Annotated in this window: 51 protein-coding genes (1 of these 51 running past the window's edge); 23 read left to right on the top strand and 28 right to left on the bottom strand. The window is 49.9% G+C overall.

The genetic code is table 11. The features are described 5' to 3' along the window. On the bottom strand, positions 1–360 hold the 5' portion of the coding sequence (gene tssA, locus ACFQNF_RS04840; RefSeq protein ID WP_380186532.1) for a type VI secretion system protein TssA. Its footprint begins 738 nt before the window's first position; only the first 360 of its 1,098 coding nucleotides appear in the window; it begins with the start codon at positions 358–360; its stop codon lies off the left edge, out of view. A gap of 225 nt (positions 361–585) precedes the next feature. On the opposite strand from tssA, the gene tssF reads away from it, so the two are divergent. Both tssF and tssG read left to right on the top strand, forming a co-directional pair. Further along, entirely contained in the window at positions 586–2,439 is a 1,854-nt protein-coding gene (tssF, locus tag ACFQNF_RS04835) for a type VI secretion system baseplate subunit TssF (RefSeq protein WP_380186530.1), read from the top strand. A 131-nt stretch (positions 2,440–2,570) separates the two neighbouring features. Then, positions 2,571–3,584 (top strand): type VI secretion system baseplate subunit TssG, encoded by a 1,014-nt coding sequence (gene tssG / locus ACFQNF_RS04830; RefSeq protein WP_380186528.1) that lies wholly within the window; start codon positions 2,571–2,573, stop codon positions 3,582–3,584. A gap of 38 nt (positions 3,585–3,622) precedes the next feature. Here tssG and ACFQNF_RS04825 read toward each other — a convergent pair whose 3' ends face one another. Further along, positions 3,623–4,372, bottom strand: a complete 750-nt coding sequence (locus tag ACFQNF_RS04825; RefSeq protein ID WP_380186526.1) for a 5'-methylthioadenosine/adenosylhomocysteine nucleosidase — start codon at positions 4,370–4,372, stop codon at positions 3,623–3,625. A 197-nt stretch (positions 4,373–4,569) separates the two neighbouring features. Between ACFQNF_RS04825 and ACFQNF_RS04820 the strand changes: the two genes are divergently transcribed. Next, positions 4,570–5,478 carry a glycerophosphodiester phosphodiesterase family protein gene (locus ACFQNF_RS04820; RefSeq protein ID WP_380186524.1) on the top strand — a complete coding sequence of 303 codons (909 nt, stop codon included), beginning with the start codon at positions 4,570–4,572 and terminating at the stop codon, positions 5,476–5,478. Positions 5,479–5,524: 46 nt separating this feature from the next. Here the strand turns inward: ACFQNF_RS04820 and ACFQNF_RS04815 are convergent, their stop codons facing one another. The 4 genes from ACFQNF_RS04815 to yjgA form a co-directional block, all read right to left on the bottom strand. Then, complete coding sequence (locus tag ACFQNF_RS04815) at positions 5,525–6,196, bottom strand: alpha/beta hydrolase (protein ID WP_380186522.1); 672 nt, start codon at positions 6,194–6,196, stop codon at positions 5,525–5,527. Between the two features lie 82 nt (positions 6,197–6,278). Next, on the bottom strand, positions 6,279–6,860 hold the full coding sequence (mog, locus tag ACFQNF_RS04810; RefSeq protein ID WP_380186520.1) for a molybdopterin adenylyltransferase: 582 nt from the start codon (positions 6,858–6,860) through the stop codon (positions 6,279–6,281). Continuing rightward, positions 6,857–7,513, bottom strand: a complete 657-nt coding sequence (locus ACFQNF_RS04805; RefSeq protein WP_380186518.1) for an HAD-IA family hydrolase — start codon at positions 7,511–7,513, stop codon at positions 6,857–6,859. The genes mog and ACFQNF_RS04805 overlap by 4 nt, the downstream gene beginning before the upstream one ends. Further along, entirely contained in the window at positions 7,514–8,077 is a 564-nt protein-coding gene (gene yjgA, locus ACFQNF_RS04800) for a ribosome biogenesis factor YjgA (protein ID WP_380186516.1), read from the bottom strand. It lies immediately after the preceding gene. Between the two features lie 203 nt (positions 8,078–8,280). On the opposite strand from yjgA, the gene pmbA reads away from it, so the two are divergent. Then, positions 8,281–9,618, top strand: a complete 1,338-nt coding sequence (gene pmbA, locus ACFQNF_RS04795) for a metalloprotease PmbA (RefSeq protein ID WP_380186570.1) — start codon at positions 8,281–8,283, stop codon at positions 9,616–9,618. 205 nt (positions 9,619–9,823) lie between these two features. After that, a complete protein-coding gene (locus ACFQNF_RS04790; protein ID WP_380186515.1) occupies positions 9,824–10,456 on the top strand; it encodes a DNA-3-methyladenine glycosylase family protein in 633 nt (210 codons plus the stop codon). A gap of 291 nt (positions 10,457–10,747) precedes the next feature. Here the strand turns inward: ACFQNF_RS04790 and ACFQNF_RS04785 are convergent, their stop codons facing one another. Then, positions 10,748–11,533 carry a ParA family protein gene (locus ACFQNF_RS04785; protein WP_046350056.1) on the bottom strand — a complete coding sequence of 262 codons (786 nt, stop codon included), beginning with the start codon at positions 11,531–11,533 and terminating at the stop codon, positions 10,748–10,750. 436 nt (positions 11,534–11,969) lie between these two features. Between ACFQNF_RS04785 and pta the strand changes: the two genes are divergently transcribed. Both pta and ACFQNF_RS04775 read left to right on the top strand, forming a co-directional pair. Continuing rightward, positions 11,970–14,015, top strand: a complete 2,046-nt coding sequence (pta, locus tag ACFQNF_RS04780; RefSeq protein WP_380186513.1) for a phosphate acetyltransferase — start codon at positions 11,970–11,972, stop codon at positions 14,013–14,015. Positions 14,016–14,487: 472 nt separating this feature from the next. Then, on the top strand, positions 14,488–15,993 hold the full coding sequence (locus ACFQNF_RS04775; protein WP_380186512.1) for an AMP nucleosidase: 1,506 nt from the start codon (positions 14,488–14,490) through the stop codon (positions 15,991–15,993). 562 nt (positions 15,994–16,555) lie between these two features. On the opposite strand, the gene ACFQNF_RS04770 is transcribed toward ACFQNF_RS04775, so the two are convergent. Then, positions 16,556–17,965, bottom strand: a complete 1,410-nt coding sequence (locus ACFQNF_RS04770) for a PhoH family protein (RefSeq protein WP_380186510.1) — start codon at positions 17,963–17,965, stop codon at positions 16,556–16,558. Positions 17,966–18,067: 102 nt separating this feature from the next. After that, positions 18,068–18,523: a peroxiredoxin gene (locus tag ACFQNF_RS04765; RefSeq protein ID WP_380186508.1), complete on the bottom strand. Its 456-nt coding sequence runs from the start codon at positions 18,521–18,523 to the stop codon at positions 18,068–18,070. A 93-nt stretch (positions 18,524–18,616) separates the two neighbouring features. Here ACFQNF_RS04765 and dcd point away from each other — a divergent pair, with 93 nt between their 5' ends. Both dcd and ACFQNF_RS04755 read left to right on the top strand, forming a co-directional pair. Beyond that, positions 18,617–19,192 (top strand): dCTP deaminase, encoded by a 576-nt coding sequence (gene dcd, locus ACFQNF_RS04760; RefSeq protein ID WP_046350061.1) that lies wholly within the window; start codon positions 18,617–18,619, stop codon positions 19,190–19,192. A 72-nt stretch (positions 19,193–19,264) separates the two neighbouring features. Continuing rightward, the gene (locus ACFQNF_RS04755; protein ID WP_380186506.1) at positions 19,265–20,086 is read left to right on the top strand and encodes a sulfurtransferase; all 822 of its coding nucleotides are present in this window, start codon (positions 19,265–19,267) and stop codon (positions 20,084–20,086) included. Between the two features lie 85 nt (positions 20,087–20,171). On the opposite strand, the gene ACFQNF_RS04750 is transcribed toward ACFQNF_RS04755, so the two are convergent. Beyond that, positions 20,172–20,942 carry an RNA methyltransferase gene (locus tag ACFQNF_RS04750; RefSeq protein WP_380186504.1) on the bottom strand — a complete coding sequence of 257 codons (771 nt, stop codon included), beginning with the start codon at positions 20,940–20,942 and terminating at the stop codon, positions 20,172–20,174. A 199-nt stretch (positions 20,943–21,141) separates the two neighbouring features. Between ACFQNF_RS04750 and ACFQNF_RS04745 the strand changes: the two genes are divergently transcribed. The 8 genes from ACFQNF_RS04745 to ACFQNF_RS04710 all read left to right on the top strand — a co-directional run bounded on the left by ACFQNF_RS04745 (position 21,142) and on the right by ACFQNF_RS04710 (position 31,254). Next, a complete protein-coding gene (locus ACFQNF_RS04745; RefSeq protein ID WP_046350063.1) occupies positions 21,142–21,924 on the top strand; it encodes an inositol monophosphatase family protein in 783 nt (260 codons plus the stop codon). Between the two features lie 175 nt (positions 21,925–22,099). Continuing rightward, entirely contained in the window at positions 22,100–24,664 is a 2,565-nt protein-coding gene (mutS, locus tag ACFQNF_RS04740) for a DNA mismatch repair protein MutS (RefSeq protein WP_380186502.1), read from the top strand. A gap of 291 nt (positions 24,665–24,955) precedes the next feature. After that, positions 24,956–25,402, top strand: coding sequence for a hypothetical protein (locus tag ACFQNF_RS04735; RefSeq protein ID WP_380186500.1), 447 nt, complete (start codon positions 24,956–24,958; stop codon positions 25,400–25,402). Between the two features lie 216 nt (positions 25,403–25,618). Beyond that, the gene (gene rluB / locus ACFQNF_RS04730) at positions 25,619–27,049 is read left to right on the top strand and encodes a 23S rRNA pseudouridine(2605) synthase RluB (protein ID WP_380186499.1); all 1,431 of its coding nucleotides are present in this window, start codon (positions 25,619–25,621) and stop codon (positions 27,047–27,049) included. Positions 27,050–27,146: 97 nt separating this feature from the next. Beyond that, a complete protein-coding gene (gene greB, locus ACFQNF_RS04725) occupies positions 27,147–27,632 on the top strand; it encodes a transcription elongation factor GreB (protein WP_380186568.1) in 486 nt (161 codons plus the stop codon). A gap of 56 nt (positions 27,633–27,688) precedes the next feature. Next, positions 27,689–29,743, top strand: coding sequence for a sensor histidine kinase (locus ACFQNF_RS04720; protein ID WP_380186498.1), 2,055 nt, complete (start codon positions 27,689–27,691; stop codon positions 29,741–29,743). Between the two features lie 51 nt (positions 29,744–29,794). Next, a complete protein-coding gene (locus ACFQNF_RS04715) occupies positions 29,795–30,616 on the top strand; it encodes a thymidylate synthase (protein WP_380186497.1) in 822 nt (273 codons plus the stop codon). 137 nt (positions 30,617–30,753) lie between these two features. Beyond that, positions 30,754–31,254, top strand: a complete 501-nt coding sequence (locus ACFQNF_RS04710; protein ID WP_380186496.1) for a dihydrofolate reductase — start codon at positions 30,754–30,756, stop codon at positions 31,252–31,254. A 65-nt stretch (positions 31,255–31,319) separates the two neighbouring features. Here the strand turns inward: ACFQNF_RS04710 and ACFQNF_RS04705 are convergent, their stop codons facing one another. The 3 genes from ACFQNF_RS04705 to rpe are packed head-to-tail and all read right to left on the bottom strand — an operon-like array spanning position 31,320 to position 33,015. Continuing rightward, complete coding sequence (locus tag ACFQNF_RS04705; RefSeq protein WP_380186494.1) at positions 31,320–31,988, bottom strand: phosphoglycolate phosphatase; 669 nt, start codon at positions 31,986–31,988, stop codon at positions 31,320–31,322. After that, positions 31,985–32,335, bottom strand: coding sequence for an arsenate reductase (glutaredoxin) (arsC, locus tag ACFQNF_RS04700; protein ID WP_380186493.1), 351 nt, complete (start codon positions 32,333–32,335; stop codon positions 31,985–31,987). The genes ACFQNF_RS04705 and arsC overlap by 4 nt, the downstream gene beginning before the upstream one ends. Next, positions 32,332–33,015 (bottom strand): ribulose-phosphate 3-epimerase, encoded by a 684-nt coding sequence (rpe, locus tag ACFQNF_RS04695; protein WP_380186491.1) that lies wholly within the window; start codon positions 33,013–33,015, stop codon positions 32,332–32,334. The genes arsC and rpe overlap by 4 nt, the downstream gene beginning before the upstream one ends. Before the next feature lie 108 nt (positions 33,016–33,123). On the opposite strand from rpe, the gene apaG reads away from it, so the two are divergent. Both apaG and ACFQNF_RS04685 read left to right on the top strand, forming a co-directional pair. Then, positions 33,124–33,507, top strand: coding sequence for a Co2+/Mg2+ efflux protein ApaG (gene apaG, locus ACFQNF_RS04690; protein ID WP_380186490.1), 384 nt, complete (start codon positions 33,124–33,126; stop codon positions 33,505–33,507). An 85-nt stretch (positions 33,508–33,592) separates the two neighbouring features. After that, positions 33,593–35,356: an ABCB family ABC transporter ATP-binding protein/permease gene (locus ACFQNF_RS04685; RefSeq protein ID WP_380186489.1), complete on the top strand. Its 1,764-nt coding sequence runs from the start codon at positions 33,593–33,595 to the stop codon at positions 35,354–35,356. Between the two features lie 11 nt (positions 35,357–35,367). Here ACFQNF_RS04685 and ACFQNF_RS04680 read toward each other — a convergent pair whose 3' ends face one another. Further along, positions 35,368–35,652 (bottom strand): hypothetical protein, encoded by a 285-nt coding sequence (locus ACFQNF_RS04680; protein WP_380186488.1) that lies wholly within the window; start codon positions 35,650–35,652, stop codon positions 35,368–35,370. 678 nt (positions 35,653–36,330) lie between these two features. Continuing rightward, complete coding sequence (locus tag ACFQNF_RS04675) at positions 36,331–36,903, bottom strand: phasin family protein (RefSeq protein ID WP_380186487.1); 573 nt, start codon at positions 36,901–36,903, stop codon at positions 36,331–36,333. Positions 36,904–37,115: 212 nt separating this feature from the next. On the opposite strand from ACFQNF_RS04675, the gene phaR reads away from it, so the two are divergent. Together phaR and tcdA are read left to right on the top strand one after the other, a co-directional pair. Next, positions 37,116–37,781, top strand: coding sequence for a polyhydroxyalkanoate synthesis repressor PhaR (phaR, locus tag ACFQNF_RS04670; RefSeq protein ID WP_380186486.1), 666 nt, complete (start codon positions 37,116–37,118; stop codon positions 37,779–37,781). 89 nt (positions 37,782–37,870) lie between these two features. After that, entirely contained in the window at positions 37,871–38,668 is a 798-nt protein-coding gene (gene tcdA, locus ACFQNF_RS04665; protein ID WP_465262203.1) for a tRNA cyclic N6-threonylcarbamoyladenosine(37) synthase TcdA, read from the top strand. 46 nt (positions 38,669–38,714) lie between these two features. Here tcdA and arfB read toward each other — a convergent pair whose 3' ends face one another. From arfB to ACFQNF_RS04645, 4 genes are all read right to left on the bottom strand, one after another. After that, positions 38,715–39,122: an alternative ribosome rescue aminoacyl-tRNA hydrolase ArfB gene (gene arfB / locus ACFQNF_RS04660; RefSeq protein ID WP_380186485.1), complete on the bottom strand. Its 408-nt coding sequence runs from the start codon at positions 39,120–39,122 to the stop codon at positions 38,715–38,717. 190 nt (positions 39,123–39,312) lie between these two features. Then, on the bottom strand, positions 39,313–42,264 hold the full coding sequence (locus ACFQNF_RS04655) for a DNA translocase FtsK (RefSeq protein WP_380186484.1): 2,952 nt from the start codon (positions 42,262–42,264) through the stop codon (positions 39,313–39,315). A 201-nt stretch (positions 42,265–42,465) separates the two neighbouring features. Next, complete coding sequence (locus ACFQNF_RS04650; protein ID WP_380186483.1) at positions 42,466–43,776, bottom strand: MFS transporter; 1,311 nt, start codon at positions 43,774–43,776, stop codon at positions 42,466–42,468. 182 nt (positions 43,777–43,958) lie between these two features. Next, complete coding sequence (locus ACFQNF_RS04645; protein ID WP_380186482.1) at positions 43,959–45,233, bottom strand: MFS transporter; 1,275 nt, start codon at positions 45,231–45,233, stop codon at positions 43,959–43,961. Positions 45,234–45,484: 251 nt separating this feature from the next. Between ACFQNF_RS04645 and ACFQNF_RS04640 the strand changes: the two genes are divergently transcribed. Both ACFQNF_RS04640 and ACFQNF_RS04635 read left to right on the top strand, forming a co-directional pair. Beyond that, complete coding sequence (locus tag ACFQNF_RS04640; protein ID WP_380186481.1) at positions 45,485–48,508, top strand: ATP-binding protein; 3,024 nt, start codon at positions 45,485–45,487, stop codon at positions 48,506–48,508. Beyond that, positions 48,501–48,968 carry a response regulator gene (locus tag ACFQNF_RS04635; RefSeq protein WP_380186480.1) on the top strand — a complete coding sequence of 156 codons (468 nt, stop codon included), beginning with the start codon at positions 48,501–48,503 and terminating at the stop codon, positions 48,966–48,968. The genes ACFQNF_RS04640 and ACFQNF_RS04635 overlap by 8 nt, the downstream gene beginning before the upstream one ends. 44 nt (positions 48,969–49,012) lie before the next feature. Here the strand turns inward: ACFQNF_RS04635 and ACFQNF_RS04630 are convergent, their stop codons facing one another. The 9 genes from ACFQNF_RS04630 to trxB form a co-directional block, all read right to left on the bottom strand. Then, positions 49,013–50,056, bottom strand: coding sequence for a bifunctional UDP-4-keto-pentose/UDP-xylose synthase (locus tag ACFQNF_RS04630; protein ID WP_380186479.1), 1,044 nt, complete (start codon positions 50,054–50,056; stop codon positions 49,013–49,015). Positions 50,057–50,078: 22 nt separating this feature from the next. Further along, positions 50,079–51,011, bottom strand: coding sequence for a formyltransferase (locus ACFQNF_RS04625; RefSeq protein WP_380186478.1), 933 nt, complete (start codon positions 51,009–51,011; stop codon positions 50,079–50,081). Continuing rightward, positions 51,008–51,967 carry a glycosyltransferase gene (locus ACFQNF_RS04620; protein WP_380186476.1) on the bottom strand — a complete coding sequence of 320 codons (960 nt, stop codon included), beginning with the start codon at positions 51,965–51,967 and terminating at the stop codon, positions 51,008–51,010. The genes ACFQNF_RS04625 and ACFQNF_RS04620 overlap by 4 nt, the downstream gene beginning before the upstream one ends. Positions 51,968–52,110: 143 nt before the next feature. After that, on the bottom strand, positions 52,111–53,238 hold the full coding sequence (locus ACFQNF_RS04615) for a DegT/DnrJ/EryC1/StrS family aminotransferase (RefSeq protein ID WP_380186475.1): 1,128 nt from the start codon (positions 53,236–53,238) through the stop codon (positions 52,111–52,113). Next, positions 53,235–53,597, bottom strand: a complete 363-nt coding sequence (locus ACFQNF_RS04610; protein ID WP_380186473.1) for a VanZ family protein — start codon at positions 53,595–53,597, stop codon at positions 53,235–53,237. Before ACFQNF_RS04610 ends, ACFQNF_RS04615 begins: the two co-directional genes overlap by 4 nt. Then, the gene (locus ACFQNF_RS04605; protein ID WP_380186472.1) at positions 53,597–53,968 is read right to left on the bottom strand and encodes an SMR family transporter; all 372 of its coding nucleotides are present in this window, start codon (positions 53,966–53,968) and stop codon (positions 53,597–53,599) included. Before ACFQNF_RS04605 ends, ACFQNF_RS04610 begins: the two co-directional genes overlap by 1 nt. Further along, positions 53,965–55,614, bottom strand: coding sequence for a phospholipid carrier-dependent glycosyltransferase (locus ACFQNF_RS04600; RefSeq protein WP_380186471.1), 1,650 nt, complete (start codon positions 55,612–55,614; stop codon positions 53,965–53,967). The genes ACFQNF_RS04605 and ACFQNF_RS04600 overlap by 4 nt, the downstream gene beginning before the upstream one ends. Before the next feature lie 90 nt (positions 55,615–55,704). Next, entirely contained in the window at positions 55,705–56,316 is a 612-nt protein-coding gene (locus ACFQNF_RS04595; protein WP_380186469.1) for a Smr/MutS family protein, read from the bottom strand. Between the two features lie 63 nt (positions 56,317–56,379). Further along, positions 56,380–57,333 carry a thioredoxin-disulfide reductase gene (gene trxB, locus ACFQNF_RS04590; RefSeq protein WP_380186467.1) on the bottom strand — a complete coding sequence of 318 codons (954 nt, stop codon included), beginning with the start codon at positions 57,331–57,333 and terminating at the stop codon, positions 56,380–56,382. Between the last annotated feature and the right edge of the window lie 338 nt (positions 57,334–57,671).

The following is a 57,671-nucleotide window of genomic DNA, read 5'->3' as shown; positions in this document are numbered from 1 at the left end:
GTTGACGTCGTACTCGGGGTAGCCGGTTTCCCAGTAATGCTCAAGTAGCCCGTCCAGTACCTGTAAAGCCAGCTGAGCGCCCGCAAAGCCGCGCGTTTTGACCAAGGCTTCGCCGTACCATGCGGCCAGTTGTAAATCTTTACTTTGTTGGCTGAGGGCTTGCTTGCAAAGCTGGATAACTTTGCTCCAGTCGGCGCTTTTTAATTGCTGGCCCCAATCGCCTTGAGAAAGGCTGGGATCATCCGCCCGGCGTGCTTCACGGATTTGATCGAAGAGGGTCGAATAGCCTAGATCTTCGCCTGCGGGTTGATCCGGGCTAATGGGGGCCAGTAATGTGGCCAGTTTTTCTTGGGTCGTCATGGCGTTTAAAGGGCTCTTGGTGATAATAAATGAGTCTGTCAATATGGTGTTTTAATTACTTGAACTTGTCGTGAAACGAATGCTTTAAAAAGTAACAAGGTTAACAATTGCTTTCATTATTACTCAGTATTGCCTGATAATGTCAGCTTAATGCAGGCCGCTAAGCTATTTATTGGTGCAGGATCTGCTGGTTCTACTTATTCACTCCAGAAAGACAGTGTCCGCATGCTAGATTCATTATTGCCTTATTACGAGCGCGAGCTCAGTTTACTCCGCGAATTGTCGGGTGAGTTTGCTCGCCGCTACCCCAAAATTGCCGGTCGTCTGCAATTGGAAGGGGATCAGTGCGAGGATCCGCATACCGAGCGTCTGATCGAATCATTTGCTTTTCTGGCGTCACGTATCCATAAAAAGCTCGATGACGAATACCCGGAAATCGCATCTAGTTTTCTGGACGTGCTTTATCCGCATTATTTGCGGCCGATTCCATCGTCCAGCATCGTGCAGTTTGAGTGTGATCCGCTGCGCCCCGAAATTGCCAAACGCTATGTGATTGAGCGCGGCCAGCCGGTGCATGCGCCCGCTATTCAGGGGGTGACGTGCAAATTCAGAACCTGCTACCCGGTTGATCTTTACCCGCTGTCTTTATCGGATGCCAAGCTGGAGCTCAGCAGTAGCTCGCCCAACTTACGACGTATCGCACCGGATGCCGCGGCGGTATTAACGCTGGAATTCAATACCCACGGCAATTTGCCGATCAGCGGGATTAATTTGCAGTCACTGCGTTTATTTCTGGATGGCGAGCCCGCTTTAATGCATCTGGTGTATGAGCTTTTGCTATCGGGCACAACGCGTTTGCGCGTGGGCGATGGAAGCGATGATCCTGCGTGCACCCGATCATTGCCTGCTGCTGCGATTGCGCCGGTGGGCTTTGGCCGGGATGAGGGCGTACTGGAATACGATGAGCGCTCTTTTCTGGGCTATCGCTTGCTCACTGAGTATTTTAGCTGCCCGGATAAATTTCTATTTGTTGATATTCAGCAGTTGGGCGATGTGGCGCTTAAAATTCAGGGTAGTAAGCTGGTGATTCAGTGCCTGATTCAACGCTGGCCAGATACCGAGCGCCATGCGCGCTTGCTGCATCATTTGCAGGCTTCGCACTTTAAGCTGGGCTGCACGCCGATTGTTAATCTGTTTGTGCAGGCGGGCGAGCCGATTCGGGTGACCCATCAAAAAGCCAGTTACCCCGTGGTGGCCGATGCGCGCAAGCAACATGCTTTTGAAGTGATGCAGCTCAGGCGTGTAGTAAGGGTAGAAAAAACCGGCAGCCAGGAAAGTAGCGAAGAAGTCTTGCCGTTTTATGCCATCCGGCATGGCGTAAATAAAGATGGGCCAAAGTTTTACTGGCATGCCAGCCGTGAAGCATCGCCCCGTCAGGATGATAAGGGCACAGATTTAGAGCTGCATCTGGTTGATCTTGATTTTAATGCCGTGCGGCCGGGGGCCGAGGTGTTGAGCTTAGAGTTACTTTGCAGCAATCGTGATTTACCCGAGTTGATTCCTTTTGGGGGGAGCCAGTCCGGCCAGCATATCGATTTCAGCTTGCCGGGGCATTCGGTGGTTAAACGTGTGAAGCTATTGCGTAAACCGAGCAACAGCTTACGCCCGCCGCAAAAACGTGGTCTGCAATGGCGTCTGGTTTCGCACCTGTCGCTTAATTATTTATCTTTGATCGAGTCTGGCCGCTCTGCCTTGCAAGAAATGCTGGTGCTCTATAACCAAACCGATTCGCCGGTGAATACAAGGCAGATTCAGGGGATTAGCGCCATTAGCAGCGCACCCGCCGTTACCCGTGTATTGGGGCGTGATTTTGCGGGCTTTGTACGCGGCACCGAAATCACCCTGACGTTGGATGAGGAATACTATGTGGGCGGCAGTATTTATCTGTTTGCCAGCGTGTTAGAGCGTTTTTTCGCGCTTTATTGCTCGCCCAATAGCTTTACTCGTTTGCGGGTTAAAACCAAGCATGAAGAGCTGGCTGCATGGCCAGCCCGGGCGGGTGAAGCTTTGGTGATTTAGTCCTCTGCCTCGCTGAACTACGGTGCTTCTTTGCATCGTGCTGTGGCGAGGTGGATGTTGTCTGCTCAGCGGTTTGCGGCTCTTCTTGCTTGCGCCGCGCTGGATAAAACAAATAATAAGGAATTAGCTGCATGGCCAGCTCTAAACTGCCTCGTCACTTAGATGAGGAGCTGTTAGCCAACCCTACAGGCTACGGTTTTTTTCAGGCCGTCAGGCTGTTGGGTCTTGCGGCCAGAAAGCGGGGCGATCGACGTGGTCCTTTGCCTGCCGGTTTGCGATTTCGCACATTAGCTAATTTAGCTTTCCCTGCCAGTGAAATGACGCGTTATACCGCCGTGCAAACCGAAGATGGTGAGCTACATGAGCTGGAAGTCGCTTTTATGGGGCTGACGGGGCCAAGTGGTGTTTTGCCCACTAGCTATACCGAGCTACTGATCGAGCGCCGCCAGCAGTTTCGCGATCCCACTCTGCATGCTTTTTTAGATATTTTTAGCCATCGCTCGATTGCCTTGTTTTATGGCGCGTGGAAAAAATATCGCTTCTGGCTGCAAGTGGAAGGGGGCGAGCAAGATGGCTTTAGCCGCAATCTGCTTGATTTGGGCGGAATGGGGCTAAGCGCACTGCGGGCACAAATGGGGCAGGGCGCGCTGCAGAATGAAAACCTGTTTATTTATTATGCAGGGCTATTAAGCCAGAAGCCGATGTCTAGCCAGGCCTTGGTGACGCTGATTGAGGGCTTTTTTGGCTTTAGGGCCGAGCTGGTGCAGTTTACCGGCCAGTGGATGAACTTACCGGAAGAAGAACAGAGCCAGCTGGGTGGTGCTTCTTGCGAGCTAGGCGTTTCCGCTTTTGCGGGTGATCGGGTGTGGGATAGGCAGACTAAGCTTAATTTGCGCTTGGGGCCGCTACGCTGGTCACAGTTTTCTGCTTTGCAGCCCAATGCGGCCGCTGCCCATTCGCTTAGAGAGCTGCTTAAGTTTGCACTGGGGCATAGCTTGGCGTGTGATGTGACTTTGATTCTGGATCAGCGTGATATCCCCGATGCAGAACTTACTGAAGAGCCTGTGGTTCAGCTAGGAGGGAGCTGCTGGCTGGGTAAGCTGGATCATGATCCGAGTGATATGACATTTTGTTTATTGCACTAGAAAACAAAACGGCCCGGATAATGATCCGGGCCGTTTTTTTAATTTAGGGCGGGTGCTGCTTGTTGCCTAGATTTGGGTGCGCTATGCGCCTTATTTCCTAGCTCGCTCAGTAAGGCAATCACCATGAGTGCAGAGTGATAGCCCGCCTTGATGATGTATTGATCAAAATCGACTGGTGAATCGTTGTTTGCATTGTCTGATAGCGATCTGATTACCACAAAAGGCAGATCGTGCTGATGGCAAACTTGGGCAATGGCTGCGGCTTCCATTTCGCAGGCGGCCATCGTTGGGAAGTTTTTGAGCATGGCGGCTGTGCGGGTGCTGTCGCAAATAAAGCTATCGCCAGTGCAAATCAGGCCATCGATGGCACGTACCTGACCCAAGCTGGCTACGGCGCGGTGTGCGGCGGCCACGAGGCTCGCATCGGGCGTAAAAGCAGCAGGTTGCTGGGCCATCTGGCCAATTTCATAGCCAAACGCGGTGACATCTACATCGTGATGGCGTACTTCGGATGAAATCACAATATCGCCAATCGATAGATGATCAACAAAACCGCCTGCGGAACCAGTGTTGATAATGGCTTCGGGCTGATATTTAGCGATTAAAAGCGTGGTGGCGATGCTGGCCGCGACTTTGCCAATGCCAGAGCGGGTAACGATCACTTGGTGATCGGCCAAAGTGCCGCTGTAAAAATCGATACCGGCGACGGTTTCCTTGCTGCTGTTTTCCATAGTGGCAATCAGGTGGGCCACTTCAGGCTCCATCGCTCCGATAATTCCGATTTTCATTTTTGTCCTAGCTTACAAAGTGTACAGGGTAAGGTGGCGGATAATGCCTTAGCTGAGGGGCTATGCCAAATGAAATAATCACTTTTTGGGGGTTAATAAGAAATACTTCTAAATGAAGGTGTTGATGTATAAATTTAGCAGTCACTTTCTTGTCATCTAAGCGTTTTAGTCTGAGTGATTTAAGGATCGTCAACGCTATGGCTCAGCCCTTTTTAAAAATAGTCGTCGTTTTTTGTGCCTCATGGCTGGTGAACACCGCTTTCGCCGCACCCCAACTGGTTGCGCATCGGGGCGGTACGGCAGACGCACCTGAAAATACCCTGCTGGCCTTGCAGAGCGCTCTGGAAAACGGCGCGGATATGCTGTGGATTACGGTGCAAATTTCAAGCGATGGCGTGCCCGTGCTCTATCGCCCTGCTGATGCATCTGCGCTGACCGATGGACGTGGCCCGCTGAATGCTTTGAGTGCGGCTCAGTTGGCGGGTTTAAATGCAGGCTATGCCTTTAGCCAGAGTGACGCCGCAGGTCATAAAATATTTCCCTATCGCCAGCAGCCCTTGCGTATTCCTACGCTTAAAGAGGCATTGCACGCCATTCCAAAATCAGTGCCTATCTTGCTGGATATGAAGCAGCTGCCCGCTGCGCCCCTAGTGGCTAGCGTGGCGAAAGTATTGGATGAAGAAAAAGCATGGCAGCGAGTGCGCATTTACTCGACTGAGAAAGAAGTTTTAACCCTGCTCGCCCATTACCCTGAAGCAAGGGTGTTTGAATCCAGAGATGCAACGCGGCAGCGCTTAAGTGGCGTGGCATTAAGCGGTAGCTGTGATACCCCGCCAGTGGCAGGCGCATGGGTAGGGATGGAATTAGAGCGAACGGTGACGGTAGTAGAGAAATTTACCCTAGGCGAGGGGCGCTCAGAAGTGAAGGCGCGCTGGTGGACGCCCGCAGCGGTGAGCTGCTTTAAAACCAATCCTGATGTGAAAATTGTTGTCTTTGGTGTGGATACACCGGCCGCCTATCAGGCAGCAGAAAAACTAGGTGTCGATCATGTGATGAGCGATTCGCCGATCAAAATGAAGGCGATTCGCTTAGGTGCTAAGCCTTAATGGTGTTGCCAGCTCAGGCTTAAGGCTTGAGCTGGCCTTAGAGAGATTATCCCAGACGCTGGCGAATAAACTGCCCGATGGCCAGGATTTCTGGCATGCAAACTGAATGCTGCATTGGCCATGTTTGCCAGCTAATGGTGAAACCTAGCTCGCTTAACGTGTCTTTTGCGGCTTCGCCAAGGGAAAGGCCAACAACAGGGTCGGCGCTGCCGTGTGCGGCAAAGATGGGGGTGTCTTGGTTGGCGAGGCCAACTTGAATCAGCTCAGGCGCAGGCAGGTAAGTCGATAGCGCCACAATCCCCGCTAGTTTTTCTGGGTGCAGCGTGCCTGCCGTATAGGCAATCGCGCCGCCTTGTGAAAAGCCAGCCAAAATAATGCGATCACTTGGCACACCGCGCTGGTTTTCACGCGCAATCAGGGCGCGGATCATTTCTACCGAAGCCTTTACACCGGCCACATCGGCCTGACGGCTAATTTGATCAAAATGCAAAATATCGTACCAAGCCCGCATCACATAGCCGTTATTGCAACTGATCGGCATATGCGGCGCATGTGGGAATATAAAACGCACCGCTAGCTGTGCCGGTAGCTGCAAATCAGGAACAATGCCCGCAAAATCATTGCCGTCCGCGCCAAGGCCATGCAGCCAGATTACGCTGGCAGTGGGCTGATCGGCCGTTTCAATTTCTACGCATTGTAGTAATTCAGCATTACTCATGATTTGTTCCTTTTTGTTATCTTGCAGGTGCTCGGAGTGCCTGTGTGGCACTCGGCTGCGTTTTTAATATTTGGATGGCTGTTTATTGGGCTTTAATGGCAGATTTAGGTCTGAAACTCGCAACGATGGCGGCGTGGGTTTCGATATAGGGGCCGTCTAATAGCTGAATGCAGTAGGGTACGGCGGCAAAGATGCCGTTGACTAAGACTTTGCCGTTTTCATCTTTTACGCCTTCCAGCGTTTCTTTGATCGATTTAGGCTGGCCAGGCAGATTTAAAATCAAACACTGCTTACGAATCACACCGACCTGACGGCTAAGAATTGCCGTGGGCACATAATGCAGGCTGATCTGGCGCATTTGCTCGCCAAAGCCAGGCATCACGCGATCTGCAATGGCTAGTGTGGCATCCGGTGTAACATCGCGCAGCGCAGGGCCGGTGCCGCCTGTGGTCAGAATAAGGTGACAGCCTTCTGTATCAACTAAGTCTTTTAGCGTGGTCTCGATCAGATCTTGCTCGTCTGCAATCAGGCGGCTAATGGTGTGATGCGGGCTGCTTAGCGCGTGCCCTAGCCATTCTTCTAAGGCTGGAATACCTAAGTCTTGATACACGCCGCTTGAGGCGCGATCAGAAATAGAAACAAGGCCGATTTTTAGCGTATTCATTGCTGGGCAAGTCCTGAAATGACAATACGCTCGCCTGCTTTGAGGGTAAGCGAGTGGTAATTAGTAATGATGTGCTCGGCGCGGCTGAGCGCTTGTGCAGAATGCGATGTAGTAAGCGCAATCACGGCAATGCCTGCCGCTTGAGCCGATTGCACGCCGCTGAGCGCGTCTTCAAATGCCACGCATTGCTGCGGATCTAAGCCAAACAGCGCCGCGCCTTTTAAAAAAGCTTCGGGATGCGGCTTGCCTTGGCTCACATCGTCTGCCGAAATCAGCCTTGTTGGCGCAGGCAGGCCCGCATAAGCTAATTTAGCTAAGGCGATGTCGCGTGGAGCAGAGGTGACAACGCCCCATTGATCGGGGCGCAACTGAGCGAGGAAATCGGCAGCACCTTCAATGGCCACCGTGCCGTCTAATGTACGGGCTTCTTCTTGTAGTAATACGGCCACTTCGACGGTGGCATCAAGGTGCGGGGCAACAAGGGCAATGGTTTCTATGCCGCGCCGCCCATGCACATGTTGCATTACAAAATCCGGATCTAAATGTTGGCGAACAGCCCATCGTCGCCACAGCCCTTCAATGCAGGGAGTTGAATCAACTAAGGTGCCGTCCATATCGAACAGCAGTGCAGTGCATTCGATTTGCCAAGTCATTTATTCTTCGTCTTCTTCTTCAGGGGCAGATACTTCAAGGCCGGGTAAGGCTGGCTCTGGAATATATTGCTTAATGAGCTTAAATAATTCGCGGAACGCTTTGGCTGGCTTTTGCAGCTCGCGCTCTTTTAAAGCATTACGAACCAGCTGGCGCAATTGCTGAATTTCTACCGTTGGATGATCGGTGACAAAATTTTCAACGACTTTAGGGTCGGTCAGCATGCTTTCACGTAAACGCTCTAAGCGATGCAACCAAGCGCTGTGCTTGTCAGAAAGGCCTGCTAATTTAGCCAGTAGCTCGTTAATTGGCTCTGGATCGACATCGCGCATTAGCTTACCGATAAATTGCTTTTGTCTTGCCGTCGCGCCATTTGCGGTGATTTTTTTCGCTGCAATAATGGCGTCATAAAGCCGTTCTGGTAGCTTGAGCGTGGCCAGTTGTTTTTTATCCAGCGGGATCAGTTTTTCGCCGAGTTTTTGCAGGGCGGTCATTTCTGACTTCATTTCTGTTTTGCTGACGTACTCGATGTCGTCGTCAGGAAGGTCGTGTTTTGGTCTTGCCATGATAGGGCTACTTGCTTGCAAAACCGGTATGATACCAAAGACTGCCTCTTTTTCTGTCATAGAGTGCATAGAAAAAAGAACAGAGACTAAAGCTTTGAGTATAAATGTCATGTCAAAGTGGGCGCTTAGCCTACTCAGAATATTTATTTCGACGCCCCTCGCTTCGTCGAATGCCTTATAAATAACGAACCGCTAAACAGGAAATCAACGTGTCCGAATTTAGTTTTGCTCAGCAAGAATTATGTGATTTAGCCACTATGGTGCTTGAACAAGCCGCCAGCCAAGGTGCCAGCGCTTGTGATGTCGATGTGTCCGAAGGCTACGGGCAAAGCGTTTCGGTGCGTTTGGGTGAAGTGGAAACCATCGAATACAACCGCGATAAAGGCGTGGGCGTGACTGTTTATCTGGGTCAGCAAAAAGGCCACGCCAGTAGTAGTGATTTTTCACCTGATGCAATTAAAGAAACGGTAAAGGCCGCGCTGGCCATTGCTCGCTTTACCGCAGCAGATTCTTTTGCGGGCTTGCCAGATGCCGATCGACTAGCGACTTCTTTTCCTGATTTTGATTTGTACCACCCATGGGATTTATCAGTGGAGGGCGCTATTGCCCTAGCGACTGAATGTGAAGATGCCGCTCGTGGCGTGGATGAGCGTATTAGTAACTCGGAAGGAGCATCCGTTTCAACGGGAGCAAGCCGCTTTGTGTATGCGAATTCCTTGGGCTTTATGGGTACGGAATGCAGCTCACGCTATAGCCTGTCGGCTGCGGTGATTGCCGAAGATGAATCCGGCATGCAGCGGGATTACTGGTATAGCTCGGCCAGATCGCACTTAGATTTGGATTCGGCTGCTGCAGTGGGCCAGCGAGCAGGCGAGCGATCCTTACGCCGCCTTGGCGCGCGACGCGTTAAAACAGGTGAGTATCCGGTGCTATTTGAAGCGCCAGTAGCCTCTGGCTTGATCGGCACCTTTGTGCAGGCCGTTAGCGGCAGTAGCCTTTATCGTAAATCAAGCTTTTTGCCAGATAGCCTAGGGCAAACCATTTTTGCGCCTTGTGTCAGCATTAAAGAAGATCCTTTCCTTAAAAAAGGCATGAGCAGCGGTGCATTTGATGCCGAAGGCGTAGCCACCGTGGCGCGTGATGTGGTCAGCCAAGGCGTGTTGAATGGTTATTTTTTATCTAGCTATTCCGCACGCAAATTAAGCATGAGCACCACCGGCAATGCAGGCGGCTCGCACAATCTGATCGTTGCCGCTACGCATACTTTTGCGCAATTGCTGGCGGAGTTGGGCACAGGTTTATTTGTGACCGAATTGCTTGGTCATGGCACTAATATGGTCACAGGCGATTACTCCCGTGGTGCGGCAGGCTTTTGGGTAGAAAACGGCGTGATTCAATACGCGGTAGAAGAAATTACCATTGCCGGTAATTTGCGTGACATCTTTAAAAATATCGTCGGCATTGGCGACGACAGCCAGCCTTGGTCTAGCCGCAAGGTGGGGTCGATTTTAGTGAACAAGATGACGGTTGCTGGCGAGTAAGTTTGGCTCATAGTAATGACCCGAAATAAGCTGCTTGTCATATCGGGAATCCAGTAGATTCACTGGATTCCCGACAGAAACGCTCGGGAATGACAATTCTACTGAGTGTTCTAAGTTGGCGGAAGAGGAATGAGCGAAGCTTAATCTTATCTCCCGCCATTTTTTTGTCTGCTGAGTCTAAAACCCCACGCCCTAAAAGGATCTAATGAGCGCTATTTACGGAAAGCCTGCCTATTGGGACCAAGCCACTGCCGAGCTAGCCGCCGTCGATCCTGTGATGGCTAGTTTAATTGCCAGCTATCCCAATATCAGCCTAGAAGGGCGTGGCGAAGTGTTTCATACGCTAGCCCGCGCCATAGTCGGTCAGCAAATCTCTGTAAAAGCTGCTGATTCGGTATGGGCTCGCTTTGCTGCGCATCTGCAAAAAATCGAAGCCCAGCGCGTATTAGAAAGCAGCGTAGAAGAATTACGCGCCTGCGGCTTATCGGCCCGCAAAGTGGAATACCTCTACGATTTGGCCAAACACCAGCAAGCCGGTCTCTTAGACGTCGCGCTTTGGCATGATCTGGATGACGAAGCGGTGATTGGCAAATTGGTGGATATTCGCGGCATAGGCCGCTGGACCTCCGAGATGTTTTTAATCTTCTACCTGCTCCGCCCTAATGTGCTGCCGCTGGATGATATCGGCTTACTCAAAGCCATTGCACTGCTCTACCACGATGGAGAGTGCCTACCACGAGACAATATTCGTGACTTGGCGCAAAAGTGGCAGCCTTGGTGCACCGTCGCCACATGGTATCTATGGCGAAGTTTGGATCCGGTGCCGGTGGAGTACTAATGATGACGGTGGGGAGTAAGGTCAAAAAGGTCTGTAGACACAGAGATCGGTGAGGACACAGAGCACACAGAGAAAAAAAGCTGAGGAATCATAAGCGGGTAGGGTGGGCAAAAGGGTTAGCTTGCCCGCGCGGCAAATGTGATGGCCATGTGGGTATGTAGGTCGCGTGGGCACAAAAACGTGCCCGCCCTGCTTTGTGACGCTCTGGGAAAAATAGGGTTTTCTCAGTGTTCTGCTTTTAAACTCTGCGTTCTCTGTGTCTACAGATCTTTCTGCCTTTATCAAAAAGCCTCACTCAAACGGCAAATCCAGCGATAGCGAGATGAGGTTTGATTCGATCAGCTCATCCAGTAAGAAAGTAAAATCTGCCGCTGCGCCAGAAGTAGGGGCGAAGTCGAAGATGTTTGCGCCGCTGCCCACCGCCGCCGAGAGCGCCTCTTGCTCCCTGATCCGCGTTTTAAGCACTTCGCCCGGAAAATGCTTGGTGAGCTGGCCTGCTACCGTTTCAGCGGTGATTTGCCCTGGCGTATAGCGGTTAATCAGAAAACGCCTTGGTTTTCTGGCTTGAAACTTCTCCAGCCCTTTCAGGGTTTGCGCCAGTTGTAATGCACCGTTCAGGGCCAGGTATTCAGCGGCCACGGGGGCTAGGATGATGTCGGCGGCAAACATGGCCGAAAATGACAACACGCCCAACGTGGGAGTGCAGTCGATAATAATCGGCAGGCCAAAGCCAGAGAGCATTTCTGCGGTGAGTGCCAGCTTCAGCCGCCATACATGATCTTTGTGGCGTGTAAGCTGCGCGTCTACTTTTCCAAGCTCTAAATGCGAAGGCACAAAATTGATGCCATCATCTCTGCTAATAATAAGATCAGATAAAGAACTTGCGCCCTGAAAGAAGCGATAAATACTTTGGCTGCTTTTGGGTTTTATGCCGTAGAGCGAGGTGAGGTGGGCTTGCGGGTCTAAATCAATAAGCAGCGGCTCTACGCCATTTTTGGCGATGGCGGCGGCTAGGTTGGCGCTGACTGTGGTTTTGCCTACGCCACCTTTTTGATTAAAAACGACAATAACCGTCATAAATCTCACCGGGCTGATTGATTGAAGGACTGATTAGTCGACTAGGCGACTGTTGTGCTAAATGGTGCTATGCGATTCTAACTCGAATCTTTGTTTTAAAGCAGGGTGACAGGGTTACTTAAGTTTTTGCTAAGCTTTCTTCGTGCTGGAGTGCGCTGCTAAGGCGCGGCTGTTTTTACACGAGGGGCTGCTAAACTCATCAGGCGGCCATAGATTTCTCTTCATTTAAGCAAATTTAGGTGCGTTGCAGCATTTTTTTATGACATGGAACAAAGTTCGTGCGCGAGGTGTGAAAGTTGCCGACCTAAAAGCGGCGCTTTGTTCTACATTGACGGCCTTTGCGGGCATTACAGTCTGTTGCCATGCGCCGCCAGTCTTTTTCTTTATTGAATTTGTTTTTTTAGTAGCAAAGTTTGTTACGTGCTGAGGATGATCTATGCAAACCTTTTTTGTGGCTCCAACCCGACAAAATGTCGGACTTACTTCGGTTTCTTTGGGTGTGGTTCGTGCCCTGCAACATCAAGGCTTAAAAGTCGGTTTTGTAAAACCGGTATCCCAAGAGCAGCAGGGTATTGAGCGCTCCACGCATTTTGCCGCACAAATTTGCCAGATTGAATGCCCGCAATCCTTATCGATTGCGCAAGTGATTGCCCGCGTATCTGCCGGGCAGAATGATGAGTTATTGGAAGATATTGTTAGCCTTTGCATGGGCGCTGCCCACGATGTAGATGTATTGGTTGTGGAAGGGATGCACCTTGATCCAAGCAACTCTTTTACAGCAAGGCTAAATAATGAAGTAGCGCGTAGCTTACAAGCAGAAGTCATTTTGGTGGCTAATGCCCGCGCGCCAGGTGCCGTTGCAGAGTCCCGCCTTGCGGCAAGCCAGCTTAAAAATGAAGGCTGCAAAGTGGCCGGGGTGATTTTTAATAAAGCACCAGTTCAGTTTGATGCGGCATCCGTGCAGTATGAGTTGGATGGTATTGCGCTATGGGGCGTGATTAAATTTGAGCCCGCTTTGCTCGCCCCACGCACCTTGGATATTGCTCGCCATCTAAATGCTGAAATCCTGATCGAGGGCGATATCGCTAATCGCCGCGTATTAGAAACCGTGATTGCAGCGCGCTCGGTGCCCGAAGTGATTGAGCGCCTCAAAGCGGGTGCCTTGGTGATTAGCGCGGGCGACCGAGACGATGTGATGCTGGCAACGGCCTTAGCTGCAAGTAAGGGTGTGCAATTGGCTGGCTTGCTGCTGACGCATTCCAGCAAACCTGATGATCGGATTCTGGAGCTGGCCCGTCAGGCATTAACCAGTGGTATTCCGGTGCTGCGTACCGATAGCGATAGTTTTAATACCGCGATTCGGATCACCCAGCTACCCCCTGCTGTGGCCGAGGATGATAGCGAGCGCATGAATCTGGTGCTGGATGCAGTAGCCGAGCAAATTGATATGGCGATGTTGATGAATGCGGTGCACGTGCCGCCATCCACGCGAATGTCGCCACCAGCTTTCCGCTATCAGCTGATTCAAAAAGCGCGCTCTGTACGCAAAACCGTGGTCTTGCCTGAAGGTGAAGAGCCACGCACCATTCGTGCTGCCATTATTTGCGAAGAAAAAGGCATTGCCCACTGCGTATTGCTCGGTAAGCGCGCCACCATCGAAGCCATTGCTGCAGCTCAAGGTGTAGTACTGCCTGCAAGCTTGGAAATTCTTGATCCCGATGTAGTGCGCCATGAATATGTAGAGCCAATGGTTGAGCTGCGTAAGAGCAAAGGCTTGACCGCAGGGCAGGCTTTGCAGCAGCTTGAAGATACCGTGGTGCTGGGCACAATGATGCTGGCCGTAAATAAGGTTGATGGCTTGGTGTCGGGCGCCATTCACACTACCGCCAGCACCGTGCGCCCAGCCTTGCAGCTAATTAAAACAGCGCCGGGCTCGTCGATTGTGTCGTCGGTATTCTTTATGCTGATGCCAGAGCAAGTCTTGGTTTACGGCGATTGCGCGATCAACCCTAATCCAAATGCCGCACAACTGGCAGAAATCGCCAAGCAAAGCGCCGATAGCGCTCGAGCTTTTGGTGTGGATCCTAAGGTAGCGATGATTAGCTACAGTACCGGTATCTCAGGCGCTGGGGCGGATGTTGATAAGGTGCGTGAAGCCACTGCACTGGCGCATAGCCTTTATCCTGATCTGGTATTAGATGGCCCATTGCAGTATGACGCGGCATCGGTATCCGAAGTGGCAGCTCAAAAAGCGCCAAGCAGTGCGGTGGCGGGTAAAGCGACGGTGTTTGTGTTCCCGGATCTAAATACCGGCAATACCACTTACAAAGCCGTGCAACGTAGCGCCCACGTGGTGAGCGTTGGCCCGATGTTGCAGGGCTTGCGTAAACCGGTAAATGATCTGTCGCGCGGCGCTTTGGTCGACGATATTGTCTTTACCATCGCCTTGACCGCCATTCAGGCTCAGGATTTGGCTGCGTAATTGTACTTTTCTAAAAAAACCGAGCTTTTGCTCGGTTTTTTTTGGTCTAAATAGAGGGTGCTTGTTTCAATCTTATTGATTTTGTTGTTGGTGATGGTACGACTGCCCACGATAAAGGTTGAATTATCGTAGGGCGGGTGAAACCCGCCGAGCCTTACTGAAACACGAAAAATGGCGGGTTGCACCCGCCCTACGATGACTCAATGTTTGTTAGTTGTGCGGCAACGGCATGAGATATGGCTAAGTTGATAGGATTGGGTTTCATCCGCCCTACGAGAAACATTTCGCTTTGGTTGCTAGGTGGGCTACAGACCTATTTTTTGGATTTGTGTGAACTGCTTGCATAGGGTCAAGTCAGAGCCTTGAATTTCAATAAAAGAAGATAAACGTAATCTATTTAAAAGTAGAATAGAGCGACTAGAAAGATTTGTTCGTCTGGTACTTTCAATGAAAAAAAGCTGGAGACGCCCCAATGAGCCGTCGACGTATGCCTTATCTACCTGAATTTATTGCACCGACCCGTCATACCGATCCACGCGATGCCCTTGCCCAAGTGCGCTTGATTTATGAAAGCAGTGTGGCGCATTTGCGCGAGGCGATGCAGCGTTTTGTGACTGGGGAAACCTTACCCGGCCATGTTCGTGCCTATTATCCATTTGTAAGAATTCAAACCGATACCGTAGCTAGGCTCACTAATGAAAGTGCGCATTTAAGCTATGGCTTTGTGGCGGGGCCGGGCAGCTTTGAAACCACCTTAACCCGCCCTGATCTTTACGATAGATATTATCTTGAACAATTTACTCTGCTCTTACAAAGTCATCAGAACGAGCTGGAAATCGGCGTGAGCACCCAGCCCATGCCGGTGCATTTCTCTTTTGCCGAGCACGATCATATTGAAGGCACGCTCACGGCCGAGCGCCGCCAACTGATGCGCGATATGTTTGATTTGCCGGATTTATCCGCGATGGATGATGGCATTGCCAACGGCACTTACGAGCCTAAGCCGGGCGAGCCGGAGCCGCTGTCTTTGTTTACTGCAGCGCGGGTGGATTACTCCCTGCACCGCTTGCGTCATTACACGGGCACCGTGCCCGAGCATTTTCAGAATTTTGTGCTGTTCACCAATTACCAGTTCTATATCGATGAGTTTGTGCGCCTTGGCCATGAATGCATGGAAGACCCCTCAAGCGAATATATTGCCTTTGTAGAGCCGGGCAATGTCATTACCCGCCGTGTTGGCTTGAGTGCCGAGGTAATTGATGCGCTGGGTGCAGCGCCACCGCGCCTGCCACAAATGCCAGCCTATCATTTGATTCGGGCAGACAACACCGGTATTAGCATGGTAAATATCGGCGTTGGCCCCGCTAATGCCAAGACCATTACCGACCATATCGCCGTCTTGCGCCCCCATGCGTGGATTATGCTCGGCCATTGCGCGGGCCTGCGGAATTCGCAGCAAATGGGCGATTACGTACTGGCGCATGGCTATGTGCGCGAAGATCATGTGCTCGACGAAGATTTGCCACTCTGGGTGCCGGTGCCCGCTCTGGCAGAAATCCAGCTCGCTTTGGAAGCCGCCGTATCGCAAATCACCGAAATGAAAGGGGCCGAGCTCAAACGCATTATGCGCACCGGCACCGTGGCCAGCACCGATAACCGCAATTGGGAGCTGCTTCCCGATAATCGCCCGCAAAGACGCTTTAGCCAAAGTCGTGCCATTGCGCTGGATATGGAAAGCGCCACCATCGCTGCCAACGGCTTCAGATTCCGTGTGCCTTACGGTACTTTGCTTTGCGTGAGTGATAAACCGCTGCACGGCGAAATCAAACTCCCCGGCATGGCCAACCACTTCTACCGCGAGCGGGTCGATCAGCATTTACGGATTGGCATCAGAGCAATGGAGCTGCTGCGCGATCAAGGCGAAGGCCAGCTGCATAGTCGTAAGCTAAGAAGCTTTGCCGAAGTCGCATTCCAGTAAGCGTTCCGTAGGGCGCACTCAAAGCGAAGCGTAGTGCGCCATTGAGAGACAAAGCCGGTGCCAGATTCTCTCGGCACCGGCTTTGTATTATTTTTTACACCCCGAATTTTCACTTTCGAAGCCAGTTGTTTTAGTTGTTTTTTGTCATGTCCCAATCAGCCATTTTTTAATCATGTCATTCGTAGGGCGCTAGCCAAGCGTTTTTTGCTTGGCTTTATTACGCCGCAAGGTGGTTTGCACAGATACGGCGCAATGCGTCTGGATAAAGCCTCAGACTTATTGCGCCCTACGGTTTACTGCATTCAGCCTCTGCGCAGAAAAACGGCGCGCAAGAAAAACGACTTGCACAGCCTATAAAAATCGGCTGGTTTTCTCCGTGAAACTCCGTGTTCTCTGTGTCCTCCGTGGTTCAAGATTTGGGTTTTCGTCGCCTTGTAGGGCGGGTTAAGGCTTTATCAACCCGCGCTGACCAAGCCATGCCATAGTCTCGAACCACGTTTCGTATATGCAATAAAAAAGGGTCTGCCAGCGCAGACCCTTATTCTTGCAAAGAACCAAAACCCTACAAAGCCTCTGCCGCGTAATCCGCCAATCTGGATCTTTCGCCTCGGGTGAGGGTGATGTGGCCGGAGTGCTCCCATGTTTTAAAGCGATCGACCACATAAGTCAGTCCCGAGCTGCCTTCGGTGAGGTAGGGGGTATCGATCTGGCTGATGTTGCCTAAGCACACCACCTTGGTGCCGGGGCCGGCGCGGGTGATGAGGGTTTTCATTTGCTTGGGGGTTAAGTTTTGCGCCTCGTCGATAATCAGAAATTTCTTGAGGAAGGTGCGGCCGCGCATAAAGTTGAGCGATTTTACTTTAATGCGTGAGCGGATTAAATCGCGCGTGGCGGCGCGGCCCCAGTCCCCCGCTTCGGCGTCTGATTGGTTGAGTACATCTAGATTGTCTTCCAGCGCCCCCATCCACGGCATCATTTTCTCTTCTTCGGTGCCGGGCAAGAAGCCGATGTCTTCCCCAACCGGAACCGTGACGCGGGTCATGATGATTTCGCTGTAAATCTTGGATTCCAGCGTTTGCGCAAGGCTGGCGGCCAGTGTCAGCAGCGTTTTACCCGTGCCTGCCTGCCCAAGGAGCGAGACAAAATCGACATCGGGGTTCATGAGTAGGTTGAGTGCGAAGTTTTGCTCGCGATTGCGGGCGACGATGCCCCAGATGGCATTTTTGTTGTGGCTATAGTCTTTCAGGCTTTCGATGAGTGCTGTTTTACCTTCTACATTGACTACGCGGGCAGATAAAGGCGTGTCGCCCGCCTGATAAAGCAGTTGGTTAACGTAAAGCTCGCTGCAATCTGGCCCTTTGATTTTCCAGTAGCTGCGGCCGCCTTCTTGCCAGCTTTGCAGATCTTTGCCGTTGCGCTCCCAGAACTTCTGGTTGATTTCGCGCATGCCGGTGTAAAGCAGATCGGTATCTTCTAAAACTTTATCGTTAAAGTAATCTTCCGCCGCCAAGCCCATCGCCCGCGCCTTGATGCGCATATTGATGTCTTTGGAAACCAAGATCACTTGGCGGGAGGTGTGCATTTGTTGCAGGTGGTGGACGACGCCCAGAATCTGGTTGTCGGCCTTGCCCATAGGGAGTTGGGCGGGTAGTACGCTGGTAATGGCTTCGGTCTGCATAAACAGCCGACCTAGCGCTTGCCCCTTGCTGGCGATATTGAGTAACACACCGCCATGCAGATCAAGCTCTTTGCCGGAAATGAGTTCTTCCAGGAAACGGCTGGCTTGTCGGGCGTTGCGGGCGACTTCGGAGGTGCCTTTCTTGTTGTTGTCGAGCTCTTCTAAAGTCATCATCGGTAGAAAGAGATCGTGCTCCTCAAAACGGAATAAGGAGGTGGGGTCGTGCATTAAAACATTGGTATCCAGAACGAAGAGCTTGGTGACACTCGCGGCTTTTGTCTTGCGGCTTGCCATGATGAAACTCCTGGAACGGAAGAGTGGATGTGCTGTTGCCCGCGTGGCAAGTGCAGAATGATGTGTTTGATAACAACAGTCTGCCTTGCCCTGCATTTCAACTTACAACGTTTTTACAAACTCCAGTACTTCTGCTACATGGCCCGGCACTTTGACGCCGCGCCATTCTTTGGCGATTTCTCCTTCCTTGTTAATCACAAAGGTACTTCGCTCAATTCCCCTTACATCTTTACCATACATCTTCTTTTGCTTCATGACATCAAAAGCGAGGCAAGCTGTCTCTTCCGGGTCAGAAACTAGCTCGAAAGGATATTCTTGTTTGGCTTTGAAGTTTTCGTGGCTTTTAAGGCTGTCTCTGGAAATGCCGAAAACGGTGCATTGGGCGGCAAGGAATTCGGCATAATGATCGCGAAAATCACCGCCTTCGGTGGTGCAGCCGGGGGTGCTGTCCTTGGGGTAGAAATAGAGCACAAAGGCCTGGCCTTTTAGTGCGGTGGTATCAAAGTGCAGATTGGATGTGGTGGCGAGTTTTAATTCTGGACAAAGCTTGTTTGGCATCAAGAGAATCTCCGTTGTTGTGATGATTATAGATGCGTGGCAGATGAGCCGCAGCTACAATAGCGCTAAATATGTGATAGGGATGTGACAGTAATGAGTATCAAATCTGATAAGTGGATTCGCCGCATGGCCAGCGAGCACGGCATGATCGAGCCGTTTGTACCCGGCCAAGTTAAGGAAGTGAATGGCGAACGTATTGTTTCTTATGGGACTTCTAGCTACGGCTACGATATTCGCTGTGCCGATGAGTTTAAGGTTTTTACCAATATTAACTCAACCATTGTTGACCCAAAAAACTTTGACGAAGGCAGCTTTGTGAATGTTTCTGGTAAGGGATATTGCATTATCCCGCCAAATTCTTTTGCATTGGCGCGTACTGTGGAATATTTCCGTATTCCGCGTAATGCCTTGACGGTGTGTTTGGGTAAATCCACTTACGCGCGTTGCGGCATTATTGTGAATGTCACCCCGTTTGAGCCAGAGTGGGAGGGCTATGTAACGCTGGAATTCTCTAACACCACGCCGCTACCTGCCAAAATTTACGCTAACGAAGGCGTAGCGCAGGTCTTGTTTTTTGAGGCGGATGCAGATGATGTATGCGAAACCTCCTACCGCGATCGCGGTGGTAAATATCAGGGACAAAGTGGCGTAACGCTGCCTAAGACCTAAGCTTTACGTTTCCTTTCTGCAGGCCCGTATCCGTACGGGCCTGTTTTTTGATGAATACCGCAAGGATTGCCGATGACTCCGCTTATTTCTGCTTTGCAATTACAGGAACAACTGGCCGATGTGCTGCTGATCGATTGCCGTCATGATCTGACTAATCCAGAGGCGGGACGCTTGGCCTATGCAGAGGGTCATTTGCCGGGCGCGCATTTCTTGCATCTGGATGACGATCTTTCTGGGCTTAAAACAGGGACGAATGGCCGTCATCCTTTGCCTGATCCACAAGTCTTGGCCGATAAATTGGCGAGCTTTGGAGTGAGTCGGTCTAGTCGAGTGGTGGCTTACGATGCACAGGGTGGCATGTATGCATCTAGGTTGTGGTGGCTGCTGCGTTGGCTGGGGCACGATCAGGTGCGGGTTCTGGATGGCGGAATAAAGGCCTGGCAGGGGGAGTTGGTCAAAAACTTGCCAAAACTAGTGGCTGTCGGGTTTATTACTGAGCTGCGCCCTGCGTTGATGGTGGGAGTGGAAGAGGTGCTGGCGAATATCAAACTGCCGATTTTTACGGTGGTGGACGCTCGTTCTCCTTCCCGTTTTATGGGCGAAGGTGAAACGTTAGATCCGCTTGGTGGGCATATCCCCGGCGCAATCAACCGCTTTTTTCAGAATAATTTGCAGGAAGACGGCCGTTTTAAATCTGCTGAAGTGCTGAAGGTCGAATGGCAATCGCTACTCGCGGGAGTGGACGCAAGTCACACCGTGCAACAATGCGGCTCAGGCATAACAGCCTGCCATAATTTACTGGCGCTAGAAGTGGCGGGATTAAGCGGGGCAAAGCTCTATGCGGGATCTTGGAGTGAATGGTGTGCAGATGCGGCAAGACCTGTGGCTTGGTGACTTTTGTGAAAATGGTAAGCCAAACGGCTTTGAACTATTCAAGTTCAAAGCCGTTTTTTATGAAAGCTGTAACCAACAAGCCAAACTATTTCGGGGGCTTCAGCCATCTTTCCGTGGTGGTGGTCGCACGTAACCAGCCGCGCAGGATGTCGACCTCTTCGCGCTCTAAATTGGCGCGGGTAAACATACGGCGCATTCTGGGCATAAGGCGCTTGGGGGCGTCAGGTTTAAGAAAACCAATTGTGGTCAGTGTTTCTTCAAGATGCGTAAAGAAATGTTCCAGTGCATCGTGCGTGGCGCTGTCGCGGCTTTCGGCGAGGTAGGACACATCGTCAGCCAGGGTAGCGAAGATTTCGTAGGCAAATACTTGCACGGCTTGCGCTAGATTCAGGCTGGAGTAATCCGGATTGGTGGGGATGGTCGCCATGCGGTTACAAAGCAACACTTCGTCGATCGTTAGCCCAGACATTTCCGTGCCAAACACCAGCGCAATATCGTGGCCCGCTTGAATGGTCTGAATGATTTCTGGCGCAAGCTGTCTTGGGGTTTGTAATGGATGGGCGAGTTCTCTGCGGCGTGCGGTCAGGGCAATTTGCAAAGTCGTGCCAGCTAAGGCTTCTTCCATGCTGCTGACGACGACAGCGGTATTAAGCACATCGCCGGCATTGCTGGCTAAGGCGGTGGCGGTGTCCGATGGGAATTCCTTAGGATTAATCAGGTAAAGCCTGTTGATTCCCATGGTTTTCATGGCGCGAGCGGTGGAGCCGATATTGCCAGGGTGGGAGGTATGAGACAGCACCACTCGAATACGGGAGAGGCATTCGGTAGAGGAATTACTAGGGGTTTCTTGGGTCATTTTGAGAACACTTGTTTATTCATTTTGAGAGCACAGGTAGAATAGCGGCCAATCTTATATCGGGTAGCCCTGTGATGGGCTTGGGATGCGATTTTGATTCGCACGAATATATACTGTGATTCATGCTGTGTCGCGTTTTTTAAGCTGCGCTACCCCGTTAGTCGTTAGTCGATCTTTTACTTTTAATCAGGAATTCGCCATGCATCCAATGCTCAATACCGCTGTGCGCGCTGCGCGCCGTGCTGCTTCTATCATTCAACGTGCTTCCAGTAATCTGGACCATTTAGCCGTTGAGAAAAAAGGTCATAACGACTTTGTATCCGAAGTAGACCGCGCTGCTGAACAAGCGATTATTGATACCATCCTCGAAGCGTACCCAACGCATGCCATCATGGCCGAAGAGTCGGGTAATCGTGGTCAGTCAGAATACACATGGATTATTGATCCATTGGATGGCACGACCAATTTCTTGCATGGCGTTCCTCAGTACGCGGTATCGATTGCGCTAGAGCATAAAGGCGTGATTACCCAAGCCGTTGTTTATGATCCTTGCCGCAATGATTTGTTTACCGCAACGCGTGGTGTGGGCGCTTACCTGAATGATCGCCGTATCCGCGTTTCTAAAGTGCGTGAATTAACCGATGGCCTAATTGCCACTGGTTTTCCGTACACCCGCTTTGATAATCTTGAAAACTACATCAATATTTTCCGCGATATGACGCAAAAATCTGCTGGCTTGCGTCGTCCGGGCGCTGCCGCCTTGGATCTGGCTTATGTGGCTTGCGGTCGTTACGATGGTTTCTTTGAATTTGATCTTAAAACAGTTGATATCGCTGCTGGCTCCTTGCTGGTGCAAGAGGCGGGTGGTTTGGTGACTGATTTAAATGGCGAAGAAGGCTTCTTGCAATCTGGCGATATTCTTTGCGGCACGCCGCGTGTATTTGGCCAGATGTTGTCGGTGATTCGTCAGCATAATAAGTAATTAGCGCGTTTATCTTAGTGTTTTCAAAAAAGCGTCATCTCAGGTGGCGCTTTTTTTATGGTTGGCGGTTATTTTGCCGCTAGCCTTCGTGGACTTGCCGCTGCCCTGATTGGATAATGGCGGCCGTATATATAAATGTTTTTTTGAATTGATATTTCAGCAAGGGAATACAAAAATGGCGGAAAAAAAACCAAGCGCTAGCGCCAAACCAACGCACACGCCATTTATGCAGCAATACCTGCGTTTAAAGAGCGATCACCCCGATAAATTATTGTTTTATCGCATGGGCGATTTCTATGAATTGTTTTTTGATGATGCAGTTCGTGCAGCCAAATTACTTGATATCACGCTAACAACCCGTGGCCAGACGGCGGGTGAGCCGATTCGTATGGCCGGTGTGCCTTATCACGCCGCCGAGCAATACCTGGCACGCCTCGTCAAAATGGGCGAATCGGTGGCGATTTGTGAGCAGGTTGGCGAGGTCACAGGCAAAGGGCCGGTTGATCGTAAAGTGATGCGCGTGGTCACGCCCGGCACGCTGACCGATACGGCCTTGCTTGATGTTAAAACTGAAAACCGCCTGCTGGCGCTGAGTTTCTCGCGCGGCAAGATGGGCATGGCATGGCTGTCGCTTGCCTCAGGTGATTTTGCCCTGATGGATAGCACGGCAGATAAGCTGGCTTCTGAGTTAGAGCGTTTGCGCCCCGCCGAAATCCTAGTGGCAGACGATGCGGGCTTGGCCTTGTTTGATCAGGGCTCTGCCGTGGTGCGTAAATTGCCACCTTGGCAGTTTGAAATCGCCGCCGCTGTGCGTAATTTATCCCGTCATTTTGAAACCCACGATTTAGCAGGCTTTGGTGTGAGTGACGGCATGCTGGCACTTGGCCCTGCTGGGGCTCTGCTGGAATACGTTCGCAGCACACAGGGTGGCGCATTGCCAGTGTTGGCTGGGCTGCGGTGTGAGTCGCAAAGCCAATATATCGAGCTGGATGCGGCCACGCGCCGTAATCTGGAAATCACTGAAACCATTCGCGGTGAAAGCTCACCCACTTTATTCTCCTTGCTCGATCAATGCGCCACCGGCATGGGTTCGCGCTTGCTGCGCCATTGGCTGCATCATCCGCTTCGGTCAAGCAGCAAGATCATGCAGCGGCAAAATGCCATTGCGGCTTTGTTGGCAACAGCATCCTTTGCGCCCATTCATTCGGCCTTGGATTGTGTGGCCGACGTGGAGCGGATTACGGCGCGTATTGCTTTATCTAGCGCTAGGCCGCGTGATTTATCTAGCTTGAGGGATAGTCTCGCTGCGCTGCCGGCCTTGATTGCGGTATTACCGCAGGATGATTTCTTTGCGTCGCTAGGTAAAGCGTTGTCACCAGATGTGCAAATTCTTAGCTTGCTGAGTGCTGCTATTCAGACTGAGCCTTCTGTGGTGCTGCGTGAAGGCGGGGTGATTGCCGATGGTTATAGTAGTGAGCTAGATGAGCTGCGTACCATCCAAACCCATGGCGGTGAGTTTTTGCTGGAGCTAGAAGCGCGCGAGCGTGAGCGCACCGGCATTCCTACGCTAAGGGTCGAGTACAACCGCGTTGCGGGTTATTTTATTGAAATTACCAACTCCTACGCAGGGGCCGTGCCGGACGATTATCGCCGTCGCCAAACCATGAAAAACGCTGAGCGTTATATTACGCCCGAGCTAAAACTGTTTGAAGATAAGGCTTTAAGCGCGAAAGAGCGGTCCTTGGTCTTAGAAAAAGCGCTTTATGAAGATTTGCTACAGCGTTTGCAGCCCTATTTGGGCGCTTTGCGCTTGGCAGCTCAAGCATTGGCGACGGCCGATGTATTGGCTAGCCTTGCCGATCGTGCCGAGCGGGGTAATTATATTGCGCCACAATTTGTGGAAGGCCAGCTTCTGCATATCGAGGCGGGCCGTCATCCAGTGGTTGAAGCGCAGATCGATGACTTTATCCCCAATAGTGTGGATTTCTCGGTAGCGCGCAAGCTGCTGTTGATTACCGGCCCTAATATGGGAGGTAAATCGACGTATATGCGGCAAGTGGCCTTGATTGTGTTGCTGGCGCATGTGGGGAGCTTTGTGCCTGCGCAGAGTGCCACCATCGGCAAGCTGGATCGCATCTTTACCCGCATCGGCGCATCGGATGATCTGGCAGGCGGGCGTTCGACCTTTATGGTGGAAATGACCGAAACGGCCAATATTCTTAATAATGCCTCAGAAAATTCTTTGGTCTTGATGGATGAAGTAGGGCGCGGCACGTCTACTTTTGATGGCTTGGCACTCGCTTGGTCGATTGCGAAAGCCTTAATCGAAAAAAATCGCGCTTACACCTTGTTTGCTACACATTATTTTGAGCTGACGCGTTTGGCGCAGGATTATCCCGTCGTCGCTAATGTGCATTTAGATGCCGTTGAGCATAAAGATCGCATCGTATTTTTGCATGCCGTACAAGAAGGCCCTGCATCGCAAAGCTACGGCGTGGCGGTGGCTCAGTTGGCGGGTGTGCCAAAAGATGTTGTACGTCAAGCTCGGAAAAAATTACTCGAGCTAGAATCCAATAGCGTGCAAGGCGGCATGCAGGGTGATTTATTTGCAACTGCGCCAATTTTGCATGGGGAGGCAGAATCGCACCCCTTGCTTGATGTACTGGCTGAGGTTGATCCGGATGGCTTAAGTGCAAGAGAAGCGCACGATTTGCTCTACCGTCTTTGCGCGATGCTTTAGTTTTAACGGGTACGCAGTGCAGGGTAAGGGGAATGCTTTTGAGTATCATGCGCAAAAAATTAGGTTTTTTCGTGTGATTTTCTATAATCAGAAAGCCTTACTTTGCGCGAGGGTTTTTTGCCGTTTGTAAGCGGTTTTCGGCGATGAATTGAGTTTTTACGTATAATTTTTTCTGTTTTAATCAGTGAAGCGAAAAAATTTAGTAAGAATGTAAATTTTACCGCTTAGAATGCAATGCTGTTTGCTAATATTAATTGCTAAGCCAATGTGCTTTTCCAATGGGGAGTGGCTGTGAATACGGTGTCTGATCTTGCTGCAGTGAGTGGTGATCTACAGGGAAGTACCCTGCTTGAGATTGCTTCATTTTTATCGGATGGATCCCCTGAGGAGGGGTTTTCTTTAACGGAGTTAAATGCCAAAGCGGCTTCAGAGCTCAAGCGATTTGGCGTGGATTTGCAATCACACTTAGGCCTGATTGGCGTGACGATTCCTCCTGCTTTGCAATTGAGGGGCGACAATGTTGGCGCGTTGCATGTTATTGGTGAGCATGCTTTAAAGGCCGAGATTGAAGCCTTTTTAAATGACAACACACGGCTTTTGAAGTGGTATAAAGAAATCGAAGTGATGTATGAAATTTTACGCCGCACTGAGCTTGCCCCGGGGCAGAGCTTGGAGGGGCAAGTCTTTAATCTGGGCTTGACTAGCTTGGGCTGCGTTGCTTTCTTTTCAGTGCTGTAGTCAGAGCGGATTGGTCTAGTCTTTAAATGCAGTTAAAATGACCCTTTTGGGGTGCGTTTATTTAGTGCTGATTAATGTTTGAAAGCATATTTTATTGTCAATATAATTCCCGCGGCCGCCGATTAAATTATCGGCGGTTTGCTATTGTGAGGGATGAATATGCTGTAAGACGCGTATTCAGGTTATAATCCTTCGTTTTTTTGGAAAGAAACGCACATGAAAACCACCCGATCACGTCGCCCCCAGCCCGCCATAGCAGAACGTAAGGCGAGCGAGCGCAGCGCGCAGGCTGCTGGTGCGGGTAAACGTACGGGTGGCAAAGCCACCGGTGAAGAGTTCACGAACCGTAATCCTGCCTATGACAAACCCGCTGTAACGGGTGCAAAGTCGCGCGGCGGCAAAACCAACCCTGCCTATGACAAGCCAGCTGCAACGGGTGCAAAACCACGCAGTGGACAAGCTTCCGGTGAGGCGTTCTCGACGCGTAGTCCTGCCTACGGCAAATCGGCTGTTACTGGCGTAAAAACCAATGGTAATCCTCGTGGTAAGGGCCGCCCAGCGAGTACTGGGTTTGCTGAAGCCATGCCTGTAGCAGGTCGTGGTGGCCGTAGCGGCCGCGGTGTAGCTGCCGAGCCAGAAGCACCACGCGTCCCCCGCGCTCCTCGTTCTAAGCCAAACCCACAGGGTGGTAAGGCAGAGCGCCCAACATTTGAAGCCTATAAGGCCGTTGCGGCTGCGGGTGGTTTGGTCTCTGCTGATAGCGATAGCCGTAAAATCAAATACAAAACGGTGAGCCGCGCTCGCCGTATGCAATTGCGTCAAGGCTCGGTAAAAGAGCTGCAAATGCAAAAAGAATTGCGTGAACGCCGCGTTGCCACTACAGAAATCCCTGCCGAGCGCTTACAAAAAGCCCTTGCCTTTACTGGTTACGGCTCACGCCGTGCTATGGAAGACGCGATTGCCGCCGGTAAAGTATCTGTTAACGGTAAAATTGCAGCATTGGGTAGCAAGGTAAGCCTTGGCGACGATGTGCGTTTTGATGGTAAAAAAGTGGTGCTGAAGTGGCCGGATCGTTTGCCGCGTATCGTGATGTACCACAAGCAAGAAGGCGAATTGGTGAGCCGCGATGACCCAGAAGGCCGTGTCACCGTATTTGATCGCTTGCCACGTCTAAAATCCAGTAAATGGGTTGCTGTGGGCCGTTTGGATTACAACACCAGTGGTTTATTGCTGTTTACCACATCAGGTGAATTAGCTAACCGCATGATGCATCCAAGCTTTGAAGTTGAGCGCGAATATGCCGTGCGCGTGTTTGGTGAGCTCACTCCTGAGCAAATGAGCACCATGCTAAGTGGTATTGAGCTGGAAGACGGCAATGCACGCTTTGCCCGTATTGAAAGACGCGGCGGTGAGGGCTTTAATCATTGGTATCATATTATTCTGAAAGAAGGCCGCAACCGTGAAGTGCGCCGGATGTTTGAATACTTTGGTCTGATTGTTAGCCGCTTGATTCGTATTCGTTTTGGCACAATGAACTTACCTGGTCGCTTGCGTCGTGGTCAGTTCCATGAGCTGACTGAGCTGGAAATCTTGGGCATTATGCGTTGGGCTGGCCTGAAGATTAACGGTCGCCAAGCGGATGAATAGGCTTTAAACGATGAGTAAAGCGTTTGTTCGTGAATCGGACGCCGATGATGACGAAATCCCTGCCGAGCTACGCGTTCCGGCTGGGAGTAAAAATTATATGACTCCGGGTGGCTGGCGAAAGATGAAAGCAGAATTCGCCCAGCTGGTGCAAAAAGAGCGCCCCGAACTCACGCTGATGATCAACTGGGCGGCCTCCAATGGAGACCGCTCTGAAAATGGTGATTATATTTATGGCAAAAGACGTTTGCGCGAGATTGATCGACGCATTCGTTTTTTGACCAAACGTCTTGAATTAGCCGAAGTCATCGACCCCGAATTACGTGAAGCCACCGATCAAATTTTCTTTAGCGCAACAGTCAGTTATTTGCGTGAAGATGGTCGCAGTGAAACGGTAGCGATTGTGGGCGTCGATGAGACGGATATGAAGCGCCACTATATTAGTTGGACTTCCCCTGTTGCCCGTGCGCTCATTAAGGCCAGAGAAGGCGATGTGGTGCTACTACGTACTCCCGCAGGCACAGAAGAGCTAGAGATTACTGACGTTATCTATCAGGCTCTAGATACTGAGCTACCTAACTTTTAAGTCTCTTTGCTGAATTGGTACTTTGCACATTGCATTGTGTGCGGTATCTTTCTGGCATGGAGCCCTTACGTCAATCCCGTGATAGTCTGTTTCGCCGCGTATTTCGCAATATGGTCATGCGTATTGCCATCGCAGGCGTATTTGTTTCTGCATTAAGCTATTACTGGAGTTATGTCACTTTTCAAGAAGAAGCGCTGGCTAATCTAGCGCAATACATCACTGCCCGCAGCCAATTAGAAAGCGAATTGTTTGTGCAGGCAGAAGCCAATACTAAAATTGTTCGCGATGAATTTTTACGCCGTTATGTTTTATTGGGCGATGAAGATCCCAATACCGCATTTCACGCTCTGCTTGCCCAAGATAAAGATGGTTTGTGGCGAGTGCGGGTGCAGAAAGATGATTTTGAGCGCAAAGCGACGGTGGCTTTATTGCCGACGGCCAAACAAACACCAATCTTTATGCGGCAAGTATTATTAAGCTATGAAGTGTTATCCCAATATGGCCCCGCATTTAGAAATCGCTATTATGATACCTTTATTGATTTAAATGTGTCGGATGCTAATTTAATGTATTTGCCAGATTTAAATTACGCCCGCAATGGATCCCTTGCTGATTTTGCAATGGATTTGGATGTAGAGCTGGGTGCAACGCCCGCTAAAAACCCAGAACGTAAAACATTTTGGACCGGGGTTTATTTTGATCGGCAAGCACTGCACTGGATGGTATCAGTGGTTACGCCGCTTGATTACCTAGGGCAATATATTGGCGGAGTGGGGCAAGATGTTTTATTAGATCAGCTTATAGAGCGCAATAATAAGGTTCATATCCCCGGTACTTATAATATAACGATGACACGACAAGGGGCGCTTATTGCCCACCCTGATAAAATGGATAGAATTCATGCGGGTAAAGGCCAATATCGTGTTCAACAAGACCCAGTATTAAAAGAGATTTACGAGGCAACGCTCACGGCCACACGTGATCGGCGTTTTGTAGAGACACCAGACGGATTAAACTGGCTGGGGGTTGCGCCTATTGAGGGGGCCAACTGGCTGTTTGTGACGGTATACCCTAAGCAACTATTGCAGGATAAAGCAGCTAAAACCACCAGTGTTGTGCTTTTACTGGGAATGCTGGCCTTGGTGCTGGAATTGTTTTTAATGGCTTGGGTATTAAAGAGAGATGTAGCCTTACCTTTAAGGCGGCTTAAAAATGCAATGAATGCCGTGGCTGATGGAAAGCCGAGTAATGAATTAGATATTACTCGTAATGATGAACTTGGTGATCTGGCACGTAATTTTCTAGATATGTCGCAAACAGTTCGGCTGCATCGCCAGCATTTAGAAGCGTTAGTTGATGTTCGTACTGCCGAGCTGGCTACACGCAATGGGCAATTAGAAGTCTTAAATGATTCATTAAGGCATCTTAATACCGAGAAAAATGAATTGCTTGCTATTGCGGCTCACGACTTAAAAAACCCAGTGGCAAGTATTCAGGGTATGGCACATTTAATTGCGCTGCGTTTAGATGACTGGCCAAGAGAGCGGGTGCTGGACAGGCTTTCTGGTATTAGTTTATTGGCAGATCGCACGCAATGCATTTTAAGTAATTTACTTGATCATGAGGCTTTAGAAAGTGGTTCGGTGCAAATTCATATTGAATCACTTTGCTTGAATGATGTATTAAAAGAGTTATTGTCTAGCTGGGAAGAGCGCTTAGCCGCAAAACAGCAGATTTGTCAGCTCTCTATAAGCGGGACAGCCGTGCAGGCAGACAGGCAAGCTTTATGGCAGATCCTAGATAATTTACTTTCTAATGCCTCTAAATACGCACCATATGGCAGTACGATTATGTTAAGCAGCCAGCAAGAAGGGGCTTTGCTACGCATTATGGTGACAGATCAGGGCCCCGGCGTGGCGCCGCATGAGATGTCTAAACTGTTTTTGAAGTTTAGCCGACTTTCGGCATTGCCAACGGGCGGCGAGCACACTACGGGCCTTGGCTTGTCGATTGTGAAGCGCTTGGTTGAGGCGATGCATGGCCGTGTTTATTGCCAAAGCCAGTTTGGAAGCGGGGCGACCTTTGTGCTTGAACTGCCTTCTTCGAGCTGAGCCGATCTGATAAACTTCGCCCCCTGTTTAAAAATTATTCGGTTCACTGCTATGCGTCCCTATCTTGACCTTTTGCAACATGTTTTAGACCACGGCGTCAGGAAAGAAGATCGAACTGGCACCGGCACGATTAGCGTATTTGGGCATCAGATGCGCTTTAACCTAGCAGATGGTTTCCCGCTGGTCACCACTAAAAAAACGCACTTAAAATCGATTGCTTACGAGCTGCTGTGGTTTTTGCGTGGCGAGACCAATGTAAAGTGGTTGCAAGAGCGTGGCGTTAAAATCTGGAACGAATGGGCCGCTCCCGATGGTGAGCTGGGCCCGGTGTATGGCTCGCAGTGGCGTAGCTGGCCCACGCACGATGGCCGTCATATTGATCAGATCAGCCAAGTGGTTCAGCAGCTAAAAAACAATCCTGATTCACGCCGTATTATTGTTTCTGCTTGGAATGTGGGCGAAATCGAAAACATGGCGCTGCCGCCTTGTCATGCGTTTTTCCAGTTTTATGTGGCCCCAGCCGCAGCAGATGATCTCGATCAGCGTGGCAAGCTCTCTTGCCAGCTTTATCAGCGCAGCGCGGATATCTTCTTGGGCGTGCCCTTTAATATTGCTTCTTACGCCATGCTGGTGATGATGTTGGCGCAGGTCTGCGATTTACAATTAGGCGATTTTGTTTGGACGGGCGGCGATTGCCATATTTACAGCAATCACTTAGATCAGGTACACGAGCAATTATCCCGTACGCCGCGCGCCTTGCCGGTGCTTAAACTTAATCCGCTCAAAAAAGATATTTTTGATTTCGAATACGAAGACTTTACCTTGGAAGCGTATGAGCCTTATCCAGGGATTAAAGCGCCGATTGCGGTTTAGTGAGTTGGGATGACAATGGATATTGCAATTATTGCTGCTATTAGACAAAACGGGGTGATTGGCATCGTGAACCGTTTATCTTATGGCCCTTATCCTGAGATTAAAGCGCCGATTGCAGTTTAGTGAGTTGAGTTGAGATGAGTGAGATGAAAGTGGATATTGCAATTATTGCTGCAGTTGGGCAAAACGGCGTAATCGGCATAGAAAACCGTTTGCCTTGGTCTTTGCCTGAAGATTTAAAAAACTTTAAAGCACTTACTATGGGCTCGCCCATGCTGATGGGGCGCAAAACTTTTGAGTCCTTGCCAGGTCTTTTGCCAGGTCGCCCGCATTGGGTGGTAACGCGCAATCCAGAATGGCAGGCGGTAGGCGCAAGGGCGTTCTTAAGTGTTGAAGCGGCTTTAGCGGCGGCGGCCGAGGCGAACTTGGAAAAGTTATTTATCATCGGCGGCGGTGAAATTTACACCCGTTCGCTGCCCTTGGTGAATACGCTGTATTTAACCGAAGTAAGCTTAAACCCAAAAGGTGACGCTTATTTCCCAGCGTTTGATCGCTCTGGATGGCAAGAGGTGGCAAGAGTGCCTCAGCTAAGCGCCAAGGGCGTTGAATTCTCTTATGTTGAATATCGACGGATTTAATCTCTGCCCCAATAAAAAACCCGCTGTTAATAAAACGGCGGGTTTTTTATTGGCTGCTAAATGACTTAATCCTGCTCTTCCAGCCAATTCATCAGCTCATCAAAGCGTGCCAGCGTGACATCGGCTTCTGGGATGGTTTCTGCCGCGCCGTAGCCGTAGCTGACAAAGGCCACTTTGCAGCCCGCAGCACGGGCCGCTAGGATGTCGTTTTTAGAATCGCCGACCATAAGGAATTCATCCGCGCTTACGCCTAGCTTTTCCATTACATACTGCAATGGCTCGGCATTGGGTTTGCGGGTGGCGAGTGAATCACCACTAACAACAACATCAAAAACATTGCCAATACCCAGCTCTTTTAAGAGTGGCAAGGTAAAGCGTTCTGGCTTATTGGTCACAATAGCAAGGCGATAGCCGCAATCGTGCAATTCATTTAGCGTATTGGCCACACTAGGGTAGAGCTTGGTTTTAAGGGTGAGGCCTTCAAGGTAATGTTGATCAAAGCGGGCAAGCGCTTCTGTTTGCGCTGCTGTGCCGGTGAAACTGGCGGCCATATCGGCGGCCATCGCACGTGCAACGAGGCTTTCTGTGCCATCGCCTACATAGCTTTCAATCAGTGCTTCTTCAAGCTGGGCAAGGCCCGCGTCGCGGCGGGCGGCATTGGCTGCGTGGGCCAAATCGGGGATCGAATCGGCAAGGGTGCCGTCTAAATCAAAAGCAAAGGCTTTGATGCTCATGCGGGTGTGTCCAATAGGGTAAGAATATTTTCAAGTGGCCTGCCAATGGCGGCACGATTTTGGTGGATTAAAATCGGGCGCTCAATCAGCTTGGGGTGTTTGGCTAGGGCGGCAATAATGGCATCGTCGTCTAAAGAGCTTTCAGCAAATTGCTCCTGCCATAGCGCTTCTTTAGTACGAACGAGCGCCAGTGGCGCAATGCTTAGCTGGGTAAGCAGAACACGAATAGCGGCTTCATCGAGAGGATGAGCGAGGTAGTTGATAATTTCTGGCTGTAGGCCTTTAGCTGTCAGCGCTGCAAGGGCTTCACGACTTTTGCTGCAGCGTGGGTTATGCAGTAGCTTCATGCCTTAACCTTGGCTAGCTCAAGGCGCATCTGATCAATCACGGCCTTGTAATCGGGCTTGCCAAAAATAGCCGAGCCAGCAACAAAGGTGTCTACACCGGTGGCGGCAATTTCGGCGATATTGTTGGTGTTTACGCCACCATCAATTTCTAGCCAAATTTCACGGCCTGTTTTAGCGGTATAAGCATCAATACGTGCGCGCGCTTGTTTGGCTTTGGCTAACACGCCAGGAATAAAACTTTGCCCGCCGTAGCCCGGGTTAACCGACATCAGCAAAATCATGTCGATTTTATCCATGACATAATCTAAATAATGTAGAGGTGTGGCAGGATTAAACACGAGGCCCGCCTTACAGCCGTGCTCTTTAATCAGCCCCAAGGATCGATCAATATGCTCGGATGCTTCGGGGTGAAAGGTAATGATGTTGGCACCGGCCTTGGCAAAGTCAGGAATGATGCGATCAACCGGCTTGACCATTAAATGAACATCAATCGGAGCAGTGGTGTAAGGGCGGATTGCCTCACAAAACATCGGGCCCATAGAGAGGTTAGGCACGTAATGATTGTCCATGACATCAAAATGGATCATATCCGCGCCTGCTGCGATCACATTTTTAACTTCTTCGCCCAAGCGGGCAAAGTCAGCAGCAAGAATGCTGGGTGCAATGCGAAAATTTGACATAACAGCCTCTAAAGTCAGTGTATATGCCCCATTTTAACGGATACCTTACCTCTATAGCCTCTAGCTTGGTAATATTGTCTTCATCAATGACAAAAAGAACCGCTAAGAATGAGTGATTCCCCTGTTTATAGCGTGCTCGTTCACGCCGAAGCCTTTTATCTTCCAGAGCAATCTGATGAAGTCGCTGATCGATATGCTTTTGCCTACCGCATTACCATCACCAACACGGGTACCGCTGCGGCGCAGCTATTGAGCCGCCATTGGGTGATTCGGGATATGGAAGACCGTGTGCAGGAGGTGAAAGGTGACGGTGTGGTGGGTGAGCAGCCTGTGTTAGAGCCAGGTCAGCATTTTGAATATATGAGCAGTGCCAGCATTGCAACGCCCGTGGGTTCTATGCAGGGAAACTATCGAATGCAGGCGGCAGATGGCAGCCAGTTTGATGCAGAAATTCCCTCGTTTGTTTTGGCAATGCCGCGTATCTTGCACTAATTGTCGTAGCTACTTGTAAGTGGCATCGCTGGGCGTTGAGTCTTGATCAACGCCCTTTTTTATTTTTACTTATTAATGGATTTTCATGAGCGAAACCCGCCGCAACGATTGGCAGACACTGTCTACGCTGCTGCCTTATCTTTGGCAGTATAAGAACCGTGTTATTTTGGCGTTATCGCTGCTTATTCTGGCTAAATTTGCCAATGTTTCTGTCCCTCTGATTTTAAAAGACATTGTCGATAGCTTAGATCCTAAGCACATGCCATTAGTGCTGCCGCTTAGTCTGGTGCTGAGCTATGGTGCGCTGCGCCTCTGTGCTTCTGTTTTTGGCGAAATGCGCGATGCCGTGTTTGCCAAGGTGACGCAGGGTGCTATCCGTAAAGTAGCCATGCAGGTGTTTGAGCATTTGCACCGCCTTAGTTTGCGTTTTCATCTGGAGCGGCAAACAGGCGGGATGAGCCGGGATATCGATCGCGGTACCAAGGGCATTTCATTTTTACTTAACTTTACTCTTTTTAATATCTTGCCCACCTTGGTTGAGATTTTGCTGGTTGCCGGTATTTTATTAAAAAAATACGATATTTTGTTTTCGCTGATTACGTTTGGCACGATTGTTTTATATATCGCATTTACGCTGGGCATTACCGAATGGCGGATGAGCTTTCGCCGCACTATGAATGATATGGATTCAAAGGCCAATACGCGTGCAGTAGATAGCTTACTAAACTATGAAACGGTTAAATATTTTAATAATGAGCGCTGGGAAGCGGCTCGTTATGATGCCAGCCTTAAGGTATGGGAAGAGGCTGCGGTTAAAAATCAGGTTTCACTTTCATTTTTAAATGCAGGGCAAGCGATTATTATTGCTTTTGGTGTCACGCTCTTAGTGGGGCTGGCTGCGGATGGCGTAGTAAAAGGCACCATGACATTGGGTGATTTGGTTTTAGTGAATGCTTTTCTTTTGCAGCTGTATGCGCCGCTTAATTTCTTAGGTTTTGTTTATCGTGAAATCAAACATTCTTTAGCCGATATGGAAAAGATGTTTACTTTAATGGGGCAAAGCGCAGAAGTAAAAGATACAGATAAGGCCATTGTTCTTGCTACGAATTCAGTCTCTATTCATTTTAAGCAGGTTGATTTCTCTTATGAGGCAAACCGGCAAATCCTGCACCATGTGGATTTCGAGATTCCAGCGGGTAAAACAGTGGCGGTGGTCGGCAGCTCAGGAGCAGGTAAATCGACTTTATCTCGCTTGCTTTATCGCTTTTATGATGTGAGCCAAGGCTGTATTACTATTAATGGTGTGGATTTACGCCAGCTTAATCAAGTGAGTTTACGAGCGCATATTGGCATTGTGCCGCAAGATACGGTGCTGTTTAACGATAACATTTATTACAATATCGCCTACGGTAAACCCGATGCCACGCGGGACGAGGTGATCCAAGCGGCAAAATCAGCGCATATTTACGAGTTTATTCAATCTTTGCCAGAGGGCTTTGAAACCTTAGTGGGTGAGCGTGGGCTTAAATTATCGGGCGGGGAAAAACAGCGTGTGGCTATTGCACGCACTATTCTAAAAAACCCGCCTATTTTAATTTTTGATGAAGCAACTTCAGCACTTGATTCGCGCACAGAAAAAGCTATTCAGGCTGAGCTTAAGGAAATTTCAGCCAATCGCACAACTTTAATTGTGGCCCATCGTTTATCCACAGTGGCGGATGCTGATGAGATCCTTGTGATGGAGCAAGGGCTTATCATAGAGCGGGGCCGACATCGTGATCTATTGGAGCTGGGAGCAAACTATGCACGCATGTGGCAGCTACAGCAGGGCGATGAAGAAATCGTTTAATTAAATAAAACTTAAAACGTAGACCAAGGGAATTGTGAGGTTTGCGTTTTAAGTGCCGCTTGTTCTACCACCCATTCATATAAATCATCAGCATCGAGGGAGAGTTGAACGGCTCTGCTGCTGATTTTTTCCCATACTTCACGCCTTAGTTGTTGGCGGGCCAGTTTTTTTGCCAGGGCGGATTCATCCGTTTGGCGCATGACATGCCAGGCTTCTGGTTCTGGACGTTCTTCGTCGGGGCTGTAGAAAAGAACAGATGGGTGTGGAAGAACTTTCTTCTGATTTAAGTCTTTCAAATTACTGAATGCCTTTGTAGTGCTATACGCAAAAAAGATCGGCTTTAGAAGCATCGAATAAAAGATCGGAAATGAAAGGAGCTTGCCTTTTGATCTTGGGTTTTCTTGCGATGGCGAATTGAAAACAATGTAGCTAAAAATAGCGCATTAAACGGGCTGGTACTTGGCTGGCTATGATGAGCTGCGGGTGATTCATTTATATATAAGCGCTAAGCGCTCATTTTGGAATTTTTTTTAGCAAGGATTGATCAAAAGGTTGATTAGGGCTGGCGGATGCAATGCTGACGTCTATCAAGGGGACTTTTGATGTCCTTAGTATGAGCATATTGCCCATCATTGAACAGTAGAGTTTTAATCTGAGCTGTTCCTTTAAATTGGGGGCGATTGTATAAGGCTCTTTCACTTACTGCATCAACTCAATGTCTTTCTTGGTAAAAAAACCAAAAAAACATCGGTTTTTGTATCCTATTTGTTGAAAGAAATGCTTTCTTTTTCGTAAGAAATTAATTGATTGTCATTTGTGTGTGGCGCGCAAGGTCTTGAAACATCCCCTGTTTTGCGCTTTAGCTATTTATCCGGGGTGAAGCTTGATGCTCTAAAATGCAAAAAAAGCCACGATCAAAATCGTGGCTTTTGTATCGTCCGTGTATCAATTAATACACGGTAAAGCGTAGCAAATTAAGCAGCAGCGCTGCTGCTTGCGCCGTTGGTTTTCTTTGCTGCGGTTTTTACTGCATCAGCAGTGGCAGTACCTGCTGCTTTTACTGAAGCATCTGCAAAATCAGCAACTTGCTTAGCCGCTTTAGTTAAGCTGTCTACCGCAGCTGCAGTTGCTTGCAAGGTTGATTTCACAGCAGCAACAGCAACATCAGTGCCCGCAGGTGCTGATTTAACAAATTGATCTAAGCCAGATACAACGTGCTTGTTAAAAGCCGTTGTGCGCTCTTCAATCAGTTGCGATGTTTCAGCTTGTGCTTGCGAAGTGATTTCATACAGGCTGCGGGAATAGTTAGTTGCTTGTTCGATAGATGCTTCTGTGAGCTTCTGACGTAGTGTCAGTGCTTCTTGTGCGTCTTTAACTGCAACCAGTGCATTTGCGTTTTTTGCACCAGTTTCAAGATTGTTCTTTGCGATTTCAACTTGCAGCTTCATGATCCGTTCGGCAGAATCAATGGAAATGCGTGCGAAACGCAATGCCACTTCAACTTGCTCGGTAGCGAACGCGGAGAATTGTTGTTGTGCAGTAGTCATTTTCAAGGATCCTTTCTGTTGATCAGTTTAATTTAAAGTATTGCCAACGAGTTGTACGCCGTCATAGTTATGATGCAGTGCACAATCAGCGCTTATTCTGGAAGAGGATTATTCGCTTGTCAAATAAATTGTGCATCGCAACATGTTGCATGAAAAGATAGTCCAGACTATCCTCATCCCACAACAATTATATATACACACGAGGCAGCAAAATGAGCGTGGAAAAACGCGTGATCAAGAAGTATCCGAATCGCCGTCTGTATGACACGGCCACCAGCTGTTACATCACGCTTGTGGATGTGAAACAGCTGGTTTTGGATAATATTGATATCCAGATCGTGGATGCTAAAGGGGGAGAAGACATCACCCGCAGTGTGCTGCTACAAGTCATTATGGAAGAGGAAGCTGGCGGAATGCCTATGTTTTCTTATGATGTGCTGACGCAAATCATTAGGTTCTACGGAAACGCCATGCAAGGTGTGATGGGGAATTACCTAGATAAAAACATGCAATTGTTTGCAGAAATGCAAGGTCGCTTACAGACGCAGGCTAAGTCGGTGATGACGGGTGAAAACCCAATGCTTTCGAATGCTAACCTTTGGGGCGACTTTATGAAGTTTCAGGGCCCTGGTATGCAAAGCATGATGAATAATTACCTTGAAAGCAGTACCTCGATGTTTGTGGATATGCAGCAACAGTTACAAGATCGCGCCCGACATTTATTCACAGGCATGGGAATGCCCGGTTATGGAAAAGAAGGTTCGGTTTTATCTGAAGATGAATTACAACCGACTGATCCGCCCGCTTCAAAAGAGCAGCCCGAGCCTGAAGTTGCCGTCAGTAAGCCCGCTCCACGGCGGCGTGCAACTAAAGGCTAAACTTATTTATCCGATTTAAAGAGCGCCCTGAGGGGCGCTTTTGTATTTGGCTCAGGTAAAATAGCGGCTGTTATGTAAAAGGCTGAATTTTGGATACTTCTTTTGAACGTCGTTTTGGCGGTATTGGCCGTTTGTATGGATTGCCCGCATTAGAGCGCTTCCGGCAGGCTCATGTTTGTGTGGTTGGTGTGGGTGGTGTGGGCTCCTGGGCTGCAGAGGCCTTGGCGCGCTCGGGCATTGGCCGTATCACGCTGATTGATTTGGATGATATCTGTGTATCCAATACCAATCGTCAACTGCCTGCGCTGGAAGGCAATTATGGGCGAATGAAAGTGGCGGCACTGGCGGAGCGAATTGCCCAGATTAATCCAGAATGCGTCGTGGATAGGATTGAAGATTTTGTCAGTATTGATAATTTTGAAGAAACATTAGGCCGAGGCTTTGATGCGATTATTGATGCGATTGATTCGGTTAAAACCAAGGCGGCGATGATTGCTTGGTGCAAACGTCGCAAAATTCGCCTGGTGACGACCGGTGGCGCGGGCGGGCAAACGGATCCGACACAAATTGCCGTCGTCGATTTATCCAAAACCATTAATGACCCGCTGGCATCTAAAGTGCGCTCGATCCTGCGCCGCGAATATGGCTTTGCTCAGCAGGGCAAAAAAATGGGCGTGGAATGCGTGTATTCCACCGAGCAGCTCGTTTACCCTCAGCCTGATGGCAGCGTATGTGGTCAAAAACCTGACAGTAGCGAAGCAGCACTAGGTTTAGGGTGCGAAGGCGGCTTCGGTGCCTCTGTGGCGGTAACAGGTTGCTTTGGCTTTGTGGCTGCGGCGCAGGTGTTAAAGCATTTAGCCAAGACCGTTGTCGTGGCCGCAGAATAAAAAGCGAGGCGCATCGCCAAGTTGATGCAGATAAGGAACAAGTCGCCTAATCACTCACCTTGCCCCGCAAGGCCTTAATACTTCCCCGCTTATTTTTACTATCTAGCCGCCTTGTTTGCGAGCCCTTGGTGGGGCGGGTGGCTTTGCGTGGGGCGGCGACGGTTGCGACGCTTTCGACTAATTCAAATAAACGCAAAATACCATCGGCGCGGTTTTGCTCCTGGCTGCGGTATTGCTGCGCCTTAATCACCACCACGCCTTCTTTATTAATCCGCTGATCGCCAAGCGCCAGCAGCCGCTCTTTCAGTGGTAAGGGCAGGGATGAGGCTGTGATATCAAAGCGCAAATGCACTGCACTCGATACCTTGTTCACATTCTGCCCTCCCGAGCCTTGAGCACGGATCGCTGAGAACTCCATCTCGGCTTCGGGAATGTTAAAACGGATTGTCAGCATATTGAATGACTACTCATAAAAAACGAAAGCTTAGGCCATGAAAAAACAAGGGCGCGAGCAGGGAAATACTTGGTTTTCGGTAACTCAAAAGAAGCAACGCACTTGTAGGGTGGGCAAGTTTTTATGCCCACGCGGCAGTGCTACCGCGTGGGCACGATAAAGCGTTGTGCCCACCCTACGTTTTGTATGATCACGATTCCATCGCTGGAGGGGCTAATACCGTGCGATTGCCATTGCTTTCCATCTGGCTGACGATACCAGCGTTTTCCATTTGATCGATCAATCTTGCTGCGCGGTTATAGCCGATTCTAAGCTGGCGCTGCACCGCCGAGATGGAGGCGCGGCGGCTTTTGAGCACTAAAGCCACGGCTTCGTCGTAGAGCGGATCGCTTTCACTGCCTTCATTGTTGTTATTGATATTGGATGCACTGGCTTCGGCATCAAAGCCACCATTTAATACGCCATCAATATAATTAGGCTCGCCAAACTGCTTGAGATGTTCCACCACGCGGTGTACTTCGTTGTCATCAACAAAAGCGCCGTGAATGCGCTGCGGGTAGCCAGAACCGGGCGGCAAGAACAGCATATCGCCTTGCCCAAGCAGCGCTTCTGCGCCCATTTGATCGAGAATGGTGCGGCTATCGATCTTGCTGGAAACTTGAAACGCTAAGCGCGTTGGGATATTGGCTTTAATCAGGCCGGTAATCACATCTACCGAGGGGCGTTGCGTCGCCAAAATTAGATGAATTCCTGCGGCGCGGGCCTTTTGTGCCAGGCGGGCAATCAGCTCTTCAATTTTTTTGCCTGCCACCATCATCAGGTCGGCAAATTCATCGACTACCACCACAATAAACGGCAGATGCTCAAGCGCTTCTGGCTCGTCGGGCGTTAATGAGAATGGATTAGTTAGCCGCTCGCCACGCTGCTCGGCTTCGCGAATCTTTTGGTTGAAGCCTGCTAGATTCCTGACGCCAAAAGTACTAAGTAAGCGATAGCGTTTTTCCATTTCAGCCACGCACCAGTTCAAGGCATTGGCGGCCAGCTTCATATCGGTGACTACTGGCGCAAGCAGGTGGGGAATGCCATCGTAAACCGATAATTCCAACATCTTTGGGTCGACCATAATAAAGCGCACTTCTTCGGGCGTGGCTTTATACAGCAGCGATAAAATCATCGCATTCACGCCAACCGATTTACCCGAGCCCGTTGTGCCTGCCACCAGCATATGCGGCGCTTTGGCAAGATCTGTGACGACAGGTGCGCCGGTAATATCTTTGCCCAGTGCAATGGTCAGCTTGCTTTGATTTTGCAGATAAACATCGGACGATAAAATCTCGGACAAGCGAATCATTTGCCGTGTGGGGTTGGGTAATTCCAGCCCCATGCAGGTTTTGCCAGGAATGGTTTCGACCACACGGATGGAAACGAGTCCCAAGGCGCGTGCTAAGTCTTTCATTAAATTGACAATCTGTGCGCCACGCACCCCAACGGCAGGTTCGATCTCGTAGCGGGTAATGACTGGGCCAGCGTAAGCATCCAGCACCGAGGCTTTTACTCGAAACTCGGCTAGCTTTTCTTCAATCAAAATGCCACGGTCTAAAAGATCGTCCTGGCTGATGGTTTCTATCGCAGGGTCTGGCGGGTGCAATAGGCTAAGGGACGGCATAAAGTCGTCGCTATAGTGCACAGGCTCGGCAGGTGGTCGTGGAGCGGGTGTAGGCGGTTTAGACCAAGTGAGCGCATTCTCTGGTGTGCTAGGGCGTGTTGCTTGAACTGTTGCTGCAACGATAGGGGTAGGCGTGTTGGCTGGAATAGGCGCTGGAATAGCTGCTGCTTCCAGCGGCTCTGGAATCGTGCTTGTTGCGATTACATCAGGCTCGATCAGCAATGACGCCATTGTTGGTACTAAAGGGGCTTGGTAAAGCGCTGGTGGTGGGCTAATGGCCTCTGGTTCTTCTAGCAAGAGTACGACTGCCGGAGTCGGGCTGGGTAGAGGTTCTGGCTCAATAATGGCTTGCAGCGTAATGGTTTCGCTAGGCTCCCAGTGAAGCGGCACAGGCGCTGCTATCGTGTCGGCGGGCGGAGCGACCGATAATGCGCTGGTCAGAGCAATTTCTTGCTCGGCTATGTTTGCAAGCGGCGGGGAGAGGGGTAAATCACTGAACGTGGGCTCAGTGCGTGTCACAAGCGGCGGGGCGATTTTTGGCCCGAGTTGAAATAAACGCGGGCTGGCTTTAATGGGCGTGCTGACTTTGGGGCTGCGGCTCGGAAGCGGTGCAGGCTCTGTTGTTTTGCCGTGTATGGCAGATAAGCGCTGATGAATTTCTTCACTCGCAATCAGCGGTAAGGCAGCAGGCGCACTTGGGCGAGGCCGTTCGATATGGCTCTTTACCCGATGATCACTTTGTAAATGTTGCCGGATTTGGGATAAATCAATCAAAGGCAGCGGGTTGGCTGCTGGCGCAGCCGCTGGCGTTGTGTTTTTAAAGTGCTGAAATAGCTCGTCCTTATGGATGGGTGGCTGGCTATTGAGCGCAATAGGGCTGGTTGGCTGTGCATGTGGTGGCAATGGAGTGGGCACAGCGCTTGCTGCACCACGCTGAGTACGATGCGGGCTTGGGCTTGTAGAGGTGGCAGCAAGCTCTGCAACGGCGGCTTCTTTGATCTCTTCATCATCCCAGTCTGCTTCGCTTTCTTCTTCACTTGCTTCAGGCGCGTCAGAATCATCGTGATGGTTCGGGTCAAATTGCGCTTTAATCCCTGCAATGATTGCTTGCCAGCCTGTTTCAATGGCGAGGCCAGTACGCTCAAGGATGTCGCTCCATGGTTTTTGTCGCCATAGCGGTACACCCAAGCCCAGCCCGACTGAAAAAAGCAGCGCCGATAAAATAGCCGAATAGCCCAATAAGCTTTGCCCACCCGCCAGCGTGGCAAGGGTAATGGCAAAGCCGATATATGCAATTGTGGATTGTTTTTGTGGCTTCCATACCCGCTCTAATGCAAAAAATGCGCAAAGCCAGGCGGCGAGGCCAATGTGCGGATTGAACCCAAGTAGCACGATTAAAATAAAAGCAGGGCAAAGCCAAGCTAAACGGGCCGTTTGCAATAGGTGGTTGATTCGGGAAATGAATCGAATAGGCATGTTTTTACAAATCCAAGACGGCAGAAATAGGCAGAACCGGCATTATCCGCTTCCTCAGGGATAACGCCAATCAGCAAAAAGGCCAGAGCTTACTGCACTTGTTTTTGTGGGGCGAGCTAAAAAACAGATCAACGCTTTTTTATAGGGCATTCAGGCGCAAAAGCGCCCAAATTACTCGTGTTTTTATACCTACCTGAGGCATTACGGGTTCTTTTGTAAATCCAGTTTTTCTGGCGCAACTAAATCAAATAGCTCGGGGTGTTGCTTGCCATACCAGTTTTTTACTTCGTGGTGATCGAGTGCCAAAAAGTGTTGGATGCCAGGTACGAGCGGAAAGAGCATAGCAATGAGAAGTAAGCAAATCCCAAAGCCTGCATAGACAGCGCTGATATCCAAAACACCCAAAGCAATGCCTGCGATGGCCGGCCCTAACATGCCAGAAATTTGCATCACCATCATATTGACCGAAGAAAAACGGCTGCGAAAATGATCGGGCACAGCTAGTTGGCGGTGTGTTTGCCCAACCAGCTGGCTAATTGAGATTGAAAACCCAGCCAAACCAAATCCCAGTACTAAAAGCCAGCCTTGCATGCTGAGTGCAACGCCAATAATAATCAGCGCCGACACCATAACGGCCCCCATGCAGGCACGAAACCGCCCATGAGCCAGAATGACTTTCTGAGCGCCCCAAAAAGCGCCAATTAGCATACCTAAGCCTAAGGCTGCTTCGGTAGCGCCCAGCCAGCTGGCATTTAACTTGAGTGAATGAACTTTCAAAGGCAGTAGCATGCCTAGTGCGGGAGAGAAAAACATCATGCTAAAAAAGGCGTAAATCGTCCAACTGCGATCAATCGGAATTTCCCACTTTGCGCGTAAGCCTGCGTGTACTTCTGCGTGCCATTGGCCACGGGTTTTAGCTGCGGGTTTGATGGGGGGAATCGCAAAAGCAGATAGCGCGGCAATAAAAAGAATGATGGTGTAAATCCATAGCGCAAAGGGAATACTACTGAGTGCAACAACCGCACCACCCACCACGGGGCCTGCTAATCGCCCAAGTGATTGCGCACTTTTTTGTAAGCTAAGCGCATCAGCAAGACGATCGGGCGGCACTAAATCGGCAGTAATGCTGGATACGGCAGGGTGTACTACTGAAAAGGCAATGACCTCAATTATATAAATCAGCACAATCGGCAGAATATGATAAACGCCTAGGCTGGCCATTGTTGCTAAGCCAATGGCCGTCATTACCGCAACGAGCAAGCCCCACGCCATTAAGCGTGATTTGGGATGACGGTCTCCCAGTGCAGAAAGGAGCGGCAAGGCGATCAGCATGGTGAGCGCTGATGAAATACCAAAAATCGATAAATCGGCCGCGCCACCATGTGTCACAATCCACCAGCTAATTGCCACACTACCCGTGGTGAGCGAGAGCACCGCCAATACATCACACAGCAAAAGAAAAGGAAAGGCATGGCCTAGGCCTTGCCATTTACGGCTAAAGGAAGTGAGCATTGGGGTCTCGCTTAGAAGAGGCGGTGGGTGGGGGCTAGTCGTGGACCATTGCATTTACAAACATCGCGTTATTGTAGAGCGCCACAAGTCTGAAGCTTTATCCAGATGCAGCGCCGTATCCGTGCAAACCACCATGCGGCGTAATGCAGCCAAGCAAAAAAACGCTTGGTTTTATTAGCTCCCTACGAAAAAAGCTCGGGATGTTGTTTGGCGTACCAGTTTTTTACTTCGTGGTGATCTAAGGCTAAAAAGGCCCGGACATTAGGCAGCAAGGGGAAGGTGATCGCGACTAAAAAAATACCGAGGCCAAATGTGGCATAAACCGCATCAATATCAACGATGCCCAGCGCGATGCCTGCAATAGCTGGCCCTAGCATGCTTGCCAGATTCATTACCATAAAATTAACCGAAGAAAACCGGGCGCGAAAATGGTCCGGTACAGCGAGTTGTCGATGGGTTTGGCCAACAAGTTGGCTGATGGATAAAGCAAAGCCTGTTATGCCAAAGCTTAAAACCAGCATCCAGCCTTGGTTGCTGAAGGCGGTGGCGCAGATGCCTAGTGCTAAGGTGAGGATAGCTGCAAGCGCCGCGCGAAATCGCCCCTGCCACTCGATTACTTTAGCCGCTCCCCATAAAGCACCGAGTAACATCCCCATGCCTAGTGCGGCTTCGGTACCACCTAGCCACTGGGCGCCTAATTGCAAAGAATGGATTTTTAGCGGCAGTAACATGCCGATAGCCGGGGAAAAAAACAGCATGGTAAAAAAGCCAAAAATCGTCCAACTGCGATCAATGGGGATTTTCCATTTTGCGTGTAAACCAGCACGAACTTCGGCACTCCAATGGCTTTGCGCGGCTTTATTTGAGGGCGTAATGGCTGGAATGGCAAAGGCCGAGAGGGCTGCAATGAACAGCGTGGCGGTATAAACCCATAAAGCGAAAGAAATGCTACTGAAGGCCACGACCAGCCCGCCCACTACTGGCCCGGCTAGCCGCCCGAGTGATTGCGCACTTTTTTGTAGGCTTAAAGCATCCGCTAAGCGATTGGCGCTGACTAAATCGGCAGCAATGCTGGATACGGCAGGTAAGACCATTGCGAATGCAATGACGTCAAAAGAATAAATGAAAATAATCAGCCCAATATGATACAAGCCCAAGCTTGCCATTAAGGCCAAGCCAAGCGCGGTTATCACAGCGGCAAGCAGACCCCAGGCAATGATGCGGGATTTAGGCAGGCGATCCCCGTGTGCAGAAAGTAGCGGCAGGGCAATCAGCATGGTCAGTGCGGCCGTAATACCAAAAATGGATAAATCGGCTGCACCACCATGCGTCACGATCCACCAGCTAATTGTCACACTACCCGTGGTGAGCGAGAGCACTGCTAATACATCACACAGCAAAAGAAAAGGGAAAGCATGGCCCAGGCCTTGCCATTTATTGCTAAAAGAAGCAGGCATAGGAATCACGTCTGAAAGTGGAAATTGATTTTAACAGCTTACTGTACGGCGACAAATTGCTTTATTTGTTTGGCATTTTTTGCTGGGGTGGATAGAAATCATTGTGGTTGTTCCGCGCTTATAAAGAGATTTTAAGGGGGGATTGTCACTGCGTTTTACGCCAAACACCCCTCTGTCATGCACCATGTCTTATACAGCTTGTCTTTCCCCTTACTGTGGCATTTGCTCAACTACAGCCTGCTGGAGTACGCATGATGGATACTGAGTACAGAATAAAGCGCATTGCGTTTTGGATGCTGCTGGCAAGCCTGTTTTTATATGCGGTTTTCTTTGTGTGGATGTGTGTTCGCTGGGGGGCGCCAGAGCAGCATAGGGCGATTGCAGATATTTTATTTACCCTTCCCTTAGTGCCTGCCGCCGTAGTGATCTGGTGCGTTTTTTTACTGCGCCCGGATCAGCGCAGTATTCTGTTTGTTGGGCTTGCGGTGAGCTGCTATTTGCTGGCGTCGCTGATCTGGAATTACATTGATATTATTTTGCGCGAGAAGCCCTTTCCATCTTTTGCCGATGTTTTTTATGTGGCGAGCAATATATGTATCATTTTTGCCATCGCGTCTCTGCCGCAAAAGAGTAGGCAGGATGCGGGGCATCAGCTGCTGGATGTAGCGATTGTCGTGGCGGTGGCGATTGTTTTTTCTTGGCACTTTATCTTGCAGCCAACGTTTACAACGCTGGCCGGGGATATGCTGTCTGTCTCGGTGGCGCTCGCCTATCCGGTGATTGACCTGGTGTTTTTCGCACTACTTTTACGCCATCTTGCTTTGCAGTCATCTCCCCTTACTCTTGATCAATTGCTGCTTAGCGCCGCGGTGGGTATGGCGATTGTGGGTGATGCTTGTTACTACCTCTTGGTGGCTTCCGCCACAGATCTCACGATTTCCTGGGTTAATTTATTACTGGCTGGGTTTAATTGTCTGCTGGCGGCAGCATGCTATACCAGCCTGTCGCCGCGTAAGCTCTGGCAGCGCGCCTTTGTTTTGGCTGCGCCGGTTAAGCGTACCTTGCCTTATCTTGCCGTGCTGGCGTGCTATAGCTTGCTTTTGTGGCTGGGGCCACAAGCCAGTGATGTGCAGTGGGGCACCGCGCTGGTCACTTTACTGGTGGTCATACGGCAAATCATCACGCTGGATGCCAATGCCAAGCTTAATCAGGCTTTACAGCAGGCGATGGAGCAGGCTGAGGTGGCCAATGAGGCCAAGGGGCGCTTTCTGGCCAATGTAAGTCATGAATTACGCACGCCGCTGACTTTGATTCTGGCTCCTTTGGAATCCTTACTTTGCGCCTTGCCGCCGTCAGAGCGTGGCCAATTTGAGCGGGTAAAGCGTAATGCCTTACTGCTGATGAACCGGGTTAATGATTTGCTGGATTACTCCAGATTAGATGCCGGGGCTTTTGTGCCGCGTTTTGAGAAAATAAATTTGCAGGAGATGCTGTTTAATCTTACTGATTCGGCGAAAGAATTAGCCAAAAGTAAGGCTTGCACTTTAAATGTGAAGCTTGATCCTGCCTTAGAAATCGTGGTGGCTGATCGCAGTGCCTTAGAAAAAATACTACTGAATTTATTAAGTAACGCCCTGAAATTTACCCCTGATGGCGGTGAAATCAATATCACGGGCAAAGTGATCAATGATGCTGCTTTTCAATTACAGGTTGCAGACAATGGATTGGGCATTCCCAGCGAGCAACAGGCGCTGTTATTTAAGCGCTTTCAGCAGTTAGATGCAGGAGAAACCCGTCGTTATCACGGGACGGGCATCGGGCTTGCCTTAGTTAAAGAGCTGGCAGAGCAAATGGGGGGAAGCGTGGCATTGGTCAGTCAGCCAGGGGAAGGCGCTTGTTTTAGTGTGAACTTGCCTCGCAATGTGGAAGCCTCGGCCGCATCTGCTCCCTTGCCAGATACAGATACTTTGCGCCGCGCAAGGTTTCAAGTGCTGGCACCACTGGCGGGCAATAAGCGCCGGCAAGCCAGTCCTGATCGCGTGTTGGTCATCGATGATAATGCCGATATGTGCGCCTATATCGCTGATTTACTCCGTGATGATTGCACCGTATTTGTAGCGGCTAATGGTCGGGATGCATGGGGTATTTTGCAGCATCAGGCGCTTGATCTGGTGCTCTCCGATGTGATGATGCCTGAAGTAGATGGCATTGCTTTGCTGGCCAGAATTAAAAACACGCCTGCTTTAGCGCATCTGCCGGTTATTTTATTAACAGCAAGAGGCGGAGACGAGGCGCGGGTATCTGGCTTAGCCAGCGGGGCCGATGATTATATTTCCAAGCCTTTTTCTGCTGAGGAGCTGCGGGCGCGGGTTCGGGCTGCTTTGCGTACCTGCCATATGCATCAGCAATTGCAGCAGGCGGCTCACGACGGCGGGGTAAGGATGCTGGCTTCAGGTATGTTGCATGATTTGGGCAACGCCCTGAATGGCGTGACGGTGACCACCAGTGGGTTGCAGGATTATGTAAGTAGCTCAAAGCTGCAATTGCTGCATCAGCTTGCCGATTTATTGGATCAAAACAGTGAAAATCTGGTTGAGTTTTTGCAAAACGATGAGCGTGGCAAGGCCATCCCTGCTTTTATCCGGCAGCTTTCCCAGCAATTAACGCTGGAGCATCAATATATCGAGCATAAATTAGGCGTATTAGCCCGCAGTGCGAATCATGCAAGCAAAGTCATTACCGATCAAAGAAATGGCATGGTGAAATCAGACGGCCATTTGTGTGAATTTATCCCGCTTGATGCTTTGCTTGAACATGCCATTTTGCTGGCAGATTCCTTATTTGATTTTAAAGACGTGCAAGTTGAAAGGAATTATCAAGATGCGGTGGCCGTGCTGGCTGATCGGCATAAATTATTGCAATTATTAATTAATTTATTGCATAACGCCTTACAGGCTTTAGAGCTGTCTGCAGCCAGCCCCAAAAAAATTATTCTGCGTACGAGCAGTGATGGCGGGCGGGTTAGCTTGCGTATTCAGGATAACGGCGTAGGAATGAGTGCCGATCAGCTAGCTACACTCTTTGATCAAGGTAGTAGTAGCAAGGGAGAAGGGCATGGCTGGGGCCTGCATAGTGCCGCCAATTGGTCGCTGGAGATGGGGGGTAAATTACGGGCAGAGAGTGCAGGTATTGGTTTGGGAGCGTGCTTTACGCTGGAGTTATCGGCTTGTTTGGATGAAGTAATCAAACAGCCGCAGGGAGTGGTCGATGTCTGAGATTCGTATTTTAGTGGTGGATGATAATCAAGATAATCTGGCGCTGTACCGGGATATTCTGGTGCCTGATTTGCCTGTGGTAAGTGAACGTCTATCTGCTTTGGAAGCCACACTTTTTGCGACTGTTGAGCTAGCTGCGGATGCACCACAATTTGTACTTGATTTAGAATCCGATGGGGAAACTGCTTGTCAGCGTGTGCAGTATGCGTGGCGCTGTGGCTGGTTGTATGACTTGGCTTTTGTTGATATGCGTATGCCCGGCGGCTGGAGCGGGCTGGAAACAATTACACAATTATGGCGGCAAGACCCGCGTTTGCCGGTAGTGATTTGCAGTGCTTATAGCGATTACTCATGGGAAGATATTACTCAGCTTTTGGGGCATGCCGGCCAGTTAAAAATGCTCAGAAAGCCATTTGAACGACAGCAGGTGCTGGAGCTGGCTTTAGATGCCAGCAAATAATAAAAGCCGCTTGCGCGGCTTTTATTATGGGTGAAGACGGTTAATTAATTAACCAGTTCACGCGCTGCAGCCACTTGATCTTTATAAGCATCAAAAATACCGCGCAAGGAGTCTTCCATCGTGGTACTTGGTGCCCAGTTCAGGTCGGCCTTGGTGTTGTCGATTTTTGGCACGCGGTTTTGTACGTCTTGATAACCCTTGCCGTAGTAGTCTTGGGAAGTGGTTTCCAGAACAGTTACCTTAGCCGCCATTTCTGCATATTCAGGATAGGTTTTAGCCAATTCCAGCATCATGGTGGAAAGCTCACGTACCGAGTAGTTGTTTACTGGATTACCGATATTGTAAATCTGGCGAGTGGCTTTGCCGTCTTTATTGTCGATAATCTTAACCAGTGCTTCGATACCGTCAGTGATGTAAGTGAACGCACGTTTTTGCGCGCCGCCATCTACTAATTTAATCGGCTCGCCACGAACGATATGACCCAAGAATTGGGTAATCACACGGCTAGAGCCTTCTTTTGGGGTGTGGATGCTATCCAGACCCGCACCAATCCAGTTAAATGGACGGAATAGGGTGTAATCCAAGCCTTCTTGCTGGCCGTAAGCCGCAATCACACGATCCATCAGCTGCTTAGAGCAAGCATAGATCCAGCGTGGCTTGTTGATTGGGCCGTAAACCATATTGGATTCTTCTGGATCAAATGCTTCGTCTTCACACATGCCATACACTTCGGATGTAGAAGGGAAGACCACACGTTTTTTGTATTTAACGCACCATTTGATAATTGGTAGATTGGCTTCAAAATCCAGCTCGAACACACGCAGTGGCGCTTGTACATAGGTCGCCGGTGTTGCGATCGCAACTAATGGCAATACCACATCACATTTTTTAACGTGGTATTCAATCCATTCTTGATTAATGGTGATGTCGCCTTCAAAAAAGTGAAAGCGTTTGTTATCCATAAATTCAGAAACTTTATCGCTATACATATCCATGCCGAAAATTTCCCAATCGGTATTTTCGAGGATGTGTTTGGATAAATGATGGCCAATAAAGCCATTGACGCCAAGGATTAAGACTTTTTTCATTGTGTTTTCCCGAAGGTACTAATTAATGTAAATCTATTGAGGACGCACCAAAATGACGGATGAAATCGTTGCCATTCAGTGTTTCCCCATCGAATTCTGCGTGCAGTACTAAAAGTGCTGCACCATCACTGCAAAGCAAGATGATTCGGCTGCCGTCAGCATACATCAGCGGTGTAATGGGTTCGATGGCTGTTGTAACTGCTGTAAATATTTGCCGTGTGCGCCAGATAATCAAGCGTTTGCCATCGATGTCACTAAATGCACCCGGATAAGGCACGGTCACAGCGCGTACCAAATTATGGATGTCTTTAGCGTTTTGTTGCCAGTTTATTTGGCCGTCTTTTGCCGTGCGCCCGCCATAATAAGCGCCTTGGCTTAAGTCTTGCTGCGTAAAATCAGTTTTTCCTGCAATTAAACGCGGTAAAGCTGCGCTTAAGCATAATTCGGCCGCTACGGTGACTTTTTCAAACACTTCTTGTGCGGTGTCATCAGGAAAAATAGGCACAGCTTGCTGCGCCACAATCGGGCCATTATCTGGCTTGATATTCATCACATGCAAGGTGGCACCGGTTTCGGTTTCACCTTTAATAATCGCCCAATTAATCGGCACGCGGCCACGGTATTGCGGCAATAAAGAGCCGTGCATATTAAACGCACCTTGCTTTGGCGCACTTAATAATGGCACTTTTAGCATATTGCGATAATAAAATGAGAATAGAAAATCCACATTGAGTGCGGCAATCTGCGCCTCCACTTCTGGCGTGTTTGGATTGTCCGGCGTAATGCACGGGATTTCATAATCACTCGCTAATTGGGCGACCGAGCCAAACCAGATATTCTCATTTGGATTGTCTTGGTGCGTCACAATCAGCCTGATCTCAATCCCCGCAGCCAGCAGTGCTTTAATACAGCGCACGCCTACATTATGGTAGGCAAAAACAACAGCTGATTTCACGCGCCATCCTTTTTATATTGATCTGGGTCGGCCTGTAAAATATTGGCAATTAAATAACGTGGGCGCTGGCGTACTTCATGATAAATACGGCCGATATATTCCCCTAAGAGGCCAATACCAAATAGCGCAATCCCGATCAGGAAGAAGACGATGGCGAATAAGGTAAATAGCCCGCCGACCTCTGGCCCCATAAAAATACGACGTAAGACCAGCAATAAGAATAAAGCCCCTGAGCCTAAGGATACAAAAATCCCCAGCATAGAAAACAATTGCAAAGGCAGAATCGAAAAACCAGTCATTAAATCAAAGTTAAGACGAATTAGGCTGTAAAGCGAATACTTGGACTCGCCAGCAAAACGCTCTTCGTGCCCCACTACCACTTCGGTAGGGTTTTGCGAAAAAGAGTAAGCCAGCGCAGGGATAAAGGTGTGCATTTCCTGACACTGATTAATGGTGTCGATAATGCGGCGGCTATAGGCGCGCAGCATGCAGCCTTGATCGGTCATTTTGATCTTGGTGAGTTTTTCGCGCAGATTATTCATGCTGCGGCTGGCTACATGTCGCCACCAGCTGTCATTACGCTGACGACGAATCGAGCCGACATAGTCGTGGCCCTTATCCATTTCTGCCAGTAGCGTGCCGATGTCTTCGGGTGGGTTTTGTAAATCCGCATCGAGGGTCACGATGCGTGATCCTTTGGAGTGCTCAAATCCTGCCAAAATGGCGCGGTGCTGACCAAAGTTGCCGTTGAACAAAATCACCCGTGTTACATCAGGGCGCTTTTCGTATTGGGCGCTTAATAGGCCTGCCGAGCGATCACGACTGCCATCATTAATAAACAGAATCTCGTAAGGCGTATTTAAAGCATCGAGCGCAGGATAAAGGCGATCAAACAGAGCTTGTAAGCCGTCTTCTTCGTTATAAACCGGTACGACTACTGAAACGATGGGGGTCATTGATATCTCTTTTTAAAACCTGATACATAAGTGCTGCAAAAAAGGGATGCATTGCATCACTTGTAGGGCGGGTGAAACCCGCCAGATTTATATCTCAAAATAAATACGCGGCGGGTTTCACCCGCCCTACGTAATTTATGGTGCTAATTCAAGCTCGCAGAAATCACTTCGCGTAAAGCAGTACAAACGCGCTCTACATCAGCCACTTCCATTGCAGGGAACAGCGGCAGGGTAATCGTGCTTGCACCAATATGCTCTGCGTGAGGGTACATGCCCTCGCTGTAGCCTAAGTTGCGATAATAGGTAAACAAATGCAGCACGGGGTAATGCACGCCAATGCCTATGCCTTTTTCTTTCATTTGCGCGATAAACTCGCCACGGCTGATTTTCATCTTTGCCAGCGGCAATAGCGGCTGGAACATATGCCAGTTGCTATTTGTAAAATCAGCGGGCGGCAATTCTAAGCCTAAATCGGTGTCTAGCAAACGGAAATAAGCCTGAGCGAGTTCTTTTCGCTTGGCATTAAAGCCGTCTAGTTGCTTGAGTTGCCCCAGACCAATGGCCGCAGCCACATCGGTCATATTGAATTTACCGCCGGGTAAATCGACATCCATGCTGCCATCGGGGAAGCGGGTTACGCCTTGTAAGCGCCACTTTTCAAATAACGCCGCCTCGGCTTCGTTATTCATCACTAGCGCGCCGCCTTCGGTGGTGGTCATGTTTTTATTGGCGTGAAAAGAAATCGAGCATAGGTCGCCAAAGCTGCCGATCTTTTGCCCATTCCACGTTGCCCCTTGCGCTTGAGCTGCGTCTTCAATCACGCGTAAACCATGTTTTTTAGCGATGGCATAGAGGCGATCACGATCCACCGGCAGGCCAGCCAAATCAATCGGGATGATGGCTTTGGTACGTGGCGTAATCGCGGCTTCGACTAAATCTAAGTCAATATTGCGTGTCACTGGATCGACATCGACCAGCACCAGCTTGCCACCGGTATTTAAAATTACATTGGTGGTGGATACCCAAGTCATGGGCGTGGTAATGACTTCATCGCCAGGCTGTAGATTAATTAATCGCAGCGCGATCTCTTGCCCGCCAGTTGCGGAATTCACCACGCGCACTGGGCGGCCGCCAAAATAGGTGGAAAGCGCGGCTTCAAAGGCTTTTACTTTGGGGCCGCTGGTGATCCAGCCCGAGCGCAATACATTGGCCACATCATTAATGGTTTCTTCGTCAATGCTTGGGCGGGTAAAGGGGAGGAAGTCGCTCATGAATGATCCGTTTGAATTTTTAAAGAATGTGGCAAGAATTTAAGTGCAATTGCTGCGAGAGCAATACCGATCAGCGCACCACAGGCGTTAGCCAGCATATCGAGGGTGTCAAAACTACGATAGGGCGTCAGTGCCTGTGCAAACTCAATGGCAACGCCCATCAGGCTGGCCAGTAACCAGATTTGGGACAGTTTTTTTTGGCGAACAAGGGCAAACCAAAGCGCCAGCAAGCCGTAGCTTAGAAAATGGCCGATTTTGTCGCTGTTCGTACCAGGAGGCATGGAAAGCGGGACCAAAGACATGACCCAGATAAACGCCACATAGGCCCAAGCCAGTCTTTCTAAATAGGCACGCTGCATTAGCTTTTTGCCACCAGCAATACGCCCAGCATAATAATGCCAATGCCCACTAAGCGCATCGGCGTGACGGCTTCGCCAAATAACCACCAAGCTAAGCCTGCATTCACGACATAGCCAATGGATAGCATAGGGTAGGCGATGCTGACCTCAACGCGGGATAACGCCAAAATCCACACCACTACGCTAATTACATAGCAGGAGAGCCCGCCAATAATATGCGGATTGCTGGCTATTTTTAGCCCGATTGGCCATGCGTTGGCCATGGAGAAGTCAAACTGCCCAATGGTGCGTGTGCCCGCTTTTAATAAAAGCTGAGCACCCGCATTGAGCAGTACGCCAAATAAAATCAATCCGAATTCAAGGGCTTTCATTGTTTAGTGATCACTAGTCTGCGAGCGTCCTGAGCGATGATTTTCATTTTAAGCCCGCGCTCTTGTAGCTTTTTGAAAGTATCGCTTTCTGCTTCGCTATCGATAAAGGCCACAGGATGGCTGTCCATTTCCCATTGAAGGGTGAAGTTATCCATGCTCATGAATTTATCGGGCTCGGATTGTTGGCCCATTTTAAATTCATCGACATATTCAACAAATTGCAGAGTTTGCTTCAAATAAAACGGGAGTGATTGGTCGTAATAATGCACGGCATAGAGCTTGCTATCTGGCTTAAGTAGTGGTTTTACTGCAGCAACAATATGGTAGCTGGAATTGGTATAGGCATAAGACTCGTGCCCAACCATAGGCAATTGTCCACCCACCAAACCAGAAAGAGCCATCACCGCAATGGCGGCTTCTTTTTTGCCCTTGCCCGCCAATATAAAGCTAGCGATTGCTCCGCCTGCCAGCACGATACCTGCGGCTACCAACCAGCCCGCGTAGGCCGCGTTGTAGATTTGTGGTGTGTGCGCACTCGCCATTGAGCTGACATAGGGATAGGCGCCAATGAGCACAATGCCTGGCACTGCAATCCAGAGCAGGTGCCAGCGCAGCGCCTTGCTGCTGATGTTCATCAGCGTTTGTGCCATCAACATGGCTAGTGCAGGGAAAATCGGCAAAATATAAGAAGGCAGTTTGGAGCCTGATTTAGAGAAAAAGGCAAAAATAAACACGGCCCAAATCAATAGAAAACGGTTAACTTTAAATTGCCCGTCTATTTTCCAGCTGTTTTTAAGTGCCTGCGGCAACAGGCTGGTCCATGGCAAGAGCCCAATGGCTAAGATAGGCAGAAAGTAATAAATCGGGCCTTCACGACGATGCTCGGTGCTTAAAAAACGCTCGAAATGCTCATGAATAAAGAAAAACTGAGCGAATTCCGGATTGGCTTTCGATACGGTTAAAAACCAAGGCACGGTGATCAGCAAGGCCAGCGCTAAGCCTTTAACGAGGTGGAGCTTGGTCCAAAGCTTAAGGTCACGGCAAATAATGGAATAAGCCACAATCGCGATGCCAGGTAACACCAGTCCGATTAAGCCTTTAGATAGAACGGCCAGACCAATCGCGCCCCAAGCCATGAGCATGCCATTGCGGTTTTCTTTGGCGCTGGCTCCGTCACGTTGGGCAAGCAAGAAGCCACACAAGCTAAATGTTAGAAATGCACTGACACCCATGTCGAGTGTTAAAAAGTGGCCGTTGCCTATCCACCAAGCGCTACTCGCTAAAATGCCGCCTGCTAGCCAAGCCGTGGCCTCACCCCAGAGTTTTCGGCTAGTAAAAAATACCGCCAGCAAGCCCAGAAAGCCGGTCAGCGCGGGCCATAGCCTTGCTGCAAAGTCTGATTCGCCTAGTACTTCAAAACTTGCCGCCGTTGCCCAGTATTGCAAAGCGGGTTTTTCAAAGTATTTGATGCCATTGAGGCGCGGCGTATTCCAATCGCCACTCACGACCATTTCTCTAGCGATTTCCGCATAGCGGCCTTCATCAGGGGTAATGAGTTTGCGGTAGCCTAAGGTGCCAAACCAGAGGACGGCCAAGAGGAGAAGCACCAGCCACTTGGCGGCGGGGCGATTAATCAGACTATTCATGGGTTTTCATTGGGGTTGAGCGGTGCGGCATTGTACCTGAAGCCGCATGGATGGGTGAAACGCTGCGGTGTATAGAATTTGTAGGCTGTCCTATTCTCTGCGTGTTCGAATTAGAACCAAAACGGCGCCACCTCCTCCCTCATGCTGCGGAGCTTGGCAAAAAGCCAGTACTTCATCTCTTTGTGCCAGCCAATTTTTGAGTTTTTGTTTTAAAATCGGCTCGCCATTTTTGGAACCCATACCTTTGCCATGCACAATCCGTACGCAGCGCAGACCGGCAGCGTTGGCGCTTTGCAAGAAACGCGTCACGCTGATTCTGGCTTCATCGCTGCTTAAACCGTGTAAATCCAGATGGCCAGTTGTTGACCACTGCCCTTTGCGCAGTCGTTTTAGGGTGTCAAGCTTTTGACCAGGCTTGCTGTACAGCAGCTCTTCGCCGGGCGCTAGCTCATCCCAAGGCCAAAAATCGGTCATATCATCGAGCGGGCTGAGGTGCTCGGCATGTTGCTTACGCGGCCAGGGGCTAATTTCAGGCTTCGGGTGCTGGTATTGCCTGTTTTTAAGTGGGGTAACGCCTTGCACCGAGCGCATAAAAAGAGCGTGATCGTCCAGTGCCTCAATGGGCTTGTGCTGAACTTTGGCGACGGCTTGCGGCTTGGCACGTAACGCTTTTCTAAGCTGGCGAAGCTTGGGGGTATCCATGTGAATCCGATGCAAAAGGGGCGCTCGGCGCCCCTTGATATTTCTATGTCATTTCATTGCTGCTTAGCGTAAAGAATCCAGATATTTATCTGCATCAAGTGCTGCTTGGCAACCCGACGCGGCTGACGTTACAGCCTGGCGGTAAATATGGTCTTGCACGTCACCAGCGGCAAATACACCAGCAATGCTGGTGCCTGTTGAGCCGCCATCACGGCCACCCTTGGTGATGATATAGCCTGTGGCATCCATTTCAAGCTGGCCTTTGAAGATGTCTGTGTTTGGCTTGTGGCCAATCGCAATAAATACCCCTGTTAATTCAAGATCACGCGTGCTGCCGTCTACGGTAGATTTAAGACGTGCGCCGGTTACGCCTGTGGCATCGCCCAGCACTTCATCAAGTGTGCTGTTGGTTGCGAGCGTGATCTTGCCTGCTTCCACTTTTTCCATCAGATGATTAATCAGGATTTTTTCTGAGCGGAAAGTATCACGGCGGTGAACCAAAGTGACGTGGGATGCAATATTAGAGAGATACAGCGCTTCTTCAACTGCGGTATTACCGCCACCTACCACGGCAACTTGCTGGTTGCGATAGAAAAAACCATCGCAGGTTGCACAAGCTGAAACACCGCGGCCAGCAAAAGTTTCTTCGCTGGGCAGACCGATATATTGAGCCGATGCGCCCGTTGCAATAATCAGAGCGTCACAAGTGTATTCGCCAGAATCGCCCACGAGGCGGATTGGTTTTTCATTTAAATAAGTGGTGTGAATGTGATCAAAGATCATTTCAGTACCAAAACGCTCGGCGTGTTTTTGAAAGCGCGCCATCAACTCAGGGCCTTGTACGCCATCTGCATCTGCTGGCCAGTTATCCACATCTGTTGTGGTCATAAGCTGCCCGCCCTGTGCCAGACCCGTCACCATGACGGGGTTTAGGTTGGCACGAGCCGCATAAACGGCTGCGGTATAACCAGCAGGGCCAGAGCCAAGAATAAGTAAACGAGCGTGTTGCGTAGCCATAAATCAGCGTCCTGTGTTGGGGGAGAGGGGGATTGCCTTGATTTAGGCAAAGTTTACGGCTTTAACGGCACTCTTTCTAATCAAAAATGCCTATGACCCTGATTAGTAATGGGATCTCCCCTTGTTTTTTGCCCAAAAAGCTAAGAAATCATATTAAGAGCGATGCTTGGGGTTTTTGTTGAGGGGCTAAAAAAGGGGTATTTCAAATAAACCATGGATAAAATGCCCCGCTTTAATTTACCTGATTATGTCTCTTACTCAGTTAATCGCCCTCGCGGGCAAGGCTTAGCAATGAGTAAGGCATGCAGCATGCGGGGAATAAGGGCGCATAAATCAAA

It is taken from the genome of Iodobacter arcticus (genome assembly GCF_042664895.1).
GTDB lineage: Bacteria > Pseudomonadota > Gammaproteobacteria > Burkholderiales > Chitinibacteraceae > Iodobacter > Iodobacter arcticus.
Note: the sequence above shows the minus strand (reverse complement) of the source record. Positions and strands in the feature narration are given on the sequence as shown.

Bases quoted from the DNA above. Each gene is read 5' to 3' on its own strand.
- ACFQNF_RS04630 (WP_380186479.1), bottom strand. From the start codon at position 50,056: ATGAAAAAAGTCTTAATCCTTGGCGTCAATGGCTTTATTGGCCATCAT.
- arsC (WP_380186493.1), bottom strand. From the start codon at position 32,335: ATGAAGCTACTGCATAACCCACGCTGCAGCAAAAGTCGTGAAGCCCTT.
- ACFQNF_RS04710 (WP_380186496.1), top strand. From the start codon at position 30,754: ATGAGTGAGATGAAAGTGGATATTGCAATTATTGCTGCAGTTGGGCAA.
- ACFQNF_RS04595 (WP_380186469.1), bottom strand. From the start codon at position 56,316: ATGGATACCCCCAAGCTTCGCCAGCTTAGAAAAGCGTTACGTGCCAAG.
- ACFQNF_RS04755 (WP_380186506.1), top strand. From the start codon at position 19,265: ATGACTCCGCTTATTTCTGCTTTGCAATTACAGGAACAACTGGCCGAT.
- pta (WP_380186513.1), top strand. From the start codon at position 11,970: ATGCAAACCTTTTTTGTGGCTCCAACCCGACAAAATGTCGGACTTACT.
- ACFQNF_RS04620 (WP_380186476.1), bottom strand. From the start codon at position 51,967: ATGACCCCCATCGTTTCAGTAGTCGTACCGGTTTATAACGAAGAAGAC.
- ACFQNF_RS04765 (WP_380186508.1), bottom strand. From the start codon at position 18,523: ATGCCAAACAAGCTTTGTCCAGAATTAAAACTCGCCACCACATCCAAT.
- yjgA (WP_380186516.1), bottom strand. From the start codon at position 8,077: ATGGCAAGACCAAAACACGACCTTCCTGACGACGACATCGAGTACGTC.
- trxB (WP_380186467.1), bottom strand. From the start codon at position 57,333: ATGGCTACGCAACACGCTCGTTTACTTATTCTTGGCTCTGGCCCTGCT.
- dcd (WP_046350061.1), top strand. From the start codon at position 18,617: ATGAGTATCAAATCTGATAAGTGGATTCGCCGCATGGCCAGCGAGCAC.
- ACFQNF_RS04805 (WP_380186518.1), bottom strand. From the start codon at position 7,513: ATGACTTGGCAAATCGAATGCACTGCACTGCTGTTCGATATGGACGGC.
- ACFQNF_RS04785 (WP_046350056.1), bottom strand. From the start codon at position 11,533: ATGACGGTTATTGTCGTTTTTAATCAAAAAGGTGGCGTAGGCAAAACC.
- phaR (WP_380186486.1), top strand. From the start codon at position 37,116: ATGAGCGTGGAAAAACGCGTGATCAAGAAGTATCCGAATCGCCGTCTG.
- ACFQNF_RS04775 (WP_380186512.1), top strand. From the start codon at position 14,488: ATGAGCCGTCGACGTATGCCTTATCTACCTGAATTTATTGCACCGACC.
- ACFQNF_RS04745 (WP_046350063.1), top strand. From the start codon at position 21,142: ATGCATCCAATGCTCAATACCGCTGTGCGCGCTGCGCGCCGTGCTGCT.
- rpe (WP_380186491.1), bottom strand. From the start codon at position 33,015: ATGTCAAATTTTCGCATTGCACCCAGCATTCTTGCTGCTGACTTTGCC.
- ACFQNF_RS04750 (WP_380186504.1), bottom strand. From the start codon at position 20,942: ATGACCCAAGAAACCCCTAGTAATTCCTCTACCGAATGCCTCTCCCGT.
- ACFQNF_RS04610 (WP_380186473.1), bottom strand. From the start codon at position 53,597: ATGCAGCGTGCCTATTTAGAAAGACTGGCTTGGGCCTATGTGGCGTTT.
- ACFQNF_RS04645 (WP_380186482.1), bottom strand. From the start codon at position 45,233: ATGCCTGCTTCTTTTAGCAATAAATGGCAAGGCCTGGGCCATGCTTTC.
- ACFQNF_RS04600 (WP_380186471.1), bottom strand. From the start codon at position 55,614: ATGAATAGTCTGATTAATCGCCCCGCCGCCAAGTGGCTGGTGCTTCTC.
- ACFQNF_RS04720 (WP_380186498.1), top strand. From the start codon at position 27,689: ATGGAGCCCTTACGTCAATCCCGTGATAGTCTGTTTCGCCGCGTATTT.
- apaG (WP_380186490.1), top strand. From the start codon at position 33,124: ATGAGTGATTCCCCTGTTTATAGCGTGCTCGTTCACGCCGAAGCCTTT.
- ACFQNF_RS04640 (WP_380186481.1), top strand. From the start codon at position 45,485: ATGATGGATACTGAGTACAGAATAAAGCGCATTGCGTTTTGGATGCTG.
- ACFQNF_RS04790 (WP_380186515.1), top strand. From the start codon at position 9,824: ATGAGCGCTATTTACGGAAAGCCTGCCTATTGGGACCAAGCCACTGCC.
- arfB (WP_380186485.1), bottom strand. From the start codon at position 39,122: ATGCTGACAATCCGTTTTAACATTCCCGAAGCCGAGATGGAGTTCTCA.
- ACFQNF_RS04675 (WP_380186487.1), bottom strand. From the start codon at position 36,903: ATGACTACTGCACAACAACAATTCTCCGCGTTCGCTACCGAGCAAGTT.
- tssF (WP_380186530.1), top strand. From the start codon at position 586: ATGCTAGATTCATTATTGCCTTATTACGAGCGCGAGCTCAGTTTACTC.
- ACFQNF_RS04685 (WP_380186489.1), top strand. From the start codon at position 33,593: ATGAGCGAAACCCGCCGCAACGATTGGCAGACACTGTCTACGCTGCTG.
- greB (WP_380186568.1), top strand. From the start codon at position 27,147: ATGACTCCGGGTGGCTGGCGAAAGATGAAAGCAGAATTCGCCCAGCTG.
- ACFQNF_RS04705 (WP_380186494.1), bottom strand. From the start codon at position 31,988: ATGAGCATCAAAGCCTTTGCTTTTGATTTAGACGGCACCCTTGCCGAT.
- ACFQNF_RS04655 (WP_380186484.1), bottom strand. From the start codon at position 42,264: ATGCCTATTCGATTCATTTCCCGAATCAACCACCTATTGCAAACGGCC.
- ACFQNF_RS04615 (WP_380186475.1), bottom strand. From the start codon at position 53,238: ATGAGCGACTTCCTCCCCTTTACCCGCCCAAGCATTGACGAAGAAACC.
- mutS (WP_380186502.1), top strand. From the start codon at position 22,100: ATGGCGGAAAAAAAACCAAGCGCTAGCGCCAAACCAACGCACACGCCA.
- mog (WP_380186520.1), bottom strand. From the start codon at position 6,860: ATGAATACGCTAAAAATCGGCCTTGTTTCTATTTCTGATCGCGCCTCA.
- ACFQNF_RS04605 (WP_380186472.1), bottom strand. From the start codon at position 53,968: ATGAAAGCCCTTGAATTCGGATTGATTTTATTTGGCGTACTGCTCAAT.
- ACFQNF_RS04815 (WP_380186522.1), bottom strand. From the start codon at position 6,196: ATGAGTAATGCTGAATTACTACAATGCGTAGAAATTGAAACGGCCGAT.
- ACFQNF_RS04650 (WP_380186483.1), bottom strand. From the start codon at position 43,776: ATGCTCACTTCCTTTAGCCGTAAATGGCAAGGCCTAGGCCATGCCTTT.
- ACFQNF_RS04770 (WP_380186510.1), bottom strand. From the start codon at position 17,965: ATGGCAAGCCGCAAGACAAAAGCCGCGAGTGTCACCAAGCTCTTCGTT.
- rluB (WP_380186499.1), top strand. From the start codon at position 25,619: ATGAAAACCACCCGATCACGTCGCCCCCAGCCCGCCATAGCAGAACGT.
- ACFQNF_RS04820 (WP_380186524.1), top strand. From the start codon at position 4,570: ATGGCTCAGCCCTTTTTAAAAATAGTCGTCGTTTTTTGTGCCTCATGG.
- ACFQNF_RS04825 (WP_380186526.1), bottom strand. From the start codon at position 4,372: ATGAAAATCGGAATTATCGGAGCGATGGAGCCTGAAGTGGCCCACCTG.
- ACFQNF_RS04635 (WP_380186480.1), top strand. From the start codon at position 48,501: ATGTCTGAGATTCGTATTTTAGTGGTGGATGATAATCAAGATAATCTG.
- tssG (WP_380186528.1), top strand. From the start codon at position 2,571: ATGGCCAGCTCTAAACTGCCTCGTCACTTAGATGAGGAGCTGTTAGCC.
- ACFQNF_RS04715 (WP_380186497.1), top strand. From the start codon at position 29,795: ATGCGTCCCTATCTTGACCTTTTGCAACATGTTTTAGACCACGGCGTC.